This window comes from Streptomyces sp. NPDC020958, from assembly GCF_055562175.1.
In genome coordinates this window covers 170,218-227,092 of the sequence record NZ_JBVHFU010000007.1, presented here as the reverse complement: position 1 = coordinate 227,092, position 56,875 = coordinate 170,218, and the positions used below count along the sequence as shown (strand labels likewise).

General features: G+C 72.1%; 47 protein-coding genes and 2 pseudogenes (1 of these 49 cut by a window edge). 30 read left to right on the top strand and 19 right to left on the bottom strand.

Going from position 1 to position 56,875, the window contains the following annotated elements:
• On the bottom strand, nt 1-372 hold the 5' end (the start) of the coding sequence (locus ACZ3KP_RS22500) for a SigB/SigF/SigG family RNA polymerase sigma factor (protein ID WP_467501440.1). The gene continues 453 nt to the left of window position 1, outside the view; only the first 372 of its 825 coding nucleotides appear in the window; its start codon is at nt 370-372; its stop codon lies beyond the left edge, outside the window.
• Nucleotides 373-661: 289 nt separating this feature from the next.
• Here ACZ3KP_RS22500 and ACZ3KP_RS22495 point away from each other — a divergent pair, with 289 nt between their 5' ends.
• From ACZ3KP_RS22495 to ACZ3KP_RS22485, 3 genes are all read left to right on the top strand, one after another.
• Complete coding sequence (locus ACZ3KP_RS22495; RefSeq protein ID WP_467501439.1) at nt 662-919, top strand: hypervirulence associated TUDOR domain-containing protein; 258 nt, start codon at nt 662-664, stop codon at nt 917-919.
• Between the two features lie 176 nt (nt 920-1,095).
• Nucleotides 1,096-5,181 carry a beta-galactosidase gene (locus tag ACZ3KP_RS22490; RefSeq protein ID WP_467501438.1) on the top strand — a complete coding sequence of 1,362 codons (4,086 nt, stop codon included), beginning with the start codon at nt 1,096-1,098 and terminating at the stop codon, nt 5,179-5,181.
• A 182-nt stretch (nt 5,182-5,363) separates the two neighbouring features.
• Nucleotides 5,364-6,143: an SDR family oxidoreductase gene (locus tag ACZ3KP_RS22485; RefSeq protein WP_467501437.1), complete on the top strand. Its 780-nt coding sequence runs from the start codon at nt 5,364-5,366 to the stop codon at nt 6,141-6,143.
• 17 nt (nt 6,144-6,160) lie between these two features.
• Here ACZ3KP_RS22485 and ACZ3KP_RS22480 read toward each other — a convergent pair whose 3' ends face one another.
• A complete protein-coding gene (locus tag ACZ3KP_RS22480; protein WP_467501436.1) occupies nt 6,161-6,649 on the bottom strand; it encodes an MSMEG_6728 family protein in 489 nt (162 codons plus the stop codon).
• A 149-nt stretch (nt 6,650-6,798) separates the two neighbouring features.
• Entirely contained in the window at nt 6,799-7,461 is a 663-nt protein-coding gene (locus tag ACZ3KP_RS22475; protein ID WP_467501435.1) for a Tat pathway signal sequence domain protein, read from the bottom strand.
• Nucleotides 7,462-7,732: 271 nt separating this feature from the next.
• Here ACZ3KP_RS22475 and ACZ3KP_RS22470 point away from each other — a divergent pair, with 271 nt between their 5' ends.
• Entirely contained in the window at nt 7,733-8,476 is a 744-nt protein-coding gene (locus ACZ3KP_RS22470) for a TetR/AcrR family transcriptional regulator (RefSeq protein WP_467501434.1), read from the top strand.
• Between the two features lie 77 nt (nt 8,477-8,553).
• Here the strand turns inward: ACZ3KP_RS22470 and ACZ3KP_RS22465 are convergent, their stop codons facing one another.
• Together ACZ3KP_RS22465 and ACZ3KP_RS22460 are read right to left on the bottom strand one after the other, a co-directional pair.
• On the bottom strand, nt 8,554-8,826 hold the full coding sequence (locus ACZ3KP_RS22465) for a hypothetical protein (protein WP_467501433.1): 273 nt from the start codon (nt 8,824-8,826) through the stop codon (nt 8,554-8,556).
• Nucleotides 8,827-8,977: 151 nt separating this feature from the next.
• Nucleotides 8,978-10,162: an acyl-CoA dehydrogenase family protein gene (locus ACZ3KP_RS22460; protein ID WP_467501432.1), complete on the bottom strand. Its 1,185-nt coding sequence runs from the start codon at nt 10,160-10,162 to the stop codon at nt 8,978-8,980.
• A 325-nt stretch (nt 10,163-10,487) separates the two neighbouring features.
• On the opposite strand from ACZ3KP_RS22460, the gene ACZ3KP_RS22455 reads away from it, so the two are divergent.
• Entirely contained in the window at nt 10,488-12,896 is a 2,409-nt protein-coding gene (locus ACZ3KP_RS22455) for an endonuclease/exonuclease/phosphatase family protein (protein WP_467501533.1), read from the top strand.
• Between the two features lie 301 nt (nt 12,897-13,197).
• Here the strand turns inward: ACZ3KP_RS22455 and ACZ3KP_RS22450 are convergent, their stop codons facing one another.
• The gene (locus ACZ3KP_RS22450) at nt 13,198-14,145 is read right to left on the bottom strand and encodes a DMT family transporter (RefSeq protein ID WP_467501431.1); all 948 of its coding nucleotides are present in this window, start codon (nt 14,143-14,145) and stop codon (nt 13,198-13,200) included.
• Nucleotides 14,146-14,175: 30 nt separating this feature from the next.
• Here ACZ3KP_RS22450 and pdxR point away from each other — a divergent pair, with 30 nt between their 5' ends.
• Both pdxR and ACZ3KP_RS22440 read left to right on the top strand, forming a co-directional pair.
• On the top strand, nt 14,176-15,696 hold the full coding sequence (gene pdxR, locus ACZ3KP_RS22445; RefSeq protein ID WP_467501430.1) for a MocR-like pyridoxine biosynthesis transcription factor PdxR: 1,521 nt from the start codon (nt 14,176-14,178) through the stop codon (nt 15,694-15,696).
• A 307-nt stretch (nt 15,697-16,003) separates the two neighbouring features.
• Nucleotides 16,004-16,189, top strand: coding sequence for a DUF1360 domain-containing protein (locus ACZ3KP_RS22440; RefSeq protein WP_467501429.1), 186 nt, complete (start codon nt 16,004-16,006; stop codon nt 16,187-16,189).
• Nucleotides 16,190-16,265: 76 nt separating this feature from the next.
• On the opposite strand, the gene ACZ3KP_RS22435 is transcribed toward ACZ3KP_RS22440, so the two are convergent.
• On the bottom strand, nt 16,266-16,844 hold the full coding sequence (locus tag ACZ3KP_RS22435; RefSeq protein WP_467501428.1) for a helix-turn-helix domain-containing protein: 579 nt from the start codon (nt 16,842-16,844) through the stop codon (nt 16,266-16,268).
• 120 nt (nt 16,845-16,964) lie between these two features.
• Here ACZ3KP_RS22435 and ACZ3KP_RS22430 point away from each other — a divergent pair, with 120 nt between their 5' ends.
• The 6 genes from ACZ3KP_RS22430 to ACZ3KP_RS22405 all read left to right on the top strand — a co-directional run bounded on the left by ACZ3KP_RS22430 (nt 16,965) and on the right by ACZ3KP_RS22405 (nt 21,928).
• The gene (locus ACZ3KP_RS22430; protein ID WP_467501427.1) at nt 16,965-17,801 is read left to right on the top strand and encodes an EamA family transporter; all 837 of its coding nucleotides are present in this window, start codon (nt 16,965-16,967) and stop codon (nt 17,799-17,801) included.
• 53 nt (nt 17,802-17,854) lie between these two features.
• Nucleotides 17,855-18,562 carry a B3/B4 domain-containing protein gene (locus ACZ3KP_RS22425; RefSeq protein ID WP_467501426.1) on the top strand — a complete coding sequence of 236 codons (708 nt, stop codon included), beginning with the start codon at nt 17,855-17,857 and terminating at the stop codon, nt 18,560-18,562.
• Between the two features lie 170 nt (nt 18,563-18,732).
• Nucleotides 18,733-19,404 carry a lysophospholipid acyltransferase family protein gene (locus tag ACZ3KP_RS22420; RefSeq protein WP_467501425.1) on the top strand — a complete coding sequence of 224 codons (672 nt, stop codon included), beginning with the start codon at nt 18,733-18,735 and terminating at the stop codon, nt 19,402-19,404.
• A gap of 75 nt (nt 19,405-19,479) precedes the next feature.
• The gene (locus ACZ3KP_RS22415; protein ID WP_467501424.1) at nt 19,480-19,767 is read left to right on the top strand and encodes a hypothetical protein; all 288 of its coding nucleotides are present in this window, start codon (nt 19,480-19,482) and stop codon (nt 19,765-19,767) included.
• 362 nt (nt 19,768-20,129) lie between these two features.
• Nucleotides 20,130-20,801: an ABC transporter ATP-binding protein gene (locus ACZ3KP_RS22410; RefSeq protein ID WP_467501532.1), complete on the top strand. Its 672-nt coding sequence runs from the start codon at nt 20,130-20,132 to the stop codon at nt 20,799-20,801.
• Nucleotides 20,802-20,965: 164 nt separating this feature from the next.
• Entirely contained in the window at nt 20,966-21,928 is a 963-nt protein-coding gene (locus ACZ3KP_RS22405) for an ABC transporter ATP-binding protein (protein ID WP_467501423.1), read from the top strand.
• A gap of 51 nt (nt 21,929-21,979) precedes the next feature.
• Here ACZ3KP_RS22405 and ACZ3KP_RS22400 read toward each other — a convergent pair whose 3' ends face one another.
• The 7 genes from ACZ3KP_RS22400 to ACZ3KP_RS22370 form a co-directional block, all read right to left on the bottom strand.
• Complete coding sequence (locus ACZ3KP_RS22400; RefSeq protein ID WP_467501422.1) at nt 21,980-24,799, bottom strand: hypothetical protein; 2,820 nt, start codon at nt 24,797-24,799, stop codon at nt 21,980-21,982.
• Between the two features lie 5 nt (nt 24,800-24,804).
• Nucleotides 24,805-28,176, bottom strand: a complete 3,372-nt coding sequence (locus ACZ3KP_RS22395; protein ID WP_467501421.1) for an FtsX-like permease family protein — start codon at nt 28,174-28,176, stop codon at nt 24,805-24,807.
• A gap of 364 nt (nt 28,177-28,540) precedes the next feature.
• Nucleotides 28,541-29,488, bottom strand: coding sequence for a LysR family transcriptional regulator (locus ACZ3KP_RS22390; RefSeq protein WP_467501420.1), 948 nt, complete (start codon nt 29,486-29,488; stop codon nt 28,541-28,543).
• Nucleotides 29,489-29,852: 364 nt separating this feature from the next.
• Nucleotides 29,853-30,263, bottom strand: a complete 411-nt coding sequence (locus tag ACZ3KP_RS22385; protein ID WP_467501419.1) for a nuclear transport factor 2 family protein — start codon at nt 30,261-30,263, stop codon at nt 29,853-29,855.
• A 2-nt stretch (nt 30,264-30,265) separates the two neighbouring features.
• Entirely contained in the window at nt 30,266-31,072 is an 807-nt protein-coding gene (locus ACZ3KP_RS22380) for an MBL fold metallo-hydrolase (RefSeq protein ID WP_467501418.1), read from the bottom strand.
• Nucleotides 31,073-31,122: 50 nt separating this feature from the next.
• Nucleotides 31,123-31,740: a DsbA family protein gene (locus tag ACZ3KP_RS22375; protein WP_467501417.1), complete on the bottom strand. Its 618-nt coding sequence runs from the start codon at nt 31,738-31,740 to the stop codon at nt 31,123-31,125.
• Nucleotides 31,741-31,901: 161 nt separating this feature from the next.
• On the bottom strand, nt 31,902-35,519 hold the full coding sequence (locus ACZ3KP_RS22370; RefSeq protein ID WP_467501416.1) for a LamG-like jellyroll fold domain-containing protein: 3,618 nt from the start codon (nt 35,517-35,519) through the stop codon (nt 31,902-31,904).
• A 342-nt stretch (nt 35,520-35,861) separates the two neighbouring features.
• Here ACZ3KP_RS22370 and ACZ3KP_RS22365 point away from each other — a divergent pair, with 342 nt between their 5' ends.
• From ACZ3KP_RS22365 to ACZ3KP_RS22345, 5 genes are all read left to right on the top strand, one after another.
• Nucleotides 35,862-36,875 (top strand): LacI family DNA-binding transcriptional regulator, encoded by a 1,014-nt coding sequence (locus ACZ3KP_RS22365; protein ID WP_467501415.1) that lies wholly within the window; start codon nt 35,862-35,864, stop codon nt 36,873-36,875.
• Nucleotides 36,876-37,064: 189 nt separating this feature from the next.
• Complete coding sequence (locus ACZ3KP_RS22360) at nt 37,065-38,312, top strand: sugar ABC transporter substrate-binding protein (RefSeq protein ID WP_467501414.1); 1,248 nt, start codon at nt 37,065-37,067, stop codon at nt 38,310-38,312.
• Nucleotides 38,313-38,322: 10 nt separating this feature from the next.
• Nucleotides 38,323-39,309, top strand: a complete 987-nt coding sequence (locus tag ACZ3KP_RS22355) for a carbohydrate ABC transporter permease (protein ID WP_467501413.1) — start codon at nt 38,323-38,325, stop codon at nt 39,307-39,309.
• Nucleotides 39,306-40,130, top strand: a complete 825-nt coding sequence (locus ACZ3KP_RS22350) for a carbohydrate ABC transporter permease (protein ID WP_467501412.1) — start codon at nt 39,306-39,308, stop codon at nt 40,128-40,130. The genes ACZ3KP_RS22355 and ACZ3KP_RS22350 overlap by 4 nt, the downstream gene beginning before the upstream one ends.
• 65 nt (nt 40,131-40,195) lie before the next feature.
• Nucleotides 40,196-41,935, top strand: coding sequence for an amylo-alpha-1,6-glucosidase (locus tag ACZ3KP_RS22345; protein WP_467501411.1), 1,740 nt, complete (start codon nt 40,196-40,198; stop codon nt 41,933-41,935).
• A 91-nt stretch (nt 41,936-42,026) separates the two neighbouring features.
• Here the strand turns inward: ACZ3KP_RS22345 and ACZ3KP_RS22340 are convergent, their stop codons facing one another.
• Entirely contained in the window at nt 42,027-43,247 is a 1,221-nt protein-coding gene (locus ACZ3KP_RS22340; protein ID WP_467501410.1) for a metallophosphoesterase, read from the bottom strand.
• A 219-nt stretch (nt 43,248-43,466) separates the two neighbouring features.
• On the opposite strand from ACZ3KP_RS22340, the gene dacB reads away from it, so the two are divergent.
• Nucleotides 43,467-44,831, top strand: coding sequence for a D-alanyl-D-alanine carboxypeptidase/D-alanyl-D-alanine endopeptidase (gene dacB, locus ACZ3KP_RS22335; protein WP_467501409.1), 1,365 nt, complete (start codon nt 43,467-43,469; stop codon nt 44,829-44,831).
• 885 nt (nt 44,832-45,716) lie between these two features.
• Here dacB and ACZ3KP_RS22330 read toward each other — a convergent pair.
• Nucleotides 45,717-46,040 (bottom strand): annotated as a pseudogene (locus tag ACZ3KP_RS22330) (ABC transporter substrate-binding protein); the annotation flags it as partial.
• A gap of 70 nt (nt 46,041-46,110) precedes the next feature.
• Between ACZ3KP_RS22330 and ACZ3KP_RS22325 the strand changes: the two are divergent.
• Nucleotides 46,111-46,239, top strand: a complete 129-nt coding sequence (locus ACZ3KP_RS22325; protein WP_467501408.1) for a hypothetical protein — start codon at nt 46,111-46,113, stop codon at nt 46,237-46,239.
• Nucleotides 46,240-46,295: 56 nt separating this feature from the next.
• On the opposite strand, the gene ACZ3KP_RS22320 is transcribed toward ACZ3KP_RS22325, so the two are convergent.
• Complete coding sequence (locus ACZ3KP_RS22320) at nt 46,296-46,889, bottom strand: DUF4291 domain-containing protein (protein WP_467501407.1); 594 nt, start codon at nt 46,887-46,889, stop codon at nt 46,296-46,298.
• 75 nt (nt 46,890-46,964) lie between these two features.
• Nucleotides 46,965-47,510 (bottom strand): alpha/beta fold hydrolase, encoded by a 546-nt coding sequence (locus tag ACZ3KP_RS22315; RefSeq protein ID WP_467501406.1) that lies wholly within the window; start codon nt 47,508-47,510, stop codon nt 46,965-46,967.
• Between ACZ3KP_RS22315 and ACZ3KP_RS22310 the strand changes: the two genes are divergently transcribed.
• From ACZ3KP_RS22310 to ACZ3KP_RS22300, 3 genes are all read left to right on the top strand, one after another.
• On the top strand, nt 47,509-48,075 hold the full coding sequence (locus tag ACZ3KP_RS22310) for a dihydrofolate reductase family protein (protein ID WP_467501405.1): 567 nt from the start codon (nt 47,509-47,511) through the stop codon (nt 48,073-48,075). The genes ACZ3KP_RS22315 and ACZ3KP_RS22310 overlap by 2 nt on opposite strands.
• Before the next feature lie 135 nt (nt 48,076-48,210).
• Entirely contained in the window at nt 48,211-49,113 is a 903-nt protein-coding gene (locus ACZ3KP_RS22305; RefSeq protein ID WP_467501404.1) for a phosphotransferase, read from the top strand.
• Nucleotides 49,114-49,139: 26 nt separating this feature from the next.
• Nucleotides 49,140-50,762, top strand: coding sequence for an alpha/beta fold hydrolase (locus ACZ3KP_RS22300; protein WP_467501403.1), 1,623 nt, complete (start codon nt 49,140-49,142; stop codon nt 50,760-50,762).
• Between the two features lie 60 nt (nt 50,763-50,822).
• On the opposite strand, the gene ACZ3KP_RS22295 is transcribed toward ACZ3KP_RS22300, so the two are convergent.
• A complete protein-coding gene (locus ACZ3KP_RS22295) occupies nt 50,823-51,521 on the bottom strand; it encodes a type III effector protein (protein WP_467501402.1) in 699 nt (232 codons plus the stop codon).
• A 126-nt stretch (nt 51,522-51,647) separates the two neighbouring features.
• On the opposite strand from ACZ3KP_RS22295, the gene ACZ3KP_RS22290 reads away from it, so the two are divergent.
• The 7 genes and pseudogenes from ACZ3KP_RS22290 (at nt 51,648) to ACZ3KP_RS22260 (ending at nt 56,845) form a co-directional block, all read left to right on the top strand.
• The gene (locus ACZ3KP_RS22290) at nt 51,648-52,085 is read left to right on the top strand and encodes an Hsp20/alpha crystallin family protein (protein ID WP_132891062.1); all 438 of its coding nucleotides are present in this window, start codon (nt 51,648-51,650) and stop codon (nt 52,083-52,085) included.
• 91 nt (nt 52,086-52,176) lie between these two features.
• Nucleotides 52,177-52,611, top strand: coding sequence for a DUF2267 domain-containing protein (locus ACZ3KP_RS22285; RefSeq protein ID WP_467501401.1), 435 nt, complete (start codon nt 52,177-52,179; stop codon nt 52,609-52,611).
• Nucleotides 52,612-52,991: 380 nt separating this feature from the next.
• Entirely contained in the window at nt 52,992-53,549 is a 558-nt protein-coding gene (locus tag ACZ3KP_RS22280) for a hypothetical protein (RefSeq protein ID WP_467501400.1), read from the top strand.
• 98 nt (nt 53,550-53,647) lie between these two features.
• On the top strand, nt 53,648-53,803 hold the full coding sequence (locus ACZ3KP_RS22275) for a DUF6131 family protein (protein ID WP_165939457.1): 156 nt from the start codon (nt 53,648-53,650) through the stop codon (nt 53,801-53,803).
• 97 nt (nt 53,804-53,900) lie between these two features.
• Nucleotides 53,901-54,088, top strand: a pseudogene (locus ACZ3KP_RS22270) (NADP oxidoreductase); the annotation flags it as partial.
• 809 nt (nt 54,089-54,897) lie between these two features.
• A complete protein-coding gene (locus tag ACZ3KP_RS22265; protein WP_467501399.1) occupies nt 54,898-55,920 on the top strand; it encodes a C40 family peptidase in 1,023 nt (340 codons plus the stop codon).
• Between the two features lie 4 nt (nt 55,921-55,924).
• Entirely contained in the window at nt 55,925-56,845 is a 921-nt protein-coding gene (locus ACZ3KP_RS22260; RefSeq protein WP_467501398.1) for a hypothetical protein, read from the top strand.
• Nucleotides 56,846-56,875 lie beyond the last annotated feature (30 nt).

Genomic DNA, 56,875 nt, shown 5'->3' with positions numbered 1-56,875 from the left:
CAGGGCCCACATGCGGTCGCGGAAGTGGCGTTTGACCTCGCCGGTGATGGTGGGTACGGCGTAGCTCTCGAAGGCGCCGCGGGAGGGGTCGTAGCGGTCGACGGCCTTGACCAGGCCGAGGGCGGCGACCTGGCGGAGGTCCTCGACCGCTTCGCCGCGGTCGCGGAAGCGGCCGGCGATGCGGTGGGCCATGGGCAGCCAGGCCGCGACCAGTTCGTCGCGCAGCGCGTCGCGCTCGGGGCCCTCGTCGAGGGCGGCGAGACGGGCGAAGAGGGCCGCTGTGTCAGGGGCGTCGTCGTGGGTGCGGCGGGACGTCCCCGCGGCGGTGTGGCCGGGCGTCGCGGGACGGCTGGTCGACAAGTCGGTGAGCATGCGGAATCGCTCCTGAACGGTCTTTCCAGAAGTCCGGAACCGCGTTCCGGACCTGTCCTGAAGGGTGGGTCAGGGTGCCGCAGCGGAGAGGTGCACGGGCCCCGGAGAATGCCGGCAGCCCGGGTGGTCACCCGCTGGGCCTGCGCCTCCGGTCCGAAGCACGAAACTCCGGCTGCCCCTGACTTCGAGCGGTAAACCCCAGCTCTTCACACCGTCACCGCGGCTGCGCCACGGGCGCGGTGACGGCACCCTGGAACAGGGGGACGGCTGTCCGGAAAGGTGTGCCGGTATGGCGAGGAAAAGGGGCGGGCGCGAGAGCCTGAAGAAGGGCGACAAGGTGGCCTGGAAGAGTCACGGCGGCCAGGCCGAGCGCGAGGTGGAGAAGGAGATCACCAAGCGCACCCGGGCCGCGGGCCGCACGGTGGACGCGGCACCGGACGATCCGCAGTACCAGGTGCGCAGCGCCAAGTCCGGCCGCTCGGCGGCCACAGGTGAGCCGACTTGGCCTCCACCGCCCCGACTGTGTTCTCCCGCCCCATTGTGTTGAGCCTTGTGGCCCTTTACTGTTCGGGTCTGCCTGAGTCTGTTCGATGATGAGTGCTCAGGCGGATGGAGGCCGCAGTGCGGGGTAGTCGGAGCCGTTCCGAGGACGCGGGACCCGGTCGACGTCGGTGGTGGAGGGCGGTCCTCGCGACGACCGCGACCATCGCCCTGGCCGTGGGCATGACCGGACCAGCCGCCGCGCTGGACGCGGGCGGGCACGGGGGCGGGCCGTCACCCACCGCGACGCCTGCCGCAGGTCCGCAGGCGCACACGGTGACGCTCGACGGCTACTCGTTCCTCGTCGACGGCAGGCGCACCTACCTGTGGTCCGGCGAGTTCCACTACTTCCGGCTGCCGAGCCCGGACCTGTGGCGCGACATCTTCCAGAAGATGAAGGCCGCCGGATTCAACTCCACCTCGCTGTACTTCGACTGGGGTTACCACTCGCCCAGGCCGGGCGTGTACGACTTCAGCGGGGTCCGGGACGTCGACAGGCTGCTCGACATGGCCCAGGAGGCCGGCCTGTACGTCATCGCGCGGCCCGCGCCGTACATCAACGCGGAGGTCGACAGCGGCGGCCTGCCCGGCTGGCTGACCACCAAGGCCGGCAACAACCGCAGCGACGACCCGCGCTTCCTGAAGTACGCGGACGAATGGCTGACCCAGATCGACCGCATCATCGCCCGCCACCAACTCACCAACGGCACCGGCTCGGTCATCGCCTACCAGGTCGAGAACGAGTACTACAACGGCTCGGCCGCCGGCCGCTCCTACATGCAGCACCTGGAGGACAAGGCCCGAGCCGACGGCATCACGGTCCCGCTGACCGGCAACAACAACGGCACCTTCAACTCCGGTACCGGCGCCCTGGACGTCGACGGCCCCGACTCCTACCCGCAGGGCTTCGACTGCTCCAACCCCACGAAGTGGAACGGCGTCCCCGACATCAGCTACGACCACCCCGCCGGAAAGCCGCTGTACTCACCGGAGTTCCAGGGCGGAGCCTTCGACCCCTGGGGCGGACCGGGCTACGACAAGTGCGCCCAGCTCATCAACGACCAGTTCGCCAACGTGTTCTACAAGCAGAACATAGCCGTCGGTGCCACCGCGCAGAGCTTCTACATGACCTACGGCGGCACCAACTGGGGCTGGCTGGGTATGCCGGAGAACTACACGTCGTACGACTACGGGGCGGCGATCCGCGAGACCCGGCAGCTCGATCCGAAGTACTACGAGGACAAGCTGATCGGCTACTTCACCCAGTCCGTCGCCCCGCTGACCAAGACGGAGGCGATCAGGGCCACGCCCCCGGACGACTCCGCCGTCGTCGACACCGCCCGGATGAACCCCGACACCAAGACACAGTTCCACGTCCTGCGGCACGGCAACTCCACGTCCACCGCGGTCGACAGGACCCACATCGCACTGGACTTCAACGCCCAGCCGTCCGCGGACACCAGCTACACCTGGGACGACCCGGACTCCGCGCTCCAGTACACCGGTTCGTGGTCGCACGTGGCCGACCAGAGCTACACCGGTGGCGACTACAAGCACACCGAGTCCTTCTCGAACAAGGCCGGTGACTCGGTCACCGTTCCCTTCGACGGCACCGCGATCCGCTGGATCGGCTCGAAGACGAACAACCACGGCTACGCCGACGTCTACCTCGACGGCACGAAGGAGGCGACGGTCGACGACTCCGGCGGCGAGAACCAGGCGGTGCTCTTCCAGAAGACCGGCCTGGCCGCCGGGGCACACACCCTGAAGATCGTCGTCACCGGGACGCACAGCTCGGCGTCCACGGACAACTACGTGGCCATCGACGCCATCGACGTGCCGACGGGCGCCGCCGCCGCGGAACCGACCTACCCGGTCGTCCCCCAGCAGCCCGGCACCGCGATCACCCTCGACGGGCGCGACTCCCACGTGATCGTCGCCGACTACCGGCTCGGCGACTCGCAGTTGCAGTACTCGACCTCGGAGATCATGACCAGCGCCACCATCGGCGACCGGGACGTCGCCGTGCTCTACGGCGACCCGGGCAGCGACGGCGAGACGGTCCTGCGCTACTCCGCCAAGCCCACCGTGGTCACCAGCGGCGGCACCGCCGACACCACCTGGGACCCGGCCACCGGCGACCTGCGGCTGAACTACACGCACAAGGGCCTGATCCGCATCGGCATCAGCGGCGGCGGACAGCGCCCGCTGCTGCTCCTCGTCGGCGACAAGGCGACGGCGAAGACCTTCTGGCGCCAGGACACGGCGGCCGGCCCGGTCCTCGTCCGCGGCACGCACCTGCTGCGGACGGCGACCAGCCGGGACAGCGGCCGCACCGTGGCGCTCACCGGTGACAACGCCGACGACAAGAACATCGAGGTGTTCAGCTCCGCGGCCCGGGTCACCTGGAACGGCCGGACGGTGCACACCCGGGCCACCGGCACCGGAAGCCTGACCGGGGAGATCGCGACCGCGGCCGCGGTGCGGCTGCCGGCGCTGACGAACTGGAAGCACGCCGAGGAATCCCCCGAAGCGGCCCCCGGCTTCGACGACTCCGGCTGGCAGGTGGCCGACAGGACGACCACCAACAGTGTCTCCGGCGTCAACGCCCTGCCGGTGCTCTACGCCGACGACTACGGCTTCCACACCGGCAACACCTGGTACCGCGGCCGGTTCCGCGCCACCGGCAAGGAAACCGGCATCCATCTGGTCTCGGACTCCGGCGGCGGCGCCCAGGCGTTCTCCGCCTGGCTCAACGGCACCTTCCTGGGCAGCTCCACCACGGGCAGCGCCGACCTCGCCTTCCCGGCCGGCTCGGTCAAGTCCACGGGTGACAACGTCCTCTCCGTGCTCACCGTGAACATGGGACACGAGGAGGACTACAACTCCACCAACGGCAACAAGACGGCCCGCGGCCTTACCAGCGCCTCCCTCGTCGGCGCCCCGCTGACCTCCGTCACCTGGCGCCTTCAGGGTGTACGCGGCGGCGAGGACCCGCAGGACACGGTGCGCGGCCCGCTCTCGACGGGCGGTCTGTACGGCGAGCGGGCCGGCTGGTCCCTGCCGGGCTACCCGGACGGCAAGTGGAACAAGGTGACACTGCCGACGACCGACACCCGGCCGGGTGTCTCCTGGTACCGCACCGACGCCCGCCTCGATCTGCCACGCGGTCAGGACACCTCGGTCGGCCTGACGTTCACCGACGACGCCGCACGCAGGTACCGTGCCACGATCTTCGTCAACGGCTGGCAGCTCGGCAACTACGTCAACTACCTGGGTCCGCAGCACACGTTCCCCATCCCCAACGGAATCCTGAACCCGAACGGCCACAACAGCATCGCCATCGCCGTCTGGAACCTCGACGGCAGCACCGGCGGGCTCGGCCAGGTCTCGCTCACCGACTACGGCAGCTACACCTCCTCCCTGCGCGTCGCCCAGAACGACAGCCCCCGCTACGACAGCCGCACGTACGCGATGCCGAAGCGCCCTGGCGCCGACGTCACCCTGGAGGTGCCCGACACCGCGCAGCCGGCACAGGCCTTCACCGCCCGGACGACCCTGCGGGTGCCCAAGGACGGATCGGCCGCCACCCGGCTGACGGCCTCGCTCTCCGCCCCCGACGGCTGGAGCGTCAGCGCCACCGGCCCCACGTCGGCCGAGCGCGTACGACCGGGTGCGTCGGCCACCTTCACGTGGAACGTCCGGCCCCCGGCCGGCACGCTGCCGTCCGCCTCCGCCCTCACCACCACCGTGCACTACCAGCAGCACGGACGGCAGGCCACCGGGACCGACGAGCGCATCGTCGGCGGGATCCCGTCGGCGCCCCCCGCCGGGAAGAGCGCGGTCAGCGACCTGCCGTTCCTGTCCGCCACCAACGGGTGGGGGCCGGTGGAACGGGACAGCAGCGTCGGCGAGCAGGCGGCCGGGGACGGCCGGCCGATCAGCATCGCCGGCGTGGGCCACGCCAAGGGCCTGGGCACCAACTCGGTCAGCGACGTCCAGCTCTACCTCGCCGGAACCTGCTCCCGCCTGGCGGCCGACGTCGGTGTCGACGACGAGACGGGCGGCGCGGGAACGGTGACGTTCTCCGTCATCGCCGACGGCAAGACCCTGGTGACCACGCCGACGATCCGGGGCAAGCAGGCGGCGGTGCCGATCGACGTCGACGTCAGCGGCGCCCAGGTGGTCGACCTCAGGGTCGGCGACGCCGGTGACGGCAACGGCAACGACCACGGAGACTGGGGGACGCCGACACTGACGTGCGGATAGAGCCTCGTCGGTCGCCGGCGGAGGGGTCTTCGCCAGGGGCACCCGAGGGGGCCGAGGGACCGGGACGGCCCAGAGGCCGTCCCGGTCCTGTGCCGCGTCCGCCACCCGCCCTCGTACGGCGCTTCCCGGCCAGAGGCCCGAGGCTGGAGGGACGGGGCACCGCGAGTGGTGAGGAGCGGACCATGACAGATGATCTGCGGTACAGGACGGCCGTCGTCACCGGCGCGAGCAAGGGCATCGGTCTCGCCGTGGCCGAGGCGCTGGTGGCCGCGGGAGCCGACGTGGTCGCGGCGGCGCGGACCATGTCACCGGGGCTCGACGTCCTGGTGAAAGAGGGCGGAGCCCGCTGGGTCCAGCTGGACCTGACCGAGCCGGACAGCGCCCACCACCTCGTGGCCGCGGCAGGGCAGCACATAGACGTGCTGGTCAACAACGTGGGCTCGGCCCACGCCCGGCCCGGCGGCTTCCTCAGCGTGACCGACGCCCAATGGCGGCGGACCCTGGAGCTCAACCTGTTCGCGACGATCGCGGTCACCCGGGCCGTACTGCCCCTCATGCTGGAGACCGGCCGCGGTTCCATCGTGAACATCGGCTCGGTCAACGCCGAACTGCCCGATCCGACGGTGGTCGACTACAGCGCGGCCAAAGCCGCGCTGGTCAACTTCTCCAAGGCCCTGTCGAAGGAGTTCGGGCCCCGTGGCGTGCGGGTGAACAGCGTGAGCCCCGGGCCGGTCGAGACGGAGCTGTGGCTCGGCAGTGGGGGAGTGGCCGACACCGTTTCGGCCGCCGCGGGTCTGGAGGCGCGGGAGGTCATGGCCCAGGCCGCGGCCGCCACCGTCAGCGGACGCTTCTCCCGCCCCGCGGAGATCGCCGACCTGGTCGTGTACCTGGCCGGTGACCGGGCCGCCAACATCATCGGCAGCGATCTGCGCATCGACGGAGGATTCGTCCCGACGTGGTGAACCAGTGGCTGCCGATGTCACTGGCCGGTCGGTGTCTGCCGTGGCCCCCGGTCCGACGCGGGCCACGCGTACGGCAGGTCGTCGTGCACGCCGGGGAACAGAGCGGCGTACACCTCGCGGTCCTTGCGGACGAGTGCCGAGCGGTGGCTCTCGTGGAACGCCTCGTCGCCGAGCCAGGGCGGCAGCTTCCCGGCGGCCGCCAGTTCTGCCTGGTCGCGCACCTGAGCGCCCGGACGGCACATGGCCAGCCCGGCGACCAGGGACGCGGCGCAGCTGTCCTGGTGGCCCTGCTCCCGCCAGACCCGGCAGATCTCCAGGCCGTACCGCACCAGCGCCTCCTCGTAGCCGGTCCACATCCGTACGGCCGGGTGCCGGCGCCATCCGTAGCCGGGGACGGTCAGGCCGCGCAGGACCTGGAGTGCCTCGACACGCTGCTTGCCCAGCCGGCGCCGGTCCAGGAGCTGCGCGGTGCGCCGGAAGTCGGGATCGGGGAGGAACGTCTGCATCAGTCACCGTCCCGCTTCCCGCCCGGCGGGGCCGGCTGGTGGACGGCCGGCCCGCCGGACGTGTTCGTGGCGATCGTGGTACCGCTCACCTTCCCGCCGTGTTCCCCGGGCTCGCGGAGTCGAACGGAGCCGGATCGCCGTACCGGAGATCAGTTGGTGAAGACGGCGGGAGAGCCGCTGACGCTGCTGTCGACGACCGGCGCGTAGGCCGCCGTGAAGTATCCGTTGGCCGCGCACAGGGACGAGCCGGACGCCTTGGTGAACGCCTGGTTGGTGAAGGTCAGGCTGTTGGCGGTGTTGGAGCTCACCGCGGCCAGCCCGGACGCCCGGTAGACGCAGTTGACGGTGCCCAGCAGGGTGGACAGGACCACCGTGGTCTGGATGGTGCTGCCCGAGGCCGGGGTCACCGTCACCGCCCCGCCCGAGGCCGCGGACGTCGTGTACGGCAGGTTGTTGACGGTGACGCTCTGCACGCCGGTGACGCCGAGGACGTTGCTGGAGCAGCCGCTGAAGGTCTGGGAGGTCGCGGACTCGGTCGCGGTGCCCGGGGCGGCGGGGTTCGACGTCACCTTGGCGGACAGCGACGAGCCGGTGCACGTGATGCCGGTCGAACCACCGCTGGTGGTGGCGAGGGAGGCCTTGGTGCCACTGGCCAGGGAGGCGGTGACCACGTCGCCCACGGAGACCGCGTTGCCGCCGGCGCTGCCGTAGGTGAGCACGGAGCCGGCCGCCGAGACGGAGGCGGCGGGAAGCAGGGCCAGAGCGGACAGGGCGGCGGTGACGGTTAAGGCGGAGACGCCGAATCTGCGCATGGGTGAGTCCTCTTTCGGGCGTGCGGGTATGCCGAGGAAGGGGGGCGGCCGTCCCGGGCACGGCAAGGGACGGCGACCCGGGCATGGCTGTCCCGGGTGCGGGGACTGCCGGACCGGTGCACTTGTTGGCGCTGTGCGGGTGCGTGACACTGGCGGCTCCAGCGGGTCGTCCGCCGCAGGTCCGCACCAGAAGAAAACCTGTGAAGGTTGTAAACCTGACGAGTATTCAACGTCAAGGCACATCACGTGAGTTCGTGAGAAAGGGCATGGAATGGCAGCAGGTTCGCCGGTGCCGCCGCCGTTGGTGCTGCCCGGTACCCGAAGGGGGCGCGACCCGGAGCGCTCGCTGCGGCGCGGTCCCCGCCGTACGTCTTCCGAGGCCGTCGCCGCCAACCAGCGGGACCGGCTGCTGGACGGGTTCGTCCGCACCGTCGCCCAGGTCGGATACGCCGGTACCCGGGTCAGCGACATCTGCCAGGCGGCCGGCGTGACCAGGCCGGTCTTCTACGAGATCTTCAAGGGGAAGGAGGACGCCTTCCTCGCCGCCCACCACCACGGCACCTCGCAGGTCCTCGCCGCCATGGAGGAGGCTCGTGCCCAGGCCCCCGACTGGCCGGGAAAGGTGCGCGCCGGGCTGGGCGCGCTCCTCGCGATCCTCGCCGAGGCGCCGGCGTTCGCGGCGATGGCGATCGTGGAGATCGACGCCGTCGGCCCCGCCGGGCGAGAGGCCCGCGAGCACCTGCTGACCCGCTTCCGCGACTACTTCACCGACCTGCCCGACCTGGAGCTTCCGGTTCCCGAGGAGGAGCTGGTGGACACGGTGGTCGGTGGCGTGTACTCCGCGATCTACCGACGGATAGCCGCCGGCCGGACCGCCGAACTGCCCGCCCTGCTGCCGGGCCTGGCCTTCTCGGTACTCGCCCCGTTCCTGGGCCCGGAGCAGGCCGCCGCCTGCCTGTCCGACCCGCCCCCCGCCACGGGCCCCCTCCCGGCCTGCCTGAACCCGGAGCCCTGAACAGAGCGGATCGCCGTGCTGCCGGCGGGTCACGGAGGTGCGGCCGAGCGGGGCACCGCTCGGCCGCACGAGTACGCTCAGTTGTTGAAGATGGGGACGTTGTTGACTGCGCCGCCGCCGTTGCCGTTGTTGAAGATGGGGACGTTGTTGACTGCGCCGCCGCCGTTGCCGTTGTTGAAGATCGGGACGTTGTTGACCGCGCCCCCGCCCCCGTGGTGGTGATGGCTGGGGGCCATGGTCACGGCGCCGGTGTGCGCCGGGGCGGCGAACGCGCTGGTGGGGATCAGTGCCCCGCCCGCGGCCAGCGCGGTCGAAGCGGTCAGGACGGCGATACGAGTGAAACGCGACATGGGAGTTCTCCTTGAGTGAGGCGAGTGGGCCGCCGCCGTTTCCGTGCGACCTCATGCCTCCATTGGGACATGCCGCCCCACCCCGGTCACGTGACTCGAATTCGGGACTTGACACAGCGCGAACGACCTTGTCACAGCATGCGGTGTGCCCCTAGAAGAACGGCGTCCCGGCGTCGAGCCCCGACAGCACTCGGCCGTACAGCTCCAGGTTGGCGGTGGGGTTGACGAACGAGTGCAGGCTCAGGGCGTTGAGGTCCCGGACGATTCGCTGGATCGGCACCTCCCGGTGCAGGGACGAGGCGCCGGAGGCGGACCCGACCAGGTCGGCGGCTTCCTTGCACAACCGCGTCAGATACCCGCACTGCGCCCTGATCCGAGCCCTCTCCTGCGCCGTGAAGGGCCGTGCGTCGGCCGCCCTGGCCTCGATCAGCCCCACGAAGTCGGCGGTGATCAGTTCCGCGGAGGAGACCTTCATCGCCGCCTCGGCCAGCTGGAGATGCGTCACCGGTGCCTCGTGCTGGCGCTCGTAGAGGGTGTACGTGATGCCCCGCCGATGGATGCGCTCCCCGAACTCCGTCAGAGCCGCGCGGCCCAGTCCGAGGGCGTTCGCGGCCGTCCAGGCACAGAACAGCAGCAGGACGGGCATCCGGTAGAAGGGGTCGGCGCCGTTGCGCCGGGACGGGAAGGTGCCCGCCAGCAACGGCCCGACCGGCAGGACGCGGTGGGCGGGCACGTACACGTCCTGGGCGACGACGGTGTTGCTGCCGCTCCCGCTCAGACCGGAGACGTTCCAGTCGTCCAGCACCTTGAGATCGGTCATGGGGATCGCCAGCCACACCATCTCCGGCGGCCCGTCCCCGGTGCCGGCCAGCGCGGTCAGCAGATGCCATTCGGCGTCCTGACAGCCGGTCGCGAACGGAGAGTTCCCGTTGACCGTGTAACCGCCGTCCACGGGAACGGCTTTCGAACTCGGGACGAGAGTGCCGCCGACCCGTACATCGGGGTCCGTGAAGATCTCGTCCTGGGCCTCGTCGGGGAACAGGGAAGCGATGAACGCGCACCCGGCCTGGATCAACGCCATGAACCCGGCCGACCCGCACCCGGCGGAGACGGCGCTCAGCGCGTCGACCTGGGTCCGTAAGGAGGTCTGCTGGCCCCCGTAACGGCGGGGGACGTTCATACGGTGGATCCCGGCGTCCGTGAGAGCCTCGACGACCTCGCCGGTCACTCGCCGTTCCTGCTCCGCGCGCAGGGCGTGCGAGCGGATGAGTGGGTGCAGCGCGCGGACGCGTTCGACGAGATCGGCCTCCGAGCGGGGTACTGACGAACTGGTCAAGGGACGGCCTCCGCACTGGGGACCCGGCAGGAACCCTCACCGTCGCGCCGATCCCGGCGGCTGTCAACGCGCGGGAGACCAGGGGGAGTCCAGCGCTTCGATCGCCAACCGGAATGCCAGACCTCCCTTTGTGTCCCAGAGTTCACCTGCGGGTTACTGCGATCGCATTGTCTACGCGCGTATCTTGGCCCGGTCGTACGCCGGGGCGGCCCCGCACGCTCACGTACCACGTCACGCCGTCTGCATGAAGGAGAGCTCCTCCGTGTCGCACCCCTCATCCGAGGCCGCCGAGCCGCGTTCCCAGCACACCAGACGCAAGCGAGCCCTGCCCTACGGCATAGCGGGCGCGGTCGTGCTCGCCACCGCCGGTCTGAGCATCAACGCCATGGCCGCCTCGCACGAGGCCCTGATCGCCGAGGTCTACGGAGGCGGCGGCAACTCGGGCGCCACGTACACCAACGACTTCGTCGAACTGGCCAACGCCGGCAGCGGCTCGGTGGACCTCAGCGGCTACAGCGTGCAGTACCTGCCGGGCGCGCCGACCGCGTCCTCAAAGTGGCAGTCGACCCCGCTCACCGGCTCGCTCGCCGGCGGCGGCCGCTACCTGGTCCAGGAGGCCGCGGGCACGGGCGGCACCAAGGCCCTGCCCACGCCCGACGCCACCGGCTCCATCAACATGTCCGGCACCAACGGCACCGTCGCCCTGGTCACCGGCAGCGACCCGCTGACCTGCCTCACCGCCGCCGACTGTCAGGCGGACCCCCGGGTGAAGGACCTGGTCGGCTTCGGCACCGCGGTGGTGCACGAGGGCAACGGCGCGGCGGCCGGCGCGAGCAACACCGCGTCCGTGGCGCGCTCGGCCTCCCTCGCCGACACCGACGACAACGCCGCGGACTTCACGGCCGGCGACCCGTCCCCGCAGAACACCGGGGACACCGGAGGCGGCGCGACTCCGAGCGACCCGCCGACCACGCAGCCCCCCACCACCCCGCCCGCCACCCCGGCGAAGATCCACGACATCCAGGGCACCTCCCGCGTCTCGCCCCTCGACGGCAAGGCCGTCTCCGGGGTCACCGGCGTCGTCACCGGCGTCCGCGCGTACGGCTCCTCGCAGGGCTTCTGGTTCCAGGACCCGAACCCCGACGCGGACCCGCGCACCAGCGAGGGCGTCTTCGTCTTCACCGGCTCGGCCACGCCCACCGTGAAGGTGGGCGACAGCGTCTCCGTCGACGCCACCGTCCAGGAGTACTACCCGGGCGGCCAGAGCACCGGCATCCAGTCGGTCACCGAACTGACCAAGGCCACGGTGACCGTCGTGTCCAGCGGCAACGCCGTGCCCGCCCCTGTCGTCCTCGACAGGCACTCGGTGCCCGAGCGGTTCGCCCCGCAGGCGGGCGGCGCGAGCATCGAGAACCTGCCGCTGCGTCCCGACGAGTACGCCCTCGACACCTACGAGTCGCTGGAGGGCATGAACGTCCGCATCGGCAGCAGCCGCGTGGTCGGCGCCACGGATGTGTACTCCGAGATGTGGGTGACGGTCCGGCCCGACCAGAACCCCACCAAGCGGGGCGGCACCCTGTACAAGGGCTACGACGACCCCAACTCGGGCCGTCTCATGGTGCAGTCGCTGATCCCCACCGCCCAGCAGGCGTTCCCCGTCGCGAACGTCGGCGACACGCTGTCCGGCACCACCGAGGGCCCGCTCGACTACAACCAGTTCGCCGGCACCTACACGCTCCAGGCCCGCGCCATCGGCACCGTCCGCACGGGCGACCTCGAGCCCGAGGTGACGGCGAAGCAGAGCGCCTCCCAGGTGAGCGTCGCCACGTACAACGTGGAGAACCTGGCACCGGGCAACGCGCAGTCGAAGTTCGACGCCCTCGCCAAGGGCCTGGTGACGAACCTCCGTTCGCCCGACATCGTCGCGCTGGAGGAGATCCAGGACAACAGCGGCGCCACCGACGACGGTACGGTCGCCGCCGACAAGACGCTGGGCAAGCTGGTCGACGCGATCGTCGCGGCCGGCGGACCGCGCTACCAGTGGCGGCAGATCGACCCCGTCAACGACAAGGACGGCGGCCAGCCGGGCGGCAACATCCGGCAGGCGTTCCTGTTCAACCCCGACCGGGTGCAGTTCACCGACCGTCCGGGCGGCGACTCCTCGACGGCCGTCGGGGTGACCGGCAAGGGCGCGGACACCCACCTGACCGCGTCCCCGGGCCGGATCGCGCCGACGGACGACGCGTGGACCTCCTCGCGCAAGCCCCTCGCCGGGGAGTTCACCTTCCGCGGCAAGACGCTGTTCGTCATCGCCAACCACTTCAACAGCAAGGGCGGCGACCAGGCGATCGACAGCCGTTTCCAGCCGCCGGTGCGCAGCTCCGAGGCACAGCGCAACCGGCAGGCGCTGGTGGAGCGGGACTTCGTCGAGTCCCTGGAGAAGGCGGACCCTAAGGCCGACCTGGTCGTCCTGGGCGACCTGAACGACTACCAGTTCTCACCGGCGGTCACCTCCCTCACGGCGAACGGCAGGCTCCTCACCGACCTGGTGAACACCCTGCCGGTCAAGGAGCGTTACTCCTACGTCTACGAGGGCAACTCGCAGGTCCTGGACCACATCCTGACCAGCCCGTCGCTGAGCCGCGAAGCCGACTACGACGTGGTGCACATCAACAGCGAGTTCGCCGCGCAGACCAGCGACCACGACCCGCAGATCGTGCGCGTGCGGCCGTGAGGGTGCGCCGTCCCACCTGAGCGAGGCCCGGCCGCCCCACCCGGGGCGGCCACCCTCGGTCACGCTGCGGCGTCGACTGCGTGGTCCTGGAGCGCTGATCGCGGCCCTGGACCCGGGCCGGCCCCACCCGGTGCCCACGGACCGCTGACCACCAGGAAGCGGATGCCCCAAGCCCCCGGCCGCCAAGGAACGGCCCGCGCCGCTCCCGGCTCTCGATGACCCCGGGGCCGGGGCCGGGGCGGGGTACGGCGTTCGCGACGGTGACCGGAGGCTCGGGACCGACCGGCCCGGGACGAGGCTTCTAGCGGCCGCGGCCCGGGACGGGGGCGGCTTCCGACGCGGCCGTGCGCCCCCCGTCCGGTGTCGCTCCGGCGGCCGAGCCACGTGGCCGCAGGCCGATGACCAGACCCACCACGACCACCCCGATGCCCGCCCAGACCGACGGCCCCGGGGGACCGGTCCCCGCGACCGTGCTCGCGCCCGCCGCCGCGAGCGGGGCGATCCCGGTGAGCAGCCCGGCCCGGCCCGCCCCGGCCGCGCTCACCGTCGAGTACCACAGCACGAAGGCGACCGCTGTGACCAGCAGCGCCAGGTAGCCGACGGCAGCCCACTGCACTCCCGTCAACCGCGCCACGGCCGACGGGCCTTCCGAAGCCAGGCCGAGGCCAGCCAGCACCGCACCGCCCAGCCACGTCGCGTGCACGGACACCCCCCACGGGGTGTGCCGTCCCAGCACCGGCACCGCGAGCAGTGTGAACGCGGCCTCGCAGCCGAGCGCGAGCGCGGCCCACGCCACTCCGACGGGATCGGTGCGTCCGGTCCCCTCCACCAGCACCGCGCCCGCCACGACGACGGGCGCCGCCACCAGGACCTGGCGGCTGGGCCTGCGCCGTTCCAGCAGCGGGCCCACCAGTCCGAGGACCACCGGCACGCACGCCACCGCGACCGCGATCACCGCGGGTTCCGCATGCGCGACACCCCGCACGACGGCCACGTTGAACAGCACCAGGCCGGTGACCGCCAGCCCCGCCAGCCACAGCCACTCCTTTCCGCGCGGCCGGACCGGACGGGCACCGGCGGCCCTGGCGACCACCAGGAGGATCGCGGTCGCGGCCGCGTACCGGACGGCCTGGGCGGTGAACAGCGGTGCGTCGACGAGGGTGTGCGAGACCGTGACGCTGCTCCCGACCAGCACCATCCCGGCCATGCCGGGCACGAGCGGGGCGAACGAGGGGGAAGGTGTGTCCATGCCCACCACCCTGCCGCCACAATGGACGCCATGGGCAGGTCCACGAAGTCACCGTCCGAGGGGTCCAAAACCTCGCGCCCGGCGCCGGGGACGAGCGTCGGCTCGGACTTCCTCCAGCTGGACATCGGACGGGCGCCGTCCGGCGGACGTACCGCATGGCTCGCCGACCGGCTGCGGTCGGCCATCGCCGACGGGAGGCTGCCCGTCGGAGCCAGGCTGCCGGCCAGCCGGGTGCTCGCCGAGGAGCTGAAGGTGACGCGGGGTGTGGTCACCGAGGCCTACCGGCGGCTGGCCGAGTCCGGCCAGATCGCCGGTCGCGGCCGGCTCGGCACGGTGGTGGTGGCCGCTCCCGCCGCGCCCCGCGCACGCCCCGCCGACCTGACGGAGCCCGCCCGTGCGCTCTTCGGGGCGGCCGACCGCGAGGGCGCCATCGACGCGCTGCGGGCCCTCCCGTGCCGGATCGACCTCTCCCCGGGCGTCCCCGACCTCGCCGCGTTTCCCCGCACCGCCTGGCTGCGTGCCGAGCGCGCCGTCCTCGCGAGCGTCACCCCCGGCGACTTCGGATACGGGGATCCACGGGGTGCCCTCGCCCTGCGCCGGGCCGTCGTCGACTGGCTGGCGCGCAACCGCGGCATCCGCGCCGACCCGGCCGAGGTGGTGGTGGTCGGCGGCGTGGCGCAGGCCCTCGGTCTGCTCGGCCAGATCCTGCGCGGGGACGGCATCAGCCGGATCGCGGTCGAGGATCCCGGATCGCTCGGCGCACGCCAGCAACTGGAGCACGGCGGTCATACGACCGTGCCCGTGCCCGTGGACGCGGGCGGGCTGGACGTCGGCGCGCTGGGGGCCTGCGGTGCCCGCGCGGTGCTGACGACCCCGGCGCACCAGTTCCCCACCGGTGTCGTCCTCGACGGGGAACGCCGCCGGGAACTGCTGGACTGGGCGGCCTCCGGAGGGGTGGTCATCGAGGACGACTACGACGCCGAGCACCGCTACGACCGGCCGCCGGTGCCGGCCCTTCGCTCCCTGCTGCCCGACGGGGTCTGCTACGCGGGAAGCGTCTCCAAGCTGCTCGCGCCCGCACTGCGGATCGGCTGGCTCCTCGTCCCGCCGGACCGGCTGGACGCGGTGGTGACCGCCAAACGGTACGCCGACCTCGGGACCGGCATCCTCACCCAGCTGGTGCTCGCCCGGCTGATGGACTCCGGCGAACTGGAACGGCACCTGCGCCATGTCCGCTCCCGTCACCGGCGCAGGCGGGACGCGATGCTGCGGGCCGTCGCGGCGCACCTGCCGGGGGCCCGGGTGCACGGCGCGGCCGCGGGCCTCCACCTGATGGTCACCTTCGGCGGCGCACGGGACACCGGCTTCCGTGACACCGACGTCGCCGAGGCGGCCCTCGCCCGGGGCGTGAAGGTGCACCCGCTGTCCTGGCACCGCGTCCGGCCCGGCCGGCCGGGCCTCGTGCTCGGCTACGCGGCGGGCCCCGCCCACGACATCGAAGCGGGCGTCGCCCACATCGGCGCCGCTCTGCGCGAGGTGCGCGCCCCGTGAAGTTCGTAGGTGCGGCCCTGCCCGCCGCTCATCGGCAACCGGCGGGTGGCCACCGGTTGTTTGTCCGGCACCGGCAGGGGACCCCCCCCGCCCATGGGGACGATTCCCGTTCCTGTGGGTTGGGTGGTTACACGGCGGCTCTGGCGGCTTTCGGCGCTTACACCCTGTGGGCCGTGGAACGTGGTGAAGGGAGCCCTGAGCGGGCTGGTCACCGAGGCAGCGCCACGTCCCCCGGCACGGGCCGGTCCGGCAGCGGGCGCGGCCGGCGGAGCTGCACGAGGAGGCGCGGTCCGAAGGCGGCGAGGCCATGATCGGCGAGTTGGTCACCTGCCCGTACTGGGTCAGCGTCTGGGTGGCCTCGACCCTCACCGCCGGGCAGTTGCTCTGGCCCCGGGCCACCCGCACCGCCATGGGGGCGCTCGCGGCCCTGGCAGGCGCGGACGCGTTGCAGCTGACGTACAGCGCCCTGGTGGACAAGACCACCGGTGAGTGACCGCCTGGGTCCGGACCACCCGCTCCGATCGGGTGGCTGCCCACGTCCGGCCGGGCGGCGCCGGCGTGCCCGGGGCTCAGGTGGTCGGGCCGGGGGGCAGGTGGACGGTCATGATCAGGTGGCAGGTGGCGTCGCCCGCGCCGCGGTAGGTGTGTGGGACGTCGCCGTCGAAGGTGGCGGTCTGCCCGGCCGCCACCGGGTGCTCCGTGCCGTCGACGACCAGGACCATGCGTCCCGCGGTGACACTGACGGTCTCGGTCACGCCGGCCTGATGCGGGTGACTGGGGTACTCCTCGCCCGGCTGCAGGCGCCAGCGCCACACCTCGACCGGCGCCGGCCCCGAGGTGGTCAGCATCAGCCGGGCGTCGCCGCCCTGCTCTCCGGCCCACAGCGGCATCACGGCGTCGGCCGACACCACCCGGACCCGGCCTTCGGCAGGTCCCTCCAGCAGTGCGGAGACCGAGACGCCGAGCGTGTCGGCCAGCCGGACCAGGGTCGCGAAGTTCGGGTTGCCCTGGGCCTTCTCCAGCCCGACCAGAGCGCCCTTGCTGACCTTGGCGCGGCGGCCCAGCTCGTCCAGGGACAGGCCTGCCCGGGTGCGGGCCGCTCGGACGTTGTGCGCGAGCGTCCGCAGGGCTGCGTCTGCCTCGGCCACCTGATCGCCTTCCCTCGCTGACAGGTCGGTGGAATGTGCCGCCCGGTCGTTCGGTTGACACGCTGCGGTCGTTCCGTTGTACGGTTCAGTCGTTCCACTGTAATAGTAAGGGATCGTCCCGTGATAGCTCTGCTGCTGGGCCTGGGCAGCGCGCTCGCCTACGGATGCGCCGATTTCCTCGGCGGCCTCGGCACGCGCAAGGTCCATGTGCTGCGCACCGTGATGGTCGCCGCGCCCGCCAGCCTCACCTTCGAACTGCTGGTGTGGCCCCTGCTCGGTGCCTCGTTCGACCCCGCCGTCGTCGGCTGGGGTGCCGCCTCCGGCGTGGCTTCCGCCGCCGCCTTCGCCTTGCTCTACAAGACCCTGGCCATCGGCCCGATGAACGTGCTCTCCCCGGTGACGGCGCTGGTGTCCGCCGCGCTCCCGGTCGCGGTGGGTCTCGGGGAGGGCGACCGTCCGGGGCCGGCCGGGCTCGTCGGCCTGCCGCTGGCGCTGGCCGCGGTGGTACTCGTGAGCGCCGGGCCCAAAGCGGGCGCCGCCCGCCCCTCGCGCACCGCCCTGACCCTGGCCTTCGGGGCGGGCGCCGCCATCGCCCTGCAACTGGTCTTCCTCCACCAGGCCCCGTCCGGCAGCGGCGTGGCCCCGCTGATCGTCGGCAGAGCCGTCTCCTCGGCCGTCACGCTGACCGCGGCCGGCCTCCTGCACCGCAGGCTCGGCCCCGAGAAGCCCGCCTACGCCCTGGCGGCCGGCGCCGGAGTGCTGGACTCCCTGGCGAACCTGCTGTTCCTGCTCGCCGCGCGCAGCGGCGACCTCACCGTCGTCGCCGTGATCACCGCCCTCTACCCGACGGCCACCGTGCTGCTCGCGCGCGGCGTGCTCGCGGAACGCGTCCACCGGGGGCAGCTCCTCGGTCTGGGCGCCGCCGCGGTCGCGGTCGGCCTCCTCGCCCTCAACTGAACCCCGCGCCACTTCCCCGTCTCCATTCCCCCGAGCCGAACGGAGCCCCGCCCATGCCGACCTTCCGCCTCACGACCGCGGTCGCCGAAGCCTTCCCCGGCGCCCTGATCGCCGTGGTCACGGCCACCGGCCTGCGCGGCCACGAACCCTGGCCCGACACGGTCGGCGTGCTCGACGACCTCGAACGGCAACTGGCCGCCGGCGCCTGGGCCCCCGCCGACGACACCGACCCGCGTATCGAGGCGTGGCACACCGCCTACCGCTCGTTCGGCACCAATCCCCGCCGCGTCCGCCCCAGCGTCGACGCACTCGGACGCCGTATGGCCAAGAAGGGCACGCTGCCGCGCATCAACCCCGCCGTCGACTCCTACAACGCCGTCTCCGTCCGCCACGGCCTGCCCGCGGGCGCCTTCGACCTCGACCACGTCGCCGGCGACGTCGAGATCAGGTACGCCGACGGCAGCGAGGAGTTCACCCCGCTCGGCGAGCCCGGCACCGTCGAGCACCCGAAGCCCGGCGAGATCGTCTACACGGACGCCGCCGGCGTCCTGACCCGGCACTGGAACCACCGCGACGCCCACCGCACCCGAGTCACCGAGGACTCCACCCGCGTCGCCTTCGTCCTGGAAACCCTGCGGGCGGAAGACGACGGCGGCCTCCTGAAGACCGCGGCGGAGGAACTCCTCGGGCTGCTCACGGCTCACGCGCAGGAGACCCGCGTCCACTACCTCGGCCCGCAGCAGCCGCACGCCTCGGCCTGACGACACCCGGCAGCCTCCCGCGCCCACGCGGGGACCGCGGCCGACGCTCCTCCGTCACGGCCCGGGGGTGAGTACCGGGCGCTGGTGCGGCTGAGTACGAACGCCCACGCCTCAGCCCCTTCCGGTCCTGAAGGATGTGGATCATCATCGTGGAGACCGGGAGACCCCTCATGCTCAGCCGCCTCGCCGACGCCCTGCTGCCGGCCGTCGGTCGACTCACCGTGACCGCCGAGACCGGTACCGCCCTCGCGCCGGGCAGCATCATCGTCGCCAACCACACGTCCCTCGCCGATCCGGCCGTCGTGCTCGCCGCACTGCGCCGCTTGGGCGCCGAGCCGGCCGTCATGGCGGCCGCCGGCCTGTGGCGCGTGCCCCTGCTCGGACGCGCGCTCGCCCGCGAGGGCCACATCCCGGTGCACCGCAGGGACCGCCGTGCCGCCCGCTGCCTCGACCTCGCCGCGGCGGCCCTGCGGGAGGGGCGCACGGTGCTCATCTACGGCGAAGGCGGTCTCCCGACCCGTACCGACGCCGCCGAAGCCGCGCCGGCCGCCTTCCGCGGCGGTCTGGCGCGGCTGGCCGAGCGCACCGGTGCCCCCGTCGTCCCCGTCGGCCAGGCGGGAGCCCGGCGCATCGCCTCGGGCACGGCAGGCAAGCAGATCGCCGGGCTGCTCACCGCGCCCCTGCGCCGTCCGTTGCTGCACGTCCACGTCGGCGCCCCGATCACCCTGAGCGGTGACCGGGCAGCGTGCACCGCGAAGGCCCACGGCGCGGTGACGGCCGCGTGGCGGACGGCCGTGGGACACCTCGGCGAGCCCACCGTGCGGGGGACCCAGGGAGGGTGAGGGATCCCGGCCGCGGACGACCGGTGCGCAGACGCAGCAGCCGCCCTGCGGCGCATCGTGTGGAACCATCCGTCCATGGGAAGCGACCTGGAAGTGAGTGCACTCGCGATCAATGTCACGGTTCCGCAAGCGCTCCGCTGGACGGACACCCGGCGCGGTGAGGAGTTCACGCTGACCACGCTCAACGTCCGGCTTCTCCCGGACGGCCACGTCGCCGTGAAGGCCTACGGCCGACCTGTCGCCGGTGGTCGGGGCGCCTACGTCTCGTTCCCCGTCCCCGACAGACCCGAACTGGCGAACCTGGTCACCGAAGCAGCCGGCCGCGCCGGGGAGTTGTGGGCCGCTCACCGAGGTCTCCGCTGAGCCCGGTTCGACGTGACGAGAGCTCGGGGGTTCGGTGACCGTCGGTCCCCGACGCCTGGATCGGCGCGGGGCGCGGTCCCGCTCGGTGGCAGGCCCGCGGCTTCGGCGAGGCCCTGCCGCAGGCGCGTCGGTGCCGACAGCGGGGACTCGCGTTCATGACCGGACGCCAAGCCTTGGCCCACGGGTCAGGGGCAAGCCCGGTGTGCCCCGGCTGACCTTCCGGCGGTGGTACGGCATGCCGTACGGTGCCGGTTCGGATGCGGAACCGTCCTGGTCCGCACCGGGCGGACGGGGAGGGCAAGGTGCGCGAGCGGACCAGCGACGACGGCGTCGTGGCGGGCGTCGGGACGCAGACCGGCGGGATGGTGGTGGTCGAGGACCTGCGCCGTACCTACGGCAGCGGCAACACCGCCGTCCACGCCCTGCGCGGTGTCTCCTTCACCGTGCCGCGCGGCGAACTCGTCGCTCTCAGAGGACGTTCGGGCTCCGGCAAGACCACCGTGCTCAACCTGGTCGGCGGCCTGGACGTTCCGGACGGCGGCCGCATCATCCTGGACGGCACCGACCTGGCCGGCCTCGGCGCCGACGAGTTGCTGGCACTGCGCCGCGAGCGCGTCGGCTTCGTGTTCCAGTCCTTCGGCCTCATCCCGATCCTGACCGCCGCCGAGAACATCGGGGTTCCGCTGCGCCTGCGGAAGGTCCCGGCCCGCGAACGCGAGTCCCGCGTCGGCCTCCTGCTCTCCCTCGTCGGCCTCTCCGAGCACGCCGACCAGCGTCCCGGCGAGCTGTCCGGCGGCCAGCAGCAGCGCGTCGCGATCGCCCGGGCGCTCGCCAACAACCCGGCCCTGATCATCGCCGACGAACCCACCGGTCAACTCGACGCCGACACCGGCCTCACCGTGATGAACCTGCTGCGCGCCGTCGTGCGCAGCGAAGCCGTCACCGTCCTCGTCGCCACCCACGACACCCAACTCCTCAAGCTGGCCGACCGCGTGCTCGAACTCCGTGACGGCCGCATCGTCGACGACACCTGACAGTGCCGCACGGCCCAGCCACCCGCACGTACGGATTGCCGCCCCGCGACCCGCCCGGCGGCCTTCCGCACTATCCTGACGACCGTCTGACAGCGTTGTCCGCAGACCTCATCTCCCTGGGGGACCGTGTGCCAGTTCACGAACAGCCGCCAGGGACGCCGGACTTGGCCGAACTGCACCGACGGGCCGCGGCCGCCCCGCGACGTGAGGCAGGGCTCGTCGTCTGCGAGAACCTGGTGCGGATCCACCAGTCCGAGGGCGTGGAGGTGCAGGCCCTCCAGGGCCTCGACCTGACCGTGGCCGAGGGCGAGATGGTCGCGGTGATCGGGGCCTCCGGCTCCGGCAAGTCGACCCTGCTGGGCATACTCTCCGGCCAGGACGTGCCCACCGCAGGCGCCGCCGAGGTCGCCGGGCACGACCTGCTGGCGATGAAGCGCCGCGAGCGGCTCGACTACCGGCGCCGCACCGTGGGCTTCGTCTGGCAGCAGACCTCCCGCAACCTGCTGCCCTACCTCTCCGCGGCCGAGAACGTGATGCTGCCGATGACGTACGCCGGGATCAAGCGCTCCCGGCGCCGGGCCCGGGCGGAGGAACTCCTCGACCTGCTGTCCGTCGGCCACTGCCGGGACCGCACCCCCGACACGCTCTCCGGCGGCGAACAGCAGCGGGTCGCCATCGCCGTCGCCAACGCCAACGAGCCGCGGGTGCTGCTCGCCGACGAACCCACCGGCGAACTGGACACCGCCACCAGCGACGAGGTCTTCGAAGCCCTGCGCCGGGCCAACGAGGACCTCGGCGTCACCGTGGTCGTCGTCACCCACGACGCGCTGGTGTCCGAGCAGGTGCAGCGCACCGTGGGGATCCGCGACGGCCGCACCTCGACCGAGGTGCTGCGCCGGGTCGCCACCGACGAGGACGGCGTCGAGGTGCTCAGCGCCGAGGAGTACGCCGTCCTGGACGGCAGCGGTCGGCTGCAGCTGCCGAGTGAGTTCACCGAGCGCCTGCACCTGCGCAAGCGGGTGCGGCTGGTCCTGGAGAGCGACCACGTCGGCGTGTGGCCCGACGAGGCCGCACGCCGGGCCAGGTCCGAGGCGCAGGACGCGGCGAGCGGCGGCTCCGAGCGCTGAACACGCCCGGAGCGGGGCCGCCCGGCGGCCAGGGCAGTGCGCGCCGCGCCGTCACGGAAGGCGCAGGACGGCTCCCAGTCCGCGCCTGCGGGCCAGCACGGACTCGGTGACCGCCGCGGCCATGATCAGCGCGGTCACGCCGGCGACGAGGGCGACGGTCAGCGCGTAGTCGGTACGCAGCGCCGGCTGCCCGGGACCGCCGGTGAACTGCTGCAGATCCAGGGTCGCCGCCATGAGCCGCGGTTCGAGCAGCCCGACCAGGGTGCCGCCCACCGCGGAGGCGACCGCCAGCGGCAGCAGTTGCAGGAAGTGCAGCGCCCCGGCCTCCGTGGCGCCGAGTCCCAGGGTGCGCAGGAACGAGGTGGTCCGGCTGCGCTCGTGGGAGGTGAGGGTCAGCTCCAGGACGAGCGCGAGCAGGCCCGACAGGGCGGCCAGGAGCGAGCCGACGGTGTAGATCGTGCCGATTCCCTGCGTCAGACCGTCCGTGCGCAGAGCCCGGAGCGTCTCGGCGCGGACCTGGATCCGGGCCGACGGCCCGAGCGCCCTGGCCGCCGCCGACCGCAGCGCCGCGGGTTCGGCGGTGCCGGGTCCGTCGCTCTTCAGGAGCAGGACGGTGGTGCCCGAGGGCTGCGGGGGTATCGGCTGTCCGGCCGCGGCGGTAGTGATCAGGAGCGGCGTCCCGGACGCGAGCCGCGCCGTGACCGGCCCGAGGAGCGGGTCGCGCAGTTGCGCGGCGGTGAGGGTGCCGACCGGTTCGAAGACCAGGTCCGCCGGCCGCTGCCCGTCGGGCACGACCGTGGCCGTGAAACCGCCGGTGCGCTCTCTCGCCCGCAGGCCGGGCGAGAGGAGGGAGGGCAGCGGGGCGTTCGTACCGGCTCGCGATCCCGTCGCGGCGGCCGGCAGGGACCGCAGGGCGACCGTCAGCGGCGACTTCGGGGCGACGGCGGCCAGTTGGCGGGGATCGACGGTGAGCACGGCGACCTGGGAGATGACCGCGCCGTCGGCCCGTCCTGTCAGGTCGAGGGTGTACAGATGCTGGAGGGCGGTCCGTGCACCGGAGGCGGCCCCCGGTGCGGAGGGCACGGTCCCCGCCACGGTCGCGCTCGCGTCGGCCCCTGTGGTCCAGGCCGCCCCCGTGGCCAGGCCGTCGTCGATCGTACGGTGCACGAGCCCGCCGAACACGGCCGTCCCCAGGGTCAGCACCAGGACGAACAGGGCCAGTCCGGTCGCCGGGGCGTCGTGCGCGGCCCGGGCCGCCCCGACGAAGCCCACGGCCCCCCGGCCACGCCGGGTCCGCCGCAGCACCAGGCGCAGCACGAGCGGGTAGATCCGCAGCAGGACGAGGACGACGGTCAGCGCCACCAGCACCGGCACCGCGCCCAGAATCCCGTCGGGACCCTGCGAGCGCAGGGCGACCACGCCCGCCGCCGTGCTGACGAGCACCGTCAGCTCCAGGACCACGCGCCGGCCGGCGGCGAGGTTCCGGCGTGAGCGCCGCGACCGGCCGGGTCGGCGTGGCTCGCGGACCGCGAGCCAGGTCATCAGCGGCACCGTCAGCGCCACCACCGCGGCGGCGAGGGCGGCGGTCGCGGGCCGCGGCGATCCTGAGGTCCCGGTGGGAGCGAGGGCCCCGCCGGCCGCCCAGCCGAGCAGCGCGGCGATCAGTACCACCGGCCAGGCCACGGCGCAGCGCAGCAGCACCAGCCGTCCGGTGGACGCGCCCCGCGCGCGCTGCAACCGCAGGTGCGCCCGCCTGCGGCGCAGCAGCAGCCGGACGGCGACGGTGACGGTGGCCAGCGCGACGGCGGCGACCGCGTCGACGGCGAACGTCGCCAGCCCTCTGGCCTGTTGGTCCTGAGCGGTGAAGTCGGCGAGCAACGGCGACAGCGCGTCGGTCACCAGCAGGGGCCCGGTGGCCTGGCCGCCGACGCGGCAGCCGAGGTCGCCGGTGATCGGGTCGGACCCCTGACACAGGTCGGCGCTGAGGTCCGCGCTGTAGTGCGACAGCGGGCCGGTCAGCGCGCGGGCCTTGTCGAGTGCCGCCCCGGTCAGGTCGGCGCGCACCTGCCAGGTCACCCGAGGGCCGCTCACACCGGCGCCGGCCAGCAGGTCGGCCGCGTCGAGGCCGACGAGGCCGCGGGCGGCGAGCACCGTGCCGGCGGAGTGCTCGGCCGGGTAGCGCGACGGCTGGTCCAGCGTCTCCTGCCCGGTCCAGAAGCCGTCGGCCGCGGCCTTGGCGCGGTAGAGCCCGCTCACCAGCAGTCGTGCGCGCGGCGGGGCGCTCTGCACCCCGGCCGTCTTGGCGAACTCAAGGGTCAGCAGGCTGCCGGCCCGGACACCGAGCGCCCGTGCGGTGGCCTCGGACAGACCGATCTGGGGCGGGGTGCCGAGCGGTGTGTGGTCGGCAGGGGCGTGGCCGCTGACGTAGCGGAGGTGGGCCCGTGCGGCCGGCAGATGGCTGACGGCCAGCTCGGTGCTGGTGTCGGCGGGTCCCGGCGGCCGGGGTGAGATCAGGGACGCGTCGTTGTAGTCGTAACTGCCGCCGGTGACGGTGACACGGCGCGCACCGGGGCCGCCGAGCCGCTCGGCGAGAGTGGCGCCGGAGCCGAGCAGGTCGGCCATGTGCACGGCGGGCGGGACGGTGTCGAAGACCTCGGGTGTGGTGCTCACGCTGATCAGGGGCGCCCCGGCCGCTGTGGCGTCGGCGCGCTGCCGCAGCGCCCGGTCCTCCTGACCGCCCGCGAAGGCGGGGCCCCAGGCGCACAGCGCCGTCAGTGCCAGGACCACCACTGCCAGGCAGGCCAGCAGCGGCAGGTCGCCGCGGGTCTCCTTGCGCACCAGACGCCGCGTCACCGCGGCGCTTCCGTCCACGGGCCTCAACGGTCCTCCCCTGCGCGCAGCACCCGTACCAGGTCCACCCGGGACAGCAGGCGGGCCAGCGCCAGGACGACCGCGCTGATGGCCACGGCGGTGGCCACGGCGGTCAGTGTCACGGTGCCCCACGGGACGACCTGCGGCAGCGGTGGATAGGGGGTCTGTCCGCTGTCGTCGACGGTGACCAGGGGCAGCACCGCCGACGCGAGCGCCATGCCCATCAGCGCCCCCGGGAGCACCGCGAACATCGCCAGACCCAGCTGCTCGGCGCCCAGCAGCGCGGACAGGCTTCCGGTGCGGACCCCGATCGCCCGCAGCAGGGCGAACTCCTTGCGCCGCTGCCGGGTGGAGACCACCGCGTGCACCGTGAAGGCGATGACCGCGAAGCCGGGGGCCAGATACCGCACCAGTTCCAGCACCCGCCGCAACCCGCTGCGGAACGGGTCGGCCCGCAGGGACGCGGCGGTGCGCGCTGTCGTGGTGACGCGGCCCAGCGCGGGCTGGGCCTCGGCGGCGGTGGCCGTGCGCGCGCTGTCGGTGCTGCTGAGCCACCAGAACGCGGGATCCTCCTGGTCGGCACCGTACCGCGTCAGCGCGGCGGCGAGCCGGCGCTGGTCGGCGATCAGGTGCCCCTGCCCGCGGCCCAGTCCGGGCAGCGAGTCGACCCGGCCCACGATTCTGACAGTGATGCGGGAGCCGCCCAGATCCAGCACGGTGGTGCTGCCCACGCCCAGGCGCGCGTCGCGCAGCGTCGGGGCGTCCGCGCGCACCGGCAGCGGCGTGGGCCGGCCGGCCGGAACCGCCACGAGCCGCACCCGGCTGCCGGGCCGGGTGTCGTAGTCGCTGTCGGCAAGCTCGCCGAAGGCGTCGTCACCGGCCTGGGAGTGCCGGATGCCGGTGCTGACGGTGGTCCGCAGCACCACGGAGCCGCCGCGGACGACCGAGCACACCCCGGGGACGCCGGGACCGTAGCCGCCGGTCGGTCTTCCTTCACAGGCCCCCGCGGTGGCCTCGGAGGCGTGGTCCGTGCCGTCGGCCCAGACCTGTCCGCCGGGCAGCCGGGTGACCCAGGTGTCCGTGTCGGTGCGCGCGCCCACCCGGACCAGTTCCAGATCGAGCCGCGCGGGACGCACGTTCGGTTGCGGCAGGACGCCGACGGCGGTCACCGTCAGCGGGTACTCCCGCCGGTGACCGCCGCTCAGCGCCACGTCGAGCGGTACGACGACGACGTGCCTGGCTCCGTCGGCGGCGGGCAGCCGGGTCGGCACCGTGCTCACGAGGCCCGACGCGTCCTGCACGGTCAGTTCCAGGCTCGGGGTGGCCCGGCCGCCGTCGCTGCTCAGCCGCTCGTCGAGGAGGAGTGCGGTAGGCCGCCCGGGCAGCCGTATTCCGGCAGTGGTCGGTGACGGGGTGCGGGGAGCGGGTCCGCCGACCGTGCCGACCAGGTTCTCGGTGGCGCCGCCGGGCAGCGTCACCGTCGACTGCGTCACCGGTGTCACGGCGGTCACCGCGGGCAGCGCCCGATAGGCCGTGCCCAGGACGGGGGAGGGGTAGCCGTCGGCCGCCGAAGGAGAGATCCGCATGTCCGCGCCGACGGCGAACGCGGCCTGCTCCGAAGCCAGTTGACCAAGGCAGGCCAGCGCCGTGGTGGCGAAGGCGCTCACCGACACGGCCAGGCACATCAGCACCACCGGTCCCGCGTTGCGCGCCGCCCGCCGGCTCACCTGCCAGCCGGCCAGCGCGGGCACCAGGCCCCGGCTGCGCCTCCCGAACGCGTCCAGCAACAGGGCGGTCAGCGGCAGCAGTCGTAACAGCAGGAGCGCGGCGGCGCCGGCCACCAGGGCCGGCACCACGACCAGCACCGGGTCCGCGGCCGCGGCGCCGGTGCCCAGGCCGGCGAGCAGCGAATGGTGCCGCCGCAGCTCCAGATAGCCCAGGGCCGCGACGGCCAGCAACGCCAGGTCGGCGCCGAGGCGCTGTGCGGCGGCGGCCCGTGCGCCGCGGGTCGGTCGCCACCGCGCCGACGGCAGCACGGGCAGCAGCACCGCCGCGGCGTGCACCAGAAGGGTCAGGGTCACCGCCGCGTACGCGCCGGTGCCCAGGCCGCCGGGATGCAGCAACCGGGCCAGGAAGGGCGCGGCGACGGCGGCCGGGAGGCCGGTGAGCGCCCACTCGGCCGCCGCCCCGCGCAGCAACCGCAGGGTGCCTGCTCCTCTGGCCCGTTGGAGAACCAGCTCGTCGCGTCGGCGCTCCGTCAGCTGACGAGCGGCCAGCACCAGGGTGGCCAGGGCGAGGGCCGCCAGCAGGACGCTCGGCAGGTACAGCGAGGACCGGGCCGCCACCGTCGGCACCGTCAGGTCGTCGATCGCACCCGGCAGTCCGGAGTTCACGGTCAGGTCGGCCAGGGACGGCTGCCGCCCGCGGAACACGGACACGCGGCTCTGACTGCCGGAGAAGGCACGCAGCCGGTCGTGCAACCCGGCCAGGCTGTCCGCGTCGACCCGGGAGTACTCCGGCTGCACGCTCCAGTGTGCCGTCAGCTGTCCGTTCAGGGCGGCGCTGCCGTTGAGGTCCGACGCCGACACCACCAGCAGGTGCTGGTCGGCGGTCTCCCCCCGGGTCAGGTCACCGGCCATCGCGGGCCAGAACCCGACGGCACCGGTCGCCCGGTAGACCCCGGTGATCCGCACGGTCAGGGCGCGCCCGAAGGAATCCCGCACCTGGAGGCGGGAACCGGGCCCGACGCCCAGCCGCCTGGCCAGCGCGTCGGGCACCGCCGCGTCGACCGGGGCGGCGGAGCCGGTGGCGGCCCGGACGTCGGCGAGCGAGGTGAACGCACCAGCCGGGGCGTCGGCCGTACCTGCGGGCCACCGCCCGGCGACCAACCGCCCGAACCTGCCCCCGCCCTGCACCGCCACCGGGTGCAGCCCGCTCCCGCCGGGGCCGCGCGGCGGTCCGGCCACCCCGTCGACCCCCGTCACCGAGACCGGCGACATGCCCAGCAGCCCCACATAGGTCCGCTGGGGCACCCCGGCGAACACCCGCGCGGCGGCCGCCCGGACATCCCGGTCGGCGGCGGCCATGCCGTCGGCCCGGTAGGACGCCGAGACCGTCACCTGCGCGTCCAGGTCGGCAGCGAGCCGCCGCACGGCCCCCGCCTGCACCGAACCACCGGCCAGCGCCGCGAGCGCGGCCAGCGCCGTCGCACACAGCAGAACGGTCGCCGCGACGGCGGTGAGTACCAGCCCGTGCTGCGCGGCCCGCCTGACAACAGCGGGAATCCGCTGCCGGACCTGGCGCGGGGCACCGGGGCGTGGCCCCGACGAGGACGTGACGGCCGTGGCGACCACATGAACCCCCGCAGAATCGAACATGTGACGGTGACGGCGCGTCACAGTCCTACCAGGGATCCCTCCGGCCACACAAGAATCGCTGCTCTGCCGACTGACGGTGATGCCGTCACCGTGCTGTCGACACGGTCATCCACGGACTGGATGAGCCGGACACGGGATTCGGATCGTCTGAGGAACGGCAGCGGGGACCGCGGGCGTCCGACAGTCGTCCCGACCCGCACGCCGCTGTTCCGACCGTCGGCGAGTGCGGCCCGCCGCAGCATGCCGAGCGCTGTCAACGCCCCCCCCACCGGCATGTCCGCTCCCGTCCGCCGTCCACCGTCGCGGTGGACGATGCCGCGCTGTCGCCCGTCGGAGCGGACGGCCTGACGCGTGGTGGTGCCGGTCAGCTCGGCGGGTCCGCGCGCCTCACCAGGTCGTCGCCGCCGTCGCCCGTCAACGTCGTCCCCACCTCCGCCGCCTTCTGCCGCAGCCAGATGTGCGCGGCGTCCTGGGCGTGCACCGGGTGCCACCACATCGCCTCCCGCACCGGTACGACCTCGAACGGGAAGGGCAGGACACGGACCGCGGCGGAGCGCACCGCCTTGCGGGCCAGGCGTTCCTGGATCATCCCGATCCGGTGGGTGCCCTCGATCATGTGGGGCAGCAGCTGGAACGTCTGCACGGAGACCTCGACGCGCGGGCTGATGCCGATCATGCTGAGCTGCCGGGCGGCCGGGGCGTCGTAGGGGCGTTGGTAGACGGCCCAGGGCAGCCGGGCGAGGTGGTCGAGGGTGAGTTCGTCGCCTACCTCGGGGTGGTCGTCGGCGACCAGGCACAGCCAGCGGTCGCTGAAGAGGTCGACCGCGGGCAGGCCGTCGATGACGCCGTGCGGCATCAGCAGTCCGTCGACGGTGCTCAGCACGGTCGCGGTGTTCTCCACGACGGAGGGAGCCGGGTGCTGGAAGGCGAGCCGGATCCCGGGCGCCTCCCGGTGCAGGGCACGGGCCAGGGCGGCCCCGAACACGGCTGCGCCGTAGTCCGACGCGAGCAGGGTGAACTCGCGGCTCTCGGCCGCCGGATCGAAGTCGGCCTGGCTGGCGAAGACCCGCTCCAGCAGGTCGCACGCGGTGGCGCTGCGGTCGCGCAGGGCGGTGCCCAGCGGAGTCAGTTCGTAGGTGTTGCCGGTCCTGGCGAGCAGTTCGTCGTCGAAATGGCGCCGCAGCCGGGACAGTGCCGCGCTCATGGCCGGCTGGCTGAGCCCGACGCGCTCACCGGCCCGGGTGACGTTGCGCTCCTCCAGCAGCGCGCGGAGGGCGACGACCAGGTTCAGGTCGAGTCGGGACAGGTTCATCGGACACCACCGGCACGGAGATGGATATTCGTGGTGTGGATGCATGTCATCCACGGGATTCATTTGCGCGATCTGCGGTTCCGGGTCACAGTAGACCGGAATCGAGCGGGAGGGCACCTCATGGCAACACGCGCGGCCCGGTGGTCCGGGACCGGTTGCGTGACCTGACCCGGGCTCTGGCCTGGGAACCGGCCGATGTGTGGCCGCTGCTTCCACGAGGCCGACCTCGCCGGTCGTGCCGACGGGTGACGTCGGCAGCGTTCCGCTCGCCCTGCTGCCACCCACGTCGAACGGCGCGGGCGACGAGGGCCTCATGGCCACCGTCGCCCGCGGCGTTCGACGTGGTTCGTCCGTGGAGCCCGCCTCAGTCGGTCATGGCCTCGCGGACGAGAGCGGTGTCGACGAACTGCTCGAAGCGGACGATGAGTCCGCCGCGTACGACGAAGTGGTGGGCCACCCGCACGTCGATCGGCCTGCCGGTGGCCTTGTTCGTGGCGGTGTAGCGGGCGAGGACGACGACGTTCTCGCCGTCCACGACGTAGGTGTCGTCGTGGGCGGTCCAGCCGTCCCAGTCCTGGCCGAGCTTCTCCATCACGTTGGCGGTGACGCCGTCGGGGGTGCGGTAGGTCCCGGCGAGGGGGAAGCCGGCCATCTCCGTCCACTCCACGTCGGGGGCGAGAGTGGCCCGCAGGGCCGCCAGGTCGCCCGCCGCGGAGGCGAGGTACTGGCGGCGTACGACGTCGGCCGGGGCCGTGGAGGTGGTGAAGTCGCTCATGGTCAGCCCCACTTCATCTCGCCCTTGGCGACCTTCGAGCCGATCTGGGCGGCGATGAGCATGCCGTTGTCGGGGTAGCGCTTGACGAGGGCGTCGTTCAGCGCGGCGCCGTCGGCGGCCTTGCCGAGTTCCTCCTCGAAGGCGACGAGGTAGTCACGGGTGGCGGTGATGGCGGAGGCGTCGGCCGCGGTGCCGGGCAGGCGGTGGCCGGGGACCACCAGCTCCGGGTCGAGGGCGGCCATCTCGTCCAGGAGGTCGATCCAGGCGGCGCGGTCGCCGGGGGCGGGGGTGTCGGCGACCCAGACGTGCTCCTGCTGGAAGAGCAGGACACCGCCGAGGAGGGCGCGGTGTTCGGCCTGCCAGAGGTAGTGGCGGTCGGGCAGGCCCGCGGGGCCGCCCCTGAGCTCGAAGCGGTGGCCCTCCAGAGTGAGGTCGCCGGTGAGCGGGGTGAGCTCGACCAGGCGGGTGGGGAGGTTGGGGCCGAGGGCCGCCCAGGCCTTGAGCTTGCCCTCGTAGGAGTGCCGGATGTGCTGGATGACGATCGGGGTGGCGACGAAGGTCGCGTCGGGGAAGGCGTCGGCGATCACCTCGGCGCCGAAGTAGAAGTCCGGGTCGGCGTGCGAGACGAAGACGGTGGTCAGCGTCTTGCCGGAGTCGAGGATCTCGGCGGCCAGGCGGTGGCCGTCGGCGCGGGTGAAGGCGGCGTCGACGAGGAGGGCCTCCTGCTCGCCGGTGACGAGGGTGGCGGTCTTGTTCTTGCTGCCGGCCGGGAAGTCCAGGTCGAGGACCTTGAAGGAGAGGGTGCTCACGATGGCTCCTTGAGAGGGGATGACTGGGTGGGGACGGGATGTCGGTGGGGTCAGTGACCGCGCTGGGCGGCGAGCTTCCGGTCGACCTCGTCGGCGGTGGCACGGCCCAGGGCCAGCGGGGTGACGCGGTCGCCGTCGACGGCCAGCAGGGTGGGGAAGCCCCGGACGCCGGCAGCGGCGGCCCGGCGGAAGTCGGCCTCGGCGGCGGCCTGTGCTTGCGGGGAACCGAAGGCGGTGACGACGGCGTCGGCGTCGAGTCCGGCGTCCTCGGCGATCCTGCGGTAGGTCGCGGCGTCGGACAGGCTCAGCCCGTCGACGTAGAAGGCGTCCTGAACAGCGGTGGCCAGGTGGGCGGCGCGCTCGGGGGCCGTCCCGCGCAGGGCGGCGACGCCGCGGGCGGCGGCCACGGAGTCCATCACGAACGAGCCGTCGGCGATCAGCCGCTCGTATGCCTCGCCGAACACGGCGCCCGTCAGCTCGGAGATGTCGGCGTTCGCGCCCTGGACGTACCCGAACTCCCGGATCGGCATCCGGCGTGAGCCGGTGAACAGACCTCCGGAGACCACCTCGACCGGCAGGTCCGGGTGGCGGGAGACGATTTCTCGCAGCGTTCCGGAGAACCCGTGCGACCAGCCGCAGTACGCGTCGAAGACGTAGACCAGCTTCATCGGAAAACCTCGGCAGGGGTGGTGCGCTCGCCGTGTGCGAGCAGTTCTCCTGATGAAACAGTAACTGACGTGTCAGATATTTCGCCGAGTGTGTGACGCCTGCCACATGGAGACCGTACGGCCACGGGCGGCGGGTGTGCCCGCCGCCCGTGGCCGTCACCTCATCGCACCACCCGCGCGTACGGCGCGACGGCGATCCGGTCGATCAGCGGCGCGTAGCGGGAGCGGAGCAGGACTCCCGGGAAGGTGTCCGAGGCGTAGGTCGTGCCGTCGAAGTTCGGCAGCTCCTCGGAGCGGAAGGCGACCGTGTTCTGTCCCTTCCTCAACTGGACCGGGACGGTCAGCTCCCAGAAGTTGTCCTGGTGGAAGGTGTGCGGGAAGCCGACGCGCTGTGCCGCACCGCCGTTGACGCTGATGTCCGCGTGCCGGGCCAGCGGGTCCGGGTTGTAGTGCGTCGCCTCGGACTGCTCCGGGTTGGAGTAGCGGATGCGCAGCGCGTACAGGCCGGCCGTGTCCGCGGCGACCGTGAACGTCGCGGTGTTGCCGTTGCCGGGGTCGCCGCCGATGCCGGTGATCGCCGTACCGTCCGTCGCCAGCGGCAGCGGGGTCAGCGTGGCCGTGCCCGCGAGTTCGGCGTCCTGCGCCTCGTACGTACGCGTCCTGAGCGTGCCGTCGGTGGGCGTGACCGTCAGCCGGTCGACGAGCGTGGTGTCCGAACCGCCGGTCACCGTCACCTTGTTGATGCCACCCGAGAGGGAGACGGCGACCTTGTGCCTGGACCTGGTCACGTGCAGGACGTCGTGCCCGTTGACGGACAGCCGGGCGTCCGCGGCGCCGAGGGTGTCGACGTCGAGGGTGGCCTCGCGGTCGGCGGGGGAGTAGACCCAGAACGTGGCCGTCTGGTGCTTCGCGACCCGGACCGCGCCGGAGCCGGTGGCGGGGGCCGGGGTGTGCTTCGGCAGGTCGTAGACGGGGTGGGCGCCGCCGCCCGTCCAGGCCAGTTCGCCCTCGTAGACCTGGGTGGCGGCCGACGCGTCCGGCAGGGACAGGGTGAGGCGGTCGACGATGGCGTCGCCCTGGGTGGTGCGCCTGCCGTCGAGGCTCTGCGCGGCGAGCGTGAGGGTGTGCCTGCCCTTGGTGAGGTGCACGGTGGTGTCGGTGTGGTCCCACACCACCCACTTGTAGCCGAGCGGCAGGTACAGCTCCTGCTCGTCGGCGGCCTGGCCGTCCACCCGCAGGAACACGTTGGTCGGGCCCTGGTCCTTCACCTTGTCGAAGGTGTTGAGGGAGTTGGCGAAGACACTCAGGTCGTAGGTGCCGTCCTCGGGCACGTCGACGGCGAAGTCGAGCGTGACGTCCGAGCCGGTGCGCAGGCCGCCGACGTCGTAGCCGCCGGAGGTGTAGAACTTCGACACGTCGCCCGTCGAACCCTCGGGGCCGTTCTTCGAGTAACCGGACCCGGTGTGGGCGGCGTCCTCCGCCTCGTACGACCCCTGCCAGCGCACCGGTGCGGACCGGGTGCGCTGCGCCCTCCCCGCAGGGCTGAGGACGATCTCGTACGCCGAGGACTCCTTGAGCCGCGGCAGTGTGCCGTCGCCGAAGTCGACGACGACCTTGCCGTCGGCACCGACCTTCAGGTTCGTCTCGGTCAGCAGCTTCGGTCCGGGGTTGTCGCCGATCTGACCGCTCCAGTCGATCTCGTTCACCCAGGCGTGCACGCGGTCCCCGAAGACCTTCCTGGGGACGTTGTCGAAGGTGATGTGCCCCTTGCCGGTGGACCCGCCGAAGAGCAGCCGGGACTGCTTCTTCTTCTCGTCCAGCGTGGCCACGCCCTGCATCGTGTAGTTCTGGCCGGGGAACGGCGGGGCCACCGTCACCGTGTGCCCGCTCATCGAGGCGTACGAGTGCAGCAGCCACCACTGCCCGTTGCCCCGGTTGGACTGCACCGCGGAGTCCGAGAGGTTGCCGTCGATGTTCCAGTACGCGATGTCGGCGTCCACCTTGGACTCCTCGATCGCGGACACCCACTGGATCATCTGGCCGGGGACGGAGGTGTGGTAGTTGAAGGCGTACTCGTTGATGTTGACGGGAAGCCGGGTGCCCTCGCGGTCGGTGCCCTTGAACAGCTCCTTCTCCCAGGCCCGGTACGTGGCGACGCTCTGGCGCACCGCCTCGGGATGGCTCAGCTCGTGCCAGGTGATCACGTCGGGCAGCGTGCCGGCGGCCAGGGTGTGGGTGAGGAAGCCCTTCACCTGGTCGTACAGGATGCTGGTGTTGGGTCCGGCGATGCGGGCGTCCGGCATCCTGCCCTTGATCAGCTTGTAGGCGGAGTCCCAGGCGGCGAAGTAGTCCTTGGGGTCGGTCAGCCAGCTGACCTTGTCGTAGCTCCATTCGCCGGTGCCGAACATGTTGCCCTCGGGCTCGTTGAACGGCACGAACACGATGTTGTCCTGGTACTGCTTCGGCAGCCGCAGCACCTGGTCGACCTGCTTGGCGAGCTTCTCCTCGTAGAGCTTGAGCTTCTCCTGCGGGGTGTCGCCCGGCCACTCGTAGGGGAAGCCGCGGTGGATGTCCGTCATGTAGACGTACACGTCACCGTCGGTGGAGTCGGCCAGCGGCCCGACCACGTCCAGCGCGTCGGCGCCCGGGTGCTGCGGGCCGTCCTGCGCCTTGGTGGAGACGGTGCGCAGGCCCATGCCCTCGATGAGGTTGTTGGTGGGGACGTCCGGTCCGTACACGCCGTAGAGGGTGCCGGAGGCGCCGCCGTGGAAGGCGCCGGTGTCCGAGGCGAGGTCGACGGTGAGGGCTCCCTCGCGGACCACGGTGACGGTCGCCTCCAGCGCCTGCCCGGCCGCGGTGCCGGCCACCGTGAAGGTGCCCGCCTCGGCGTACTTCCCGGGCGGTACGGCCTCCCAGACGATGGGTGTGTCGCGGTCGTAGCCGTCGGAGAAGGTCGCGCGGACGGAGCCGGGCAGGGACGGGGCGGTCCCGGTCGTGGTACGGACGTCGAACGACGTCTGCGAGAGCCGGTCCAGGGTGGGCACGTCCTTGACCGTACCGGCCACCTGCTCGGCGGTGAGCGCCGCGTGCCACACCGTGAAGTCGTCGATCACGCCCTTGAGCAGCGGATCCGGGTAGAAGGACTTGCCGATGTAACCGGCCGCCGTGGCCGAGCCGTCCAGCAGGTCCGTGGCCCTGACGGTGGTCGCGGCGGAGGAGACCGCCACGCCGTCGAGGTAGGTGGTGACCCGGTGGGCGGCGGTGTCGAGGGTGACCGTCACCGTCCGCCAGCCGTCGGCGGGCAGCGGCGCGTAGCCGGAGACCTGTGCCTCCGCTCCTGAGCCGCCGGTGGTCACGGCGGTGCGCAGCACCCCGCCGTTGGACGGCGTCGTGAACAGGTACCTGCCGGTGTCGGTGCCCAGGTCGAAGATGCGCTGCCAGGCCGACGTGTCGTCGCCCCACTTCACGCGGGCCGAGACCGTCAGGTCGGTCGCGTCGCCGAGTACTTCGCGGGGGAGGCGGACGTACGCGCCGTCGGAGGTGGGCGCGCCGCCGGGCAGGGACAGCGCCTTGCCGACGCCGTCCGAACCGGCGACGGACCGGGCGGTGGAGCCGTTGACCAGGGTCGCCGTCAGGCCGTTGCCGGAGCTGTCCGTGATCCTTCCGGTGGAGAGGTCGTCCTGGTCGAAGGTGTAGTGGGCGGCGGGCTGGGGCGTCCCGGCGGCCTGGGCGGGTATCGCCGGTGCGGCCAGCAGGCCCGCTCCGAGAGCCAGTGCCATGGCGGCCGGGGCCCGGCGCCGAGGGGATCTGTCAGCGGGTGGCATGGATTGCGTCCTCAATCCTCGTATCGGCGTAACAGTGTGCGGAGAGGTGTCGAACCGGTTCGATCGCGAGCTGTGCCAGACGCACTTCATCGAACCGGTTCGGGGAAGCTAGCAGCGTGGCTCCTGCCCATCAATCCCCCTGGCCACAACGAATATGCGCCTTCCGTCGGATCCGAAAGTTTCGCCGGAGGTGTTGACAGGCGACGTGGGCGTTCCTACCTTCACATCACGCGAACCGGTTCGATGACCGTCGGTCGAGCCGGTCGGCCCGTCGAGAAGTCGAACAAGGAGTCGTCCGTGAACATCGGTGAGATCGCCCGCCGGGCCGGTGTGTCGCGGAGCACCGTGTCGTACGCGCTGAGCGGCAAGCGTCCCGTCTCGGACGACACCCGGAGGAAGATCCAGCAGGTCATCGACGAGCTGGGCTACCGCCCGAACGCCAGCGCCCGCGCCCTCGCCAACGGCCGGACCAGCACCATCGGCCTGGTCTTCCCGCCGGCCGGCAACCACTACACCGGCATGCAACTGGACTTCATCGGCAGTGTGGTGGAGGCCGCCGCGGCGCACGACTACGACGTGCTGCTCTCACCGAGCGGTGTGGACAGCGACCGCTCGTTCCAGCGGCTGCTGGGGGAGCGGCGCGTCGACGGCGCGATCCTGATGGAGATCAGGCTGGCGGACGACCGGGTCGACCACCTGGCCGAGCTGGGCTTCCCCGCCGTCGCCATCGGCCGTACCGCCCACCCGGAAGGCGGCTGGTGGGTCGGGCTCGACCACACCGCCCTCGCGGCGGCCTGCGTCCACCACCTGGCGGACCTGGGCCATCGCCGCATCGCCTTCGTCAACCGGCCCGAGCAACTCCTGCGCGCCGGATACGAGTCCGCGCACCGCGGCCTGGACGGCTTCACCAAGGCCGCCGCCGAGCGCGGGCTGACCGTGCGGACGTACACCTGCGGGGACGACGCGGCATCCGGCCAGGCCTGCCTGGAACAGATCCTGCACGACGAGCCGGACACCACCGGTCTCGTCACGCTGAACGAGGCCGCGCTGGGCGGTCTCTATCGGGGGCTCGCCCAGGCGGGCCGCCATGTACCGCGCGACTTCTCCGTCACCGGTGTCGTCGCCGCCCGCTGGGCCGAGACGGTGACACCGCGGCTCACCGCCGCCGACGTACCGGCGGAGGAGCTGGGCCGCCGCGCCGTCGACCTGCTGGTGGAGCGCCTCGACCACCCCGACGCACCGCCCCGGCACCACCTGCTCGCACCGCCGATCTCCCTGCGGGCCAGCACCGGGCCGCACACGGCTTCCTGACCGCCGTCACCGTCATCCCCACCGTCACCGTCACGCCCACCGTCACCGTCACCGTCTCCGCCGCCGGGTAGACCCGCGCCCCTTTCCCTTCTCTCGCCGATCGCCCACCGGCGCCGTTCGGCGTGCCCGTTCACGTCCCACCACCCCGTGCCACGGCACCCGCATGCCCAGGACAAAGGAACTCCCGCCATGAACAGATCCCCCGGACACCGCCGGTTGACCGCCGCGGCCCTCACCGCGCTGGCCGTCACCGTCACCGCCACGGCCTGCTCCTCCGGCTCCGGCAGCACCGGCACCAAGGGCGCCGGCACCGGCACGTACACCCTCTGGGACCCCTACCCGCAGTTCGACAAGACCTCGGCCTGGGCGAGGCTGCTCGACCAGTGCGGCACCAAGGCCGGCGTCAAGGTCAAGCGCACCGGCTTCGACACCAGCGACCTGGGCAACAAGACGCTCCTCGCCGCCCAGCAGGGCAACTCGCCGGACGTCCTCATCGTGGACAACCCGGTGGTGTCGACGTTGGCCGAGGCCGGCGTGCTCACCACGACCGACGAGAACAAGCTGGACACCTCGAAGGCCGACCCCAACCTGCTCGCGGCCGGCCAGTCCGGCGGCAAGACCTACGGCACGCCGATCGGCGCCAACACCCTGGCCCTCTACTACAACAAGGACGTCCTGAAGAAGGCCGGCGTGGACATCGCCTCGGTCAGGGACTGGAGCACGCTCACGGCGGCGCTGGCCAAGGTCACGAAGGCCGGCAAGAAGGGCATCACCTTCTCGGCGATCGGCACCGAGGAGGGCAGCTTCCAGTTCCTGCCGTGGTTCTGGGGCGCCGGTGCCAAGCTGACCGCACTCGACTCCGCCCAGGGCGTGTCCGCGCTCACCCTGTGGAAGGACTGGCTGAAGAACGGCTACGCCCCCAACTCGGTCCTCAACAACACGCAGACCACCAGCTGGCAGGAGTTCGCCAGCGGCGACTACGCGTTCAGCGAGAACGGCACGTGGCAGCTCGCCAACGCCAAGAAGACCGGCTTCGACTACGGCGTCCTGCCCATCCCCGGCCCGGACGGAGGCAACGCCCCGGCCCCGACCGGCGGCGAGTTCGTGACCATCCCGGTCCAGAAGGACACCGCCCGCTACGCCGCTTCCCAGCAGCTGGCCACCTGCCTGACCAGCACGGCCAACCTCTACACCACCGACACCACCCTGTCCTACGTGGCCCCGACCGGCGAGGTCCAGGACAAGCAGGTGGCCGCGAGCGCCGAACTCAAGCCGTGGGTCGCGGCGGTCAGGTCGGCCAAGGGCCGTACCAGTGACGACCTCGGCACCAAGTACCCCAAGATCTCCGAACAGCTCTGGAAGGCCGTCCAGTCCGCCCTGAGCGGGTCCACGTCCCCCAAGGACGCGCTGACGTCCGCGCAGGCCGCGGCCAGGTGACGTGCGCCCCATGAAGCAGACCACACGTCCGCCGGACCACGGTCCCGCACCCGTCCGGGACGCGACGGCGCAGGCAGCCGCCGTGCCCCCGGCCCGCGGCGGCAAACGCCCCCGGCCCACCTCGACCCAGTGGGCCGCCTGGGGGTTCCTCGCCCCGGTGACCGTCTATCTCGCCCTCTTCTACGCCTATCCGCTCTACCGCAACCTCGACCTCAGCCTGCGCGACTACACCGTCCGCTCCTTCGTCCAGGGCGACGCGCCGTTCACGGGCCTGGCGAACTACCGCACCGTCTTCGACAACCCGACCTTCACCCCGGCCCTGCTGCACACCGTCCTCTTCACCGCCGTGTGCCTGGTCTTCCAGTACGCCATCGGGCTCGCCCTCGCCGTCTTCTTCAACCAGAACTTCCCCCTGTCGGCGACCCTGCGCGCCCTGTTCCTCGTACCGTGGCTGCTGCCGCTGATCGTGTCGGCCTCCACCTGGTCGTGGATGCTCAACAGCGACTCCGGGATCGTCAACGCCACCCTGCACGCCGTCGGCGTCCCACCGGTGAACTGGCTGACCTCGCCGTCCTGGTCGCTGACCTCGGTGATCATCGCGAACATCTGGATCGGCGTCCCGTTCAACCTGGTCGTGCTCTACAGCGGCCTCCAGTCCGTCCCGGCCGGCCTGTACGAGGCCGCCGCGCTGGACGGAGCGGGAGCCTGGCGCCGGTTCTGGTCCATCACCTTCCCGCTGCTGCGCCCGGTGTCCGCGATCACCCTGCTGCTGGGGCTCGTCTACACGCTCAAGGTCTTCGACATCATCTGGATCATGACCAAGGGCGGCCCGGCCGACTCCTCCACCACCTTCGCCACCTGGTCCTACCAGCTCGGCTTCGGCAACCTGCTGCCCGCCTTCGGCCCGGGCGCGGCCGTCGGCAACCTGCTCGTGGTCGCCGCGCTGGTCTTCGGCCTGGTCTACGTCCGCGTACAGAGGAAGCAGGCGCTGTCATGACCGGCATACGCAGACGCACCCGGCTGAAGACCACGATCGGCGTCGTCCTGACCGGGATCATGCTGTTCCCGGTCTACTGGATGCTCAACGTCTCCCTCACCCGCGATCAGGACATGCGCAAGAGCCCACCGGACCTGCTGCCGCTGCACGGCACCCTGGCCGGCTACCGCACCGTCCTGGACGAGCAGTTGCCCTACCTCGGTACCAGCCTTGTCATCGGCCTGGGCACCGTGGCGCTGACCGTGGCCCTGGCCGCCCCCGCCGGCTACGCGCTGGCCGCGCTGCGCCCCCGCGGCGGCGGCGTCATGAGCTTCGTCCTGCTGGCCGCGCAGATGATCCCCGGCATCATCATGGCGATGGGCTTCTACGCCGTCTACCTCCAGCTCGGCCTGCTCCAGTCCGTGCCCGGCCTGATCGTCGCCGACTCGACCCTGGCCGTGCCGTTCGCGGTGCTGATCTTCACGGCTTTCATGTCCGGCATCCCCGGCGAACTCCTCCAGGCCGCACAGGTGGACGGCGCGAATCGGCTGCGCACCTTCTGGTCCGTCGTGCTGCCGACGAGCCGCAACGCCGTCGTCACGGTGTCCCTGTTCGCCTTCCTGTGGTCCTGGTCCGACTTCGTCTTCGCCGGCACCCTGGTCAACGGCGGCGCCCATGAGCCGATCACCCTCGGCATCTACCACTACATCGGCAACAACAACCAGCAGTGGAACGCCATCATGGCCACCGCCGTCGTGGCCTCGCTGCCGGCCGCCGTGATCCTCGTCCTCGCCCAGCGGTACGTCGCCGCCGGTGTGACCGCCGGCGCGGTCAAGGACTGAACACCGCCGACTCGCCGACGCCGCTCCGCCGCTGCCCCCTGCTCCCAGAAACGAGTCACGCCACCATGACCGCCGCCCCGCCCGGACCGGCCTTCGCCGTCCACGACATCCCGTTCAGCACCTACGGATCCTGGTTCGACATCTCGCCCGTGGTGGCGCAGAACACGTACGCCGAGGACCTCCACCTCGTGTCCCACCAGAACGGCATGCACGGCGTCCTGCGCCTGGTCCCCCTGGCCGCCTCGACGACGGGCGACCGCGCCGAGACCCGCGTCGAGGCGACACCGGGCCTGCTCAGCTGGCTCGGCGAGAGCGGGCGCGTCGACCTCGCCTACGAGTCGCCGGACACCGTACGCCTGCGGGGCAGCGGCCTGGGCATCGCAGTCCTCGCCGCCGCGCGGACCCTGACCCCGTTCAGCGGAACGTACTTCTTCCACGACCCGGCGGCCGACGGACACGTCTTCACGTCGTACGAGACGGGGCGCCGCTACCGCGTCACCGTGCTGTCCGGCGCCCTCACCGAGGTGACCGGGGCGCAGGCCCTGGGCGGCGCCGACCGCGGAGTCGCCGTGACCGCGGACGTGGACGCGACCTGGGAGATCGCGATCGACGAACTCGACACGGCGCGCCCGCCGTACGGGTCCGCGGAGACCTTCGACGACGTGGTGGAATCCGCGCGGCGGGCGTTTGCGGACTTCGCCGACGCCGTCGCTCCCTGGCGTTCGGCCGCCACACCGGCCGCCGAACTCGCCGCCTACGTCCTCTGGTCGGCGACCGTACGGCCGGCGGGCCTGGTCACCCGGCCCGGCGTGCTGATGTCCAAGCACTGGATGGACAAGGTGTGGAGCTGGGACCACTGCTTCAACGCCCTGGCTCTCGCGCCGGGTTGCCCCGAGCTCGCCCTGGACCAGTTCGCCCTGCCCTTCGACCACCAGGACGCCGCCGGCGCCCTGCCCGACTCGGTCACCCACTCCGAGGTCCTGTACAACTTCGTCAAGCCGCCCATCCACGGCTGGGCCTTCGGCCACCTGCGCCGCCTCCTCCCGGAACCGCTCGACCAGAACCAACTGGCCGAGGCGTATGGCCGGTTGGAGCGCTGGAGCACCTTCTGGCGCACCGCGCGACGAGCCCCCGGCGCCGAACTGCCCCACTACCAGCACGGCAACGACAGTGGCTGGGACAACGCCACCACCTTCGACCCCGAGCGCGTCGTCGTCACCGCCGACCTGGCCGCCTTCCTCGTGCTCCAGTTGCGCGAACTCGCCGCTCTCGCACAGGAACTGGGCCGGGACGACGCGGCGCGCCACTGGACGGCCGCGGCCGAGGAGACCCAGGCCGCACTGCTCGACCAGCTCTGGACCGGGGAGCGGTTCGTCGCCCGGGGAGTCGCCAGCGGGGACACCTGGAGCAGCGCCAGCCTCCTCGACCTGATGCCTGTCGCGCTGGGCGAGCACCTGCCCGGCGAGGTCAGCGGCGCCCTGGCCGACCACATCAGGGCCCACCTCACGCCGTACGGCCTCGCCACCGAACTGCCCACCTCGCCGCACTACCTCGCCGACGGCTACTGGCGCGGTCCGATCTGGGCCCCCGCCACCGTGCTCGTCGAGGACGGCCTGCGCCGCGCCGGCCACCAACGGCTCGCCGACGACATCAGCGCCCGCTTCCGCGCCCTGTGCGAGACCCACGGCTTCGCCGAGAACTTCGACGCCGTCACCGGCGCCGGCCTGCGCGACCGTGCCTACACCTGGACGGCCGGGAGCTATCTTCTGCTCGCGGCGGCACACGTCCACCGGGACGGCCACTGATCACCCGTCCCTGAGGGCGTTCAGCACGAGGAAGAACCAGATCTCGCGGCTTGCCGGCAAAACCTGACCGACCTGCCGCGGCGGGCCGCTGTCACGGAGAGGCGGGCAGGTGCGGGGAGCGGAGGACGAGCAGCGTGATCTCGCTGGGGGCGAAGACCCGGAAGGGCGGCCCCCAGAAGCCGGTGCCGCGACTGGTGTAGAGGAGGGTGCGGCTGCCGTGGTGGCTGAGGCCGGCGAGGACGGGCTGGTCGATGCGGACCAGGTGGTGGAAGGGCCAGATCTGGCCGCCGTGGGTGTGGCCGGAGAGCTGGAGATCGACGCCGGCGGCCGCCGCCCGGTCGACGAACTTGGGCTGGTGGGCGAGCAGCAGGACGGGAAGGTCCGGGTCCGCGCCGTGCAGGGCTCCGGCGAGGTGGGCACGGTGCCCCGCCAGGCCGGAGGACTCGGCGGTGACGTCGTCCACGCCCGCGACCACGAGGGTGTCGCCGCCGCGTTCGAGCAGCAGATGGCGGTTGCGCAGCGGCTCCCAGCCCAGCTCGTCCATGAGGTCGACCCAGCCCTGGGCCTCGCTGTAGTACTCGTGGTTGCCGGTGACGTACACCCGGGCCCGGGTGGCCCGCACCGTGCCGAGCGGGAGGGCCTGGGCGCGGCGGCGTGCGGCCGTGCCGTCCGCGATGTCGCCGGTGTGGCAGACCAGGTCGGCATCCAGCGCGTTCACCGTCTCGCACACCCGTGCCGACCAGCGGGTGCGATCGAGCGGGCCGTAGTGGGTGTCGGTGATGAGGGCGACGCGGAGGCCGTCCAGCCCGGCACCCAGCCGCGGGAGTCGCACGTCGAGCCGGCGCACGCGTGGCACACGGCGGGCCTCGACGTATCCCCAGGCCAGCAGGCCGGCGGTGACGCCGAGGACGGCCCACGCGACGATCCGGGCCCGGTCCTCACTCGTGCCGACGCCGGCCACGGTCAGGGCGAGCCGCAGGAAGAGGCCGAGCAGGACGGACCAGGTGAACAGGACCCAGCTCGCGCCCAACAGGGTGTCACCGACGATCGCCGCCCGGTCCCGCTGACGCCGGCCGTGGCCGCGCATCATCGCGAGCGGCATGCCGAGGAGGCCGAGGACGAACACGGCGGTGCCGACCGGCGTGACGGGCAGCGGCCAGTGCTGGCCGGTGTACAGGAGCACCCAGCAGGGCACCGCCCACAACAGGACGGGGGCGATCAGGGGGCGGTAGCGCTTCAGGCGGTGGCGCAGGCTCCGCCGCGGTGCCGGTGCCTCACCGTCGGCGAGCCGGGTGTCGCTCGTGTCGGTCACGTTTCCCCTCCCTGACCAAGCTGCCCTCTCGCGCACTGTATCCGGTCGCAGGGGTTCCTCCGTGAGGTGCGGCCCGGCTGACGTCACCCGGTCGGCGTCCCTTCACAACTCGGCTACGCGCCAACGCAGTTGGTGCACGCGAGGCCCCTGGGGCAGCTGATACTCTGCGCTCGCTCTCCCTCCTGATCAGGCCCCCGTTCCGAAAGTCGGCCGACACCCATGAACGACACAGCTGCCGAGTTGTCAGCGGAGACCTTCCGCCCGGAAGGCCGGCGCCGGCATCGCAGGCCGCGGCCGAGCGGTACGGGCACGGGTCTTCGCCGGGCCCTCGTCCTCGCCGTCGCCGTACCTGTCGCCTCGGCCGCGCTGGCGGGTCCCTCCGCATTCGCCGCGGGCAAGACCGGGGTGACGGCCAAGACCGGCGCCGCGGATGCCGACGACCAGCAGATGGCCGCCAACCTCGAGACGCGTGTACTCGACCAGCGACTGGGCTCCGACGTCAGTGGTGTGGTCCTGGACGCCGCGTCGGACACCACCGTCTGGGGCCACAACGCGGCCACCGCGCTGATGCCGGCCTCCAACGCCAAGCTCGCCACGTCGACCGCGGCCCTGACCGTGCTCGGCCCGGACCACCGGTTCACCACGAAGGTCGTCTACGGTGACGGCACCCTCACCCTCGTCGGCGGCGGCGACCGCACCCTGACCACCGCCGACCTCGCCGAGCTCGCGAAGACCGCGGTGGCCGGGCTGAAGGCGGCGGGCCTTACCTCCGTGAAGGTCGCGGTGGACGACAGCCTGTTCCCCGAGCCGACCCTGGCCAACGGCTGGAACGACGGCTACTACCCGGACACCGTCGCCCCGGTCCGCGCCCTCGTGGTCGACGGGCACGGCGTCCAGGACACGTCGATCGACGCGGGACAGGTCTTCGCCAAGCAGCTCGTCGACGCCGGAGTCACCGTCGACGGCGACGTCGCCCGCGCCACCGCGGGGACCCGCGACGTACCGGTGGCCCGGCACCGGTCGGCGCCGCTGTCGGACATCGTGCACACGATGCTCAAGCACAGCGACAACGACATCGCCGAGACGCTGCTGCGGATGACCGCCCTGGGGGCGGGCCGGCCGGCCACCTTCACGGGCGGTACCGAGGTGGTGCGCCACATCCTGAGCGACGTGTACGGCGTGTCCCTCGACCACTTCGAGCTCTACGACGGCAGCGGTCTGTCCCGGGCCGACCGCATCCCGGCCGCCACCCTCGCGCAGATCCTCGAACTGCTCACGGAGCCGCGGTACGCGCACACCCTCGGCTCCGTCCTCGACGGCCTGCCGGTCTCCGGGGAGGCCGGCAGCACCCTCGGCCCGGAGTACGGCCGCTTCGACGACCCCCACTCCGAGTGCGCCGTCGGCAAGGTGCACGCCAAGACCGGCACCCTCACCGGCGCCATCGCGCTGAGCGGCCTGACGCTGGGCAAGGACGGCCGATGGAAGGTGTTCTCCTTCGTCGAGAACGGCTCCACGGCCGACCCGAACACCATCAAGGACGCGATGGACGGCCTGGCCGCGACCGTCAACGGCTGCTGGGCGTAGGGTTTCCACGCGCGGGCCGGGGACGCCACAAACTCCCGGCTTCCGCTGGGCGCGCGGGGAGGGGCTCGACGCTGCCATCGTCCGACGGGGAGGGTTCGGGGTATGCGCGGACAGGACTGGATCGAACGCGCGGGAGAGCTGTTCGAAGCGGCGATGTTCGTCGGGAACAGGTCGGCGCTGGACCGGTCCGACGACGTGCTCGACGCGGTCGAGGCGCCACTCTCCCTGGCGCGGGGCAAGGTGATGCACGTCCGCTTCCTCGACGACCGCGAGGAGAACAGCCAGGAACTGGTGCTGTTCGAGCGCGCGGCCGAGTTGTACGGGCGTCTGGGGGACGCGTCCGGTGAGGCGGAAGCGCTGTTCTGGGTCGGCTGCTGGCACCAGGTGGTCAAGGGTGACGGTGCCACCGGGCGACCGTACTTCGAGCGGTCCTACGCGCGGGCGAAATCCGTCGACGACCGGATGACGATGGAACTCCCACAGCAGCAACAGGATCGTCGACCAGGCGGTCCGGGTGTGGGCGCCGAACCTGTTCCACAGGGCCAGACCCGTCGCGTAGACCACCGCGAGCAGTCCGCTGACCGCCACGATGTCCCAGCACAGCGGGATGCCGAGTCGGACGAGGCGGACCAGCGCGGCACCGACGACGAGGAAGAAGACGAGATGTGGCACCTGCTGCGCGACCAGCCGGCTGAACCGGCCCGGACGGGGAGCGCGCGCAGGTTCGCGGTCGGACACCGCAAACCCCCTGGACGGATGATCCACTGGGACAGGGAGGACGAGTCTAGCCGCCGGCTGTATGAGCGATGTGAGGAAGCGGAGAAGGCGGGTCCGCCCGGGCGGCGGGTGGAGGAGACCGTCCCGCCCCGACGCCCGGGCGGCTTGCTAGGCCCCCGGGTGCAGGCCGAGCCGGCCAGGCGTCGGGTCGCCCTGCACCTCGCCGAAGTACAGGGCGAAGGTCTGCTTCCACCGTTCCACCTCGGCGCGGTCGGCCATGAGGCGGGGGAAGCCGTCCACGTGCGCGTTGGGGTACGCCCACAGCGGCTTCAGACCGGCCGGGGGAGCCACGTCGGTGCGCACCGACCAGCCGTTGAAGGAGTTCCCCTGCCACTGCGTGGACAACTGCCAGTTGAGGAACAGCTTGGCGGCCGTCGGGTTCTTGGCCTGCTTGAGAATGGCCGCGCGCTGTCCCCAGCCCATGAACGGGTTCTCGTGGGCCTGGGAACCCTTGAGGACGAGACCGACAACGGCTGAGTCGGCGACGGCGACGGCGACGGCGATGGCGACAGGTGACGTACCCCTGCAGCGGGACCTGTTCGCCCGCGTCGAGAAAGCGGCCAGAGAGGCCGGACACGGCGGGGTGCTGGACGCCTGGGGCGACGACCTGGAGTTCCTGCGGCCACAGTGAGACAGACAGGGCCGCTTCCTGAACTCTGCCTGCGCCCGGTCGACCGGCGGAGCGGTTCATCGGTGGAGGTGAGCCATAGCCTCCTCCGCCGCAGGGTAGACACGTTCACGCGGCAGGAGTTGCCGTGCGGCGTCCAGGTCTCCGCTCTGCACATGCGCGCGGACGGTGTGGGCGAGCGATGTGACGTCGGTGATGGAGACGATCCACGCATCGGCGTAGAGACGTGCGGCTTCGCCGGCAAGCCCGAGCTGGAGAGACCGCTGGGCGAGCGGCTGAAGGTGGAGGTCGCGTTCGGGGTCCCACTGCACCCGGGCCGGAGCCCGCTTCAAGCGGCGCTTCCACTCGGCACGGTCGGCGTGGAGCCCGTGCTCGTAGTGGGACAGGCAGGCGTTCCGCAGCGCCCACTCGAAGCCCTCACGGGAGATCTCGACGGCGAGGACGGTCTCCTGCCCTTCTTTCGTGCCCCACCCACAGCGGTACATCATCCACAGGAACGACGGCTTGATCCAGGTCATCCGCTCCCGCCGCCACACCGCCGGGAACCGGCCGTCCCGGGCGGCCGGCTGGCCGATCTCCGGTGTGTACGCCTGGTAGACGGTGAGGGTGGCGTCCGTGTGCTGGGCTCGGATCTGGTACTTGGGTTCTGCCACGGGAACCAGAGTGGGCAGACCGTTTCGCGCGCGCCATCGAATTACTGGGGTGACACCGCCTGGTGGCGCCGGCTCTCATCCCAGGAACGCCGCGGTCGCCGCCACGAAGCGGTCCGCGTCGTCGAGCCACGGGAAGTGCCCGGCTCGGGGTTGGACGGTGCACTCGGCATTCGGGAATAGCCGCGCGAACTCGGCCGCCGCGGGCGGAGGGGCGCCCGGATCGACCTGTCCGGCGAGCACGAGCACCGGTGACTCGACATGGGCGAGCGCCGGGCGAGTGGCGTCCGGGTCGTACGCGCCCTCGGCGTTGAAGACGGCGGTGGTCCGGCCCGCCCCGATCGCTTCCAGGGCCGCGAACGCCTCCGGGAACCACGGCTCGTCCCGGCGCAGCCGGACGGTCTCGCGCCGCAGCGTCTTCCGCCGCTGCCGGGTGGGACACGCGGCCGGGTGCCGGGGTTGTCGGCACCTGATCTCGTCAGGGGAGAGGATTTCTCCGGAGCGTGTCGATCGGCGGGGTTCCCGTTCGACGCTTGGGTAGAGGCCCGACCCCCGAAGCAGGCGGTCCGGGTTGCCGACCACGAAACCGGCTGCCGTCCGCCGGCCGCCCGAGGGAGAAACCATGCAGATCCGCGCCCGTATGAGCATGAGTGCCGATGGCTATGTGACCACACCGAGCGGGTGGCCCGCCCTGACCGCCGACCCCTCGTTCGTCTCCGGCGAAAGCCACGGTATCCGGGAGTTCCTCGACGGTTGCGAGGCGGCGCTGATGGGCCGCACCACCTTCGAGCCCGCGCTGACCAACAACCGCTGGCCGTGGCCGGACCTCGACGTGTTCGTCCTCGGCTCACACCGTCCTGACGGCACCCCCGACCACGTCACCACCGACAGTGACCCGGTGCGGCTCCTGGAGAAGCTCCGCTCGGTCAACCGGGGTGGCGACGTCCACCTCATCGGCGGCCCGCGGACGATCGGGACCTTCCACGCACTCGGCGCGCTCGACACCCTCGAACTGGTCGTCCTTCCGATGCTGTTCGGCGGCGGTATGCACCTGACACCCATGCTCAGCCCTGACACCGCACTGACCTTCCGGCACGAGCGGGCCCTCTCCGGTGGTTCCGTGGAGATCGTCTACTCCTGCCAGGGCAGCCGCACCGCACTTCCCGACAAGCCTGCCAGCCAACGCTGAGCGGCATTCGACGGCTCGCCGACCCGTCAGCCGCCTGCCGGCTCGGTGGTACGCGACATCGGAGGCAAACCCGCCGAACGGCAGACGGACGATCCGTAGCCTCGACCGACCCGGATCGCAGTACTGTGCCTTCGCATGACCGACACCGACACCGAGACCGAGATCACCGGGGACCTTGTTCGCGACCTGCTGCGGGAACAACATCCGGATCTGGCCGGGCTGGCCATCCGTGAAGTGGTGGGCGGCTGGGGCAACCAAATGTGGCGTCTCGGGGACGACTTGGCCGTGCGCATGCAGCGCATGGACTCCTCCCCGGAGCCACAGCTCAAGGAGCGGCGGTGGCTACCCGTGCTCGCTCCGCGCCTTCCGCTCCCGGTGCCGACCCCGGTGCGGTTCGGTGAACCGTCCGAGCGTTTCCGCAAGCACTGGACCGTGATGACGTGGGTTCCCGGCGAGCCGCTGGACCACGGCTCGATCAGCCGCGGCCCCCACGCGGCCGACGCACTGGCGGGCTTCCTGCGGGCGCTCCATGTGGAGGCGCCCGCCGAGGCGCCGATCGCCACGGACCGCGGCGGCCATCCCAGGGATTGCACCGACGGCTTCGAGAACTTGCTCAAGGCCGTTGCCCCCGACGACGTCGCGGCCGACGTCCGCGCCGTCTGGGACGACGCCGCGGCGGCCGAGGCGTGGGCGGGCCCGCGGATGTGGGTGCACGGCGACCTGCATCCCGCGAACGTCGTCGTCTCGCACGGAACGCTCTCGGGGATCGTCGATTTCGGTGACATGTTCGCAGGCGACCCGGCATGGGACCTCGCCGCCGCCTGGGTGCTGCTACCGGCGGGCACGGCCGCACGGTTCTTCGCCCGGTACGCGCGGGCGGACGAGGCGGCGATCCGGCGGGCCCGCGGGCTGGCCGCGATGAAGAGCCTCTTCCTGATGCTCATGGGGCAGGCCGGAGACCGGGGCCTGCCGGGCGGCAAGCCGCACTGGGGACCCGCCGGCCGGAAGGCACTTGATCGGGTTCTCAAGGGCGTGTGACGCGCGCCGGGTCGGATACTGTCGGCATGCTCCTCGACTTCACGCACGACCACGACGGCGAACGGCTCAGCGGTGTGTACGGGGGTGGACCGTCCGGAGTCACCGCCGTGGTGCTGCACGGCGCGGGCACCAGCAGCAGGGAACGACTGCTGCCGCTGGTCCGGGAGTTCGTGGCCCACGGCTGTCGCGGGATCGCCTTCGACTTCTCCGGCCACGGGCACAGCACGGGCTCGCTGGGCGAGTTGAGCCTCCGGCGGCGGTTCGAGCAGGCCGTGGCGGTGATCGACGCGTACGCGGGGGCGGACGGGCCGCTGGTCCTGGTGGGATTCAGCATGAGCGGGCAGACCGTGGCGGATCTCGTCCGGCACTACGGGGACCGGGTGGCGGCGCTCGGCCTGTGCGCGCCCGCCGTGTACACCGCCGAGGCGTGGGACGTGCCCTTCGGTGACGGGAACGGCCGGTTCAGCGACATCATCCGGCAGCCGGACAGCTGGCGCACGGCGCCCGCGCTCGAGGTCCTGCGGGCGTACGAGGGGCGGGCGGTGCTCGCCGTTCCCGGCACGGACGCGGTGATCCCGCCCGCGGTGACCGAGGCCGTACAGGACGCGCTGGTCGCACGCGCCCAGTACACGCGTCTCGACCTTCCGGGAGCACAGCACCAGGTGGGGAGGTGGCTTCGCGAACACGCCGAAGACCGGCGGGAGTTCGTGGTGGCGATGCTCACCGGCCTCGCCGACCGTGGCTGGACGGCCACGCGCGCCTGGGTGGCCAAGCAGCTCGGCCCGGGCCGCTCGGTCACCGGCTCCCTCTCCTTGTCCGGTGGCTGGAGCTCCCAGATGCGCCGGCTCACGCTCGACGACGGCACGGAGCTGGTGCAACGGACCTTCGTGAAGCCGTTCTTCCGGCGGGCAGGACCCGGGCTGCTGGCTCGCGAGGCATCCGTCCTGACCCTGCTCGCCGGGCAGGAAGGCATTCCCGCCCCCGGTCTCGTCGCCGTGGACGCCACGGCCGACCACTGCGATCATCCGACCCTGTTGATGTCCGCTCTGCCGGGCCGTGTCCGCGTGGACGAGGACGACCTCGACCGACGCCTGGATCTGCTCGCGGCCCAACTGGTTCGCGTCCACGGCCTCGTATCGGCCGAAAGGCCGCGCACGTACCAGGCGTGGACGCCCCCGGAGCGCGTCCGCACGCCGGACGGCCCCCTGTGGGAGCGTGCCGTGGACGTGATCCGCCGGGACCCGCCGCCGTACGAAGGCTGCTTTCTGCACCGCGATTTCCACCCGGGGAACGTGCTCTTCGCAGGGGCCGGCCCCGAGCTGCGGATCACCGGCGTCGTGGACTGGGTCGAGACCTCGTGGGGACCTGCCGACCTGGACGTGGCGCACTGCTCGACCGCGCTCGCACTGCTGCACGGGCCGGAGTACGGGCTGGCCTTCCGCGAGCGCTACGAGGCGCACGGCGGCCGCGGCCTCGCCGCCGGCCCCGACCACCTGTACTGGCGGCTGCTCGACGCCCTGCACTACTGCCCCGACGCGGCGAAGCTGGCCGGTCCCTGGCGTGACCTGGGGCGGGACGATCTGACGTCCGACGTGCTGCGGGAACGGCTGGAGGCGTACGTGACCGGACTGCTGCGGCGGTACGGCTGACGAGAGCCGGATCCCGGGTCCGGTCCCGGCCTGCCGCACCGGGGAGCGCGTGGGCGCAGGTCAGGGACTCTGACGCCGTCTGTTGCTGTCCTGGCGCAGTTGTTCGGTGTGGCCGGTGATGCCGTCGATGCGGGCGGCGAGGTCCGGGCGGGCGGCACGCAGGTGGGGTTCGGCCTCGGCGAGGGGAGGGATGAGGCGGGCGGCGTCGTCGGCGGCGAGAGCGGCATCGATGCGGCGGACGAAGGGACGGGCCGCGGCGGGAAGGTCGGTGAGCGTCGTGATCTGGCCGGCGAGCCGCCGCAGGTCGGCGGCGTTGTCGCGGGCCCACGCGGTGACGGAGCGTTCCCCGGCGCGACGGTCGCGGGTGGCCCGTACGCGCTCCTCGCCGGTGGTGCCCGCGGCTCCCGGACGCAGCCGCAGATAGCGGCGCTCCGCTGCTTGACGGCTGGCGACGCCGAGTGGGGCCGCGAGGTCGGCCCAGCTGGCGCCGGCTTCCCGGGCTGATTCGATCAGGTCCGTCTCCCAGCCCGCGAGTTGTTCGCGTACCTCGCGCAGCAGCAGGAGGGAGGCCAGGACCTGCTCGGGAGCGGGGCCGGTGCCAGGCGGTTCGTCGTCCGGTGCGGTGCGGGCGACGTGCAGGGCCTGGTCGATGGAACGCAGGGCGGAGGCCGCGGCGAGAAAGGAGGCGGGGCCCGGCCGGTGGCCCTCGGCCGGGCCGCCCTGGTCGGGTCGAGGGGGCTGAGCGGCAGCAGTGGACATGCGATCTCCTCCGTCGGACGTGTCACCCTTTCGACGACACCTTGCTTGTCATCGTTTCGATGACATGTTACAACGGAGTCAGAGCGCATTGGCAGTTCTGCCCAAGCACTTTGGAGGTGTTCAACCATGTTGATGCGCACCGACCCGTTCCGTGAGCTGGACCGTCTCACCCAGCAGCTCTTCGGCACGTCCGGCACCTGGTCGCGGCCCGCCATGATGCCGATGGACGCCTACCGGGAGGGCGACGAGTACGTGATCGCCCTGGACCTGCCCGGTGTCTCGCCGGACGCGATCGACATCGACGTCGAACGGAACATGCTGACCGTGAAGGCGGAGCGCCGCCCGGTCGCGAAGGCCGACACCGTGCAGCTGGAGCTGTCCGAGCGGCCGCTGGGCGTCTTCTCCCGCCAGGTCGTCCTGGCCGACACGCTCGACGTCGACCACATCAAGGCCGACTACGACGCGGGTGTCCTGACCCTGCGGATCCCCATCGCCGAGCGTGCCAAGCCCCGCAAGATCGAGATCGGCTCGGCCGACACCGGGCGCACCGAGATCAGCGGCTGACCGGCGTCGCCCGCAGACCCAGAAGGTGCGTCCTGCGCAGCTCCCTCGGAACACGATCAGCATCCCCACAGGAAAGGCAATCCGGCCCCCGATGTTCCCCGAGTCCCGACCGACCCGGCCCGTTCCGGCCATGACGTACCAGCAGATGCTGGAAAGGGTGCGCTACGAAGGCGCGTACCCCACCCGTGAACGGGCCGAGGAGGCCGTCCGCCACGTGCTGGCCGCGCTGGGCCGACAGCTCACCGGCGACGAACGCGTCGAACTGGCCGCTCGGCTGCCCTTCGAAGCGGCCCGGATCTTCACCGCTCAGATCCCCGCCGCGCAACGGCTCACCGGCTGGGGCTTCGTGAAGGACCTCGCCACCCACACGGGTGGCACCCAGGCCACCGCGCGCTGGGACGCCGGCACCGTCCTCGCCGTCGTCAACCAGCTCGTCGGCCCCGACCTCATCACCCGAGTCATCGCCCAACTTCCCTCCGGCTTCGCCCTCCTGTTCGGCAAGGCCGAACTGACCCAGGCGGCCTGACACCGAAACCAAGCGGCACCGGACCTCGACGCCGACCACGAGAGGTCCGGTGCCCCAGCTGCTTCCCTCGCCGGGTACCTGGCGCGTCCGGCGGCCCGTGATCGACAGGATCGGACCGCCCGGCACCGTCCGAGACGCGCACCCCGCCGGGCCCGACACCTCGCGGCGTCCCCGGACCAACAGGCACCCGAGGGCGCCACCTCGACACGAACAGTGACCTGAGACCACACCGGCGACCGGCAGCGCGTCCCTGCCGTTGATCGAAGCCGTCCTCTTCGAAATGCGAGCGCAGGCCACGATCGGCACCGCCAGGCATGATTTCGGATTATCCAGGTACACGCCTTATGGCAGATTCATTTCAGTCGGGCGGAGGTTGTCCGATGTCTACCGGAACCCTTCTGGCGATCATCATTCCTGTCGTGGTGGTCGTGGCCCTGATAGCGATCGCCGTCGCTCTCCTCATGCGGCGCCGACGGCTCCGTGAGCGGTTCGGCCCGGAGTACGAGCGGACGGTCGAAGGAGCCGACAGCAGACTCGCCGCCGAGCGTGAGCTCAGTGAGCGCTCGAAGCGTCACGCGGACCTGGACATCAAGCCGCTCCCGGACAGTGCCCGGGACCGCTTCAGCCGGGACTGGGACGGTGTGCAACAGGAGTTCGTGGACCGTCCGGAAGACGCGGTGCACGACGCGGACCGGCTGGTGACGTCGCTGATGCAGGCGCGCGGCTACCCGACCGAGGGCTTCGACCAGCAGATGAGGGACCTCTCGGTGGAGCACGGGCGCACCCTGGAGCACTACCGGGCCGCACACGAGATCGACACCCTCAGCACGGGTCACCAGGCCACCACCGAGCAGCTGCGCAGCGCCATGGTGCATTACCGCGCCCTGTTCGACGAGCTGCTCTCCGACGGCGGCCAGACCCGTCACGCTCCGGCCTGAACCCGCCGGCTCGCGCACGCACCATCCGAAACCATCGACGCCCACCCGGGCGCCGCCATCAGCGGCCGGTACGCCGACCCAGGAGAGAAGAGGTCACCGTGATCGCTCTCGGCATCATCCTGCTCATCGTCGGATTCCTCCTGCACCTCGGATTCCTCTGGACGATCGGGATCATCCTGCTCGTCATCGGGCTCATCCTGTTCCTCCTCGGCTCCGTCGGACACGCCGTCGGCGGCCGACGCCACTACTGGTAGCCCGACACGCAGGGACACGACGGGAACCCGACAAGCCACTCTCGACCCCCGTCGCGGGCCGTGCCCGGCCGCACCGTCAGCACGCTGTGCAACGCGGCCGGGCCTCCGCTGCGGTAACGCGAGAGAAGGAGGCCCCTCGGCTGAGCGGCACCTTGCCACGGCAGCACCTGGAGCCCGACGTGGTCAAGGCTTTCGACCTCTGCCACGAGGACGTGTGGCGCATGCTGTCGCCCGGCTTCGACGGGCGGCCCCTGGCCGTTCCGCTCGGCGGGGACGACGTGGCAACTGAGGCTTTAAGGAAGTCGGACCTCCAGCACGACGGCGGTGCCGGCCACCCGGCGATGCTCACCGAGGCATCCCCGGCGGGTGAGAGGTTCCCGATGTCCCACATGGGCCGCAGAACCCCGTGACCGGAGATCGGCGTCCTGCGCCGCGCCTCTGCGACGGGGCGGAGCGTCAGGTCCGCCCGGACCACGCCGTCTCGGATCTCGGAGCATCGCCGGGGACACCAGGCCGCGCTCCGCTCAAGGCGAAGGTGCTCAGCCGCCTCGGCAAGCTGCTCCCAGAACGCCAGAGGCAGTCGTTGCCCGTCCCCGAGCTCCTCCAGCAGACTCAGAGCGATCTGCCATTCCTCGTGTGCCGGGTAGTCCCGGACGTCTCGCCGCGAGATGTCGTTCTGCCTCCGGTGCGGGCACGCGACCCGTCGGTACTGGCGTCCCTGGCCGGGTGACCCCGACCCCCAGATCGTCGTCCGGACCGCCGAATCCGACACCCCCCCCACCACGACAGCCCGCGGCTGCCCCCTCCTGGGCCGTCGCCCCCCGGCCGGTCGACCAGCCGCCTGTGTGGCCGATCGTGGTGGACGAGACGGGGTCGGGTCGGTGAACACCGGTGGGGTACGAGGGGCAGCCGGTGATGGGGAGGTAGTGTGAGGGAGGCTCGAACGACCCTCCGCGCGGCCCGTGTTGGTCACGGCGGCCGGCAGGTCGTCCGTCCGAGCCGTCTGCACGCGACCTGTGAAGATGGAGCTGATCAACGTGTCGACCGGCGGCGGACGGCTTTGGAGCCGAGCCACCTTGACAGCCCTCCTCTGCATGATCGCCCTGTTACCGGGCCCGAGTTACGCGACCCCTGGCGCACCCGGTCCCCGAGACGGCAGGTCGATAGAGCAGATCCACGACGAACTGAACGGCCTCTACCGCGCGGCCGAGGTGGCCACCGAGGCGTACAACACGGCGAACGTGCAGGCGGCAGGGCAGGAGAGCCGGTTGGCGTCGCTGCACCGGAGTCTGGCCCGTACCGAGGACCGGCTGTCCGACCTGCACGACCTCGCGGGTGCGGCGGCCCGCACGCAGTACCGCGGTGGCAGTCTCGACTCCACCGGGATCCAGTTGCTGCTCGGGGACCACCCCGACGACGCCCTGAACGAGGCGGCCCAGGCCCGCCAGGCTATGCGGAACCTGGTCAACGTCTCCGAGGCGCAGCAGGCCGCCCGTGCCGAGCTGAGCCGGCAGACCGATGCCGCGGCGGACAAGTTGCGGGAGCTGAGGAACAGCCGGGCGGACAAGGCCGAGTCGAAGCGTAAGATCGAGGCGAAGATCGCCGAGGCCGAGCGGATCGAGGCGGGACTCAAGAAGGAACAGACCCGCGAACTGGCCCAGTTGGAGCAGGAACAGGCGCGGGAGGCCAGGTCCAGATGGCACGGCTCCGGTTCCGACGGCGGCGCCGGGACCGGAACCGGCTCGGGCGGTGCCGGGACGAAGGCGAGCGGAGCAGCCGCCCAGGCCGTCGCGTTCGCGATGGCGCAGATAGGCAAACCGTACGTGTGGGGCGCCGTGGGGCCCTCGTCGTACGACTGCTCGGGACTCACCTCCACGGCCTGGGCGGCGGCCGGACACCCCATACCCCGTACCTCGCAGGCGCAGTGGCAGGGGCTGCCCCGGGTCGGCCTGGCGTCCGCGCGACCAGGAGACCTGATCATCTACTACGACGCCACACACGTGGGCATGTACATCGGGGACGGGATGATCGTCCACGCCCCCCGGCCCGGACGCACGGTCACGACCGCCCCGGCCGCCTCCATGCCGATCGTCGGTGTGGTCCGACCCGGAGGCTGAGCGGATGACCTCCTCACTGACACCCCGTGACCAGGGAAATCTCCCCGCGATCAGCGCACCGCCGCTGATCCGGCTCGACGCCTATGTCGCCGAGGACGGGTCGACGGTGGTCAACGGCCATCTCCTGGAGATGGGCGGCATACGACGGCCCAACGAGGCGATCCTCGACGCCGTCGCCATGTTCGCCCGCACCCTGGGGGCCCCGGTCGCGGCCACCGTCATCGACCGCACGGTGATGCAGGTGGCCCGCCTGCGCGTGTACCCCGACGGCTCCAGCCGCACCATCGGCGACGAGGAGGACCTCCCGCCCGGGCTCGAACGTACCGCCGCCGAGGAGGCGGCGTTTCCTCCGCTCGCGCGCGTCGAGCGCATCATCCAGCACGCGCAACGCGAGGAACTGCACGCCGCGTTCGTCCTCGCCAGCGCGCTGCGGGAGCACCTCACCCTGCGCAGGGGCGCCGAGGACGAACTCGCCCTGGAGGCGCGGGCGATCGAGGCGTACCTCGCCTTTCTGCGTGGCGACTACCTGCTCTCCACCATGCTCGCGCTGACCGTGGCGCGCATCCGTTGCCGTACCGACCTCAGCCGGGCGGCACCCGAGGTGGCCCGCGCCACCGCGGCCTGGCAACGGCTGTGGGACGAGAGCCAGATCGCCACCCGAGGACAGGAACTGCTGCACATGTGGGAGCACCTGTCCGCGGCCGGCCTGCTGCTGGAACCGTCCCATCAGGCCATGGCCCAGGCCGTCCGGACCCGACTCGAACGGGGCACGGCGTCCTTGCCGACCGCGGTCACAGCCACGGAACCCGCCCTGCCCCCGGGCGAAGGACCGGTGGCTCCCGAGGACAAGCCCCTCAAACCCACCCGCCGCGGGCTGCGGCGTTTCACCCGTCGTCCCGGCCCGTCCACGGAGTCGTCGCCGTAGCGTGCCGCGGAAGCCGGAAGCCGGAAGCCG

What these genes read in the sequence shown, in the direction of transcription:
- ACZ3KP_RS22495 (WP_467501439.1), top strand. Translation starts at nt 662, where the DNA reads ATGGCGAGGAAAAGGGGCGGGCGCGAGAGCCTGAAGAAGGGCGACAAG.
- ACZ3KP_RS22490 (WP_467501438.1), top strand. Translation starts at nt 1,096, where the DNA reads ATGACCGGACCAGCCGCCGCGCTGGACGCGGGCGGGCACGGGGGCGGG.
- ACZ3KP_RS22485 (WP_467501437.1), top strand. Translation starts at nt 5,364, where the DNA reads ATGACAGATGATCTGCGGTACAGGACGGCCGTCGTCACCGGCGCGAGC.
- ACZ3KP_RS22480 (WP_467501436.1), bottom strand. Translation starts at nt 6,649, where the DNA reads ATGCAGACGTTCCTCCCCGATCCCGACTTCCGGCGCACCGCGCAGCTC.
- ACZ3KP_RS22475 (WP_467501435.1), bottom strand. Translation starts at nt 7,461, where the DNA reads ATGCGCAGATTCGGCGTCTCCGCCTTAACCGTCACCGCCGCCCTGTCC.
- ACZ3KP_RS22470 (WP_467501434.1), top strand. Translation starts at nt 7,733, where the DNA reads ATGGCAGCAGGTTCGCCGGTGCCGCCGCCGTTGGTGCTGCCCGGTACC.
- ACZ3KP_RS22465 (WP_467501433.1), bottom strand. Translation starts at nt 8,826, where the DNA reads ATGTCGCGTTTCACTCGTATCGCCGTCCTGACCGCTTCGACCGCGCTG.
- ACZ3KP_RS22450 (WP_467501431.1), bottom strand. Translation starts at nt 14,145, where the DNA reads ATGGACACACCTTCCCCCTCGTTCGCCCCGCTCGTGCCCGGCATGGCC.
- pdxR (WP_467501430.1), top strand. Translation starts at nt 14,176, where the DNA reads ATGGGCAGGTCCACGAAGTCACCGTCCGAGGGGTCCAAAACCTCGCGC.
- ACZ3KP_RS22440 (WP_467501429.1), top strand. Translation starts at nt 16,004, where the DNA reads ATGATCGGCGAGTTGGTCACCTGCCCGTACTGGGTCAGCGTCTGGGTG.
- ACZ3KP_RS22425 (WP_467501426.1), top strand. Translation starts at nt 17,855, where the DNA reads ATGCCGACCTTCCGCCTCACGACCGCGGTCGCCGAAGCCTTCCCCGGC.
- ACZ3KP_RS22420 (WP_467501425.1), top strand. Translation starts at nt 18,733, where the DNA reads ATGCTCAGCCGCCTCGCCGACGCCCTGCTGCCGGCCGTCGGTCGACTC.
- ACZ3KP_RS22415 (WP_467501424.1), top strand. Translation starts at nt 19,480, where the DNA reads ATGGGAAGCGACCTGGAAGTGAGTGCACTCGCGATCAATGTCACGGTT.
- ACZ3KP_RS22410 (WP_467501532.1), top strand. Translation starts at nt 20,130, where the DNA reads ATGGTGGTGGTCGAGGACCTGCGCCGTACCTACGGCAGCGGCAACACC.
- ACZ3KP_RS22395 (WP_467501421.1), bottom strand. Translation starts at nt 28,176, where the DNA reads ATGTTCGATTCTGCGGGGGTTCATGTGGTCGCCACGGCCGTCACGTCC.
- ACZ3KP_RS22390 (WP_467501420.1), bottom strand. Translation starts at nt 29,488, where the DNA reads ATGAACCTGTCCCGACTCGACCTGAACCTGGTCGTCGCCCTCCGCGCG.
- ACZ3KP_RS22385 (WP_467501419.1), bottom strand. Translation starts at nt 30,263, where the DNA reads ATGAGCGACTTCACCACCTCCACGGCCCCGGCCGACGTCGTACGCCGC.
- ACZ3KP_RS22375 (WP_467501417.1), bottom strand. Translation starts at nt 31,740, where the DNA reads ATGAAGCTGGTCTACGTCTTCGACGCGTACTGCGGCTGGTCGCACGGG.
- ACZ3KP_RS22370 (WP_467501416.1), bottom strand. Translation starts at nt 35,519, where the DNA reads ATGGCACTGGCTCTCGGAGCGGGCCTGCTGGCCGCACCGGCGATACCC.
- ACZ3KP_RS22360 (WP_467501414.1), top strand. Translation starts at nt 37,065, where the DNA reads ATGAACAGATCCCCCGGACACCGCCGGTTGACCGCCGCGGCCCTCACC.
- ACZ3KP_RS22355 (WP_467501413.1), top strand. Translation starts at nt 38,323, where the DNA reads ATGAAGCAGACCACACGTCCGCCGGACCACGGTCCCGCACCCGTCCGG.
- ACZ3KP_RS22350 (WP_467501412.1), top strand. Translation starts at nt 39,306, where the DNA reads ATGACCGGCATACGCAGACGCACCCGGCTGAAGACCACGATCGGCGTC.
- ACZ3KP_RS22345 (WP_467501411.1), top strand. Translation starts at nt 40,196, where the DNA reads ATGACCGCCGCCCCGCCCGGACCGGCCTTCGCCGTCCACGACATCCCG.
- dacB (WP_467501409.1), top strand. Translation starts at nt 43,467, where the DNA reads ATGAACGACACAGCTGCCGAGTTGTCAGCGGAGACCTTCCGCCCGGAA.
- ACZ3KP_RS22325 (WP_467501408.1), top strand. Translation starts at nt 46,111, where the DNA reads ATGGCGACAGGTGACGTACCCCTGCAGCGGGACCTGTTCGCCCGCGTC.
- ACZ3KP_RS22310 (WP_467501405.1), top strand. Translation starts at nt 47,509, where the DNA reads ATGCAGATCCGCGCCCGTATGAGCATGAGTGCCGATGGCTATGTGACC.
- ACZ3KP_RS22315 (WP_467501406.1), bottom strand. Translation starts at nt 47,510, where the DNA reads ATGGTTTCTCCCTCGGGCGGCCGGCGGACGGCAGCCGGTTTCGTGGTC.
- ACZ3KP_RS22305 (WP_467501404.1), top strand. Translation starts at nt 48,211, where the DNA reads ATGACCGACACCGACACCGAGACCGAGATCACCGGGGACCTTGTTCGC.
- ACZ3KP_RS22300 (WP_467501403.1), top strand. Translation starts at nt 49,140, where the DNA reads ATGCTCCTCGACTTCACGCACGACCACGACGGCGAACGGCTCAGCGGT.
- ACZ3KP_RS22295 (WP_467501402.1), bottom strand. Translation starts at nt 51,521, where the DNA reads ATGTCCACTGCTGCCGCTCAGCCCCCTCGACCCGACCAGGGCGGCCCG.
- ACZ3KP_RS22290 (WP_132891062.1), top strand. Translation starts at nt 51,648, where the DNA reads ATGTTGATGCGCACCGACCCGTTCCGTGAGCTGGACCGTCTCACCCAG.
- ACZ3KP_RS22285 (WP_467501401.1), top strand. Translation starts at nt 52,177, where the DNA reads ATGTTCCCCGAGTCCCGACCGACCCGGCCCGTTCCGGCCATGACGTAC.
- ACZ3KP_RS22280 (WP_467501400.1), top strand. Translation starts at nt 52,992, where the DNA reads ATGTCTACCGGAACCCTTCTGGCGATCATCATTCCTGTCGTGGTGGTC.
- ACZ3KP_RS22265 (WP_467501399.1), top strand. Translation starts at nt 54,898, where the DNA reads ATGATCGCCCTGTTACCGGGCCCGAGTTACGCGACCCCTGGCGCACCC.
- ACZ3KP_RS22260 (WP_467501398.1), top strand. Translation starts at nt 55,925, where the DNA reads ATGACCTCCTCACTGACACCCCGTGACCAGGGAAATCTCCCCGCGATC.